53 protein-coding genes and 1 riboswitch (1 of these 54 cut by a window edge) are annotated in these 55,864 nt (G+C 64.9%); of the genes, 24 read left to right on the top strand and 29 right to left on the bottom strand.

Translation table 11 applies throughout. The annotated features are described in order from the left end of the window. Together BLW02_RS14270 and BLW02_RS14265 are read right to left on the bottom strand one after the other, a co-directional pair. A protein-coding gene (locus tag BLW02_RS14270) for a PilN domain-containing protein (RefSeq protein ID WP_092699612.1) crosses the window boundary here: on the bottom strand, positions 1-385 show its 5' portion. 236 nt of this gene lie to the left of the window's left edge; the window shows 385 of its 621 coding nt (coding positions 1-385); it begins with the start codon at positions 383-385; the stop codon falls past the left edge of the window. Continuing rightward, complete coding sequence (locus BLW02_RS14265) at positions 382-1,461, bottom strand: pilus assembly protein PilM (protein ID WP_092699610.1); 1,080 nt, start codon at positions 1,459-1,461, stop codon at positions 382-384. The genes BLW02_RS14270 and BLW02_RS14265 overlap by 4 nt, the downstream gene beginning before the upstream one ends. Before the next feature lie 262 nt (positions 1,462-1,723). Here BLW02_RS14265 and BLW02_RS14260 point away from each other — a divergent pair, with 262 nt between their 5' ends. Next, positions 1,724-4,120 (top strand): penicillin-binding protein 1A, encoded by a 2,397-nt coding sequence (locus BLW02_RS14260; protein WP_092699608.1) that lies wholly within the window; start codon positions 1,724-1,726, stop codon positions 4,118-4,120. A 119-nt stretch (positions 4,121-4,239) separates the two neighbouring features. Here BLW02_RS14260 and cyaY read toward each other — a convergent pair whose 3' ends face one another. Next, complete coding sequence (gene cyaY, locus BLW02_RS14255) at positions 4,240-4,569, bottom strand: iron donor protein CyaY (RefSeq protein ID WP_092699606.1); 330 nt, start codon at positions 4,567-4,569, stop codon at positions 4,240-4,242. An 11-nt stretch (positions 4,570-4,580) separates the two neighbouring features. Here cyaY and lptM point away from each other — a divergent pair, with 11 nt between their 5' ends. Both lptM and BLW02_RS14245 read left to right on the top strand, forming a co-directional pair. Beyond that, entirely contained in the window at positions 4,581-4,772 is a 192-nt protein-coding gene (gene lptM, locus BLW02_RS20435; RefSeq protein ID WP_092699604.1) for an LPS translocon maturation chaperone LptM, read from the top strand. A 125-nt stretch (positions 4,773-4,897) separates the two neighbouring features. Further along, positions 4,898-5,725, top strand: coding sequence for an oxygen-binding di-iron domain-containing protein (locus BLW02_RS14245; RefSeq protein ID WP_092699602.1), 828 nt, complete (start codon positions 4,898-4,900; stop codon positions 5,723-5,725). Positions 5,726-5,796: 71 nt separating this feature from the next. Here the strand turns inward: BLW02_RS14245 and BLW02_RS14240 are convergent, their stop codons facing one another. The 5 genes from BLW02_RS14240 to BLW02_RS14220 form a co-directional block, all read right to left on the bottom strand. After that, positions 5,797-6,438: a protein-methionine-sulfoxide reductase heme-binding subunit MsrQ gene (locus tag BLW02_RS14240; RefSeq protein ID WP_092699600.1), complete on the bottom strand. Its 642-nt coding sequence runs from the start codon at positions 6,436-6,438 to the stop codon at positions 5,797-5,799. Between the two features lie 47 nt (positions 6,439-6,485). Beyond that, positions 6,486-7,490 carry a protein-methionine-sulfoxide reductase catalytic subunit MsrP gene (gene msrP / locus BLW02_RS14235; RefSeq protein WP_092699598.1) on the bottom strand — a complete coding sequence of 335 codons (1,005 nt, stop codon included), beginning with the start codon at positions 7,488-7,490 and terminating at the stop codon, positions 6,486-6,488. 143 nt (positions 7,491-7,633) lie between these two features. Beyond that, positions 7,634-8,968 carry a c-type cytochrome biogenesis protein CcsB gene (gene ccsB, locus BLW02_RS14230; protein WP_092699596.1) on the bottom strand — a complete coding sequence of 445 codons (1,335 nt, stop codon included), beginning with the start codon at positions 8,966-8,968 and terminating at the stop codon, positions 7,634-7,636. Next, entirely contained in the window at positions 8,965-11,121 is a 2,157-nt protein-coding gene (locus BLW02_RS14225; RefSeq protein WP_092699594.1) for a cytochrome c biogenesis protein ResB, read from the bottom strand. The genes ccsB and BLW02_RS14225 overlap by 4 nt, the downstream gene beginning before the upstream one ends. Before the next feature lie 133 nt (positions 11,122-11,254). Then, positions 11,255-11,896, bottom strand: coding sequence for a c-type cytochrome (locus BLW02_RS14220; protein ID WP_026437109.1), 642 nt, complete (start codon positions 11,894-11,896; stop codon positions 11,255-11,257). A gap of 72 nt (positions 11,897-11,968) precedes the next feature. Between BLW02_RS14220 and yihA the strand changes: the two genes are divergently transcribed. Beyond that, complete coding sequence (yihA, locus tag BLW02_RS14215; protein WP_092699592.1) at positions 11,969-12,712, top strand: ribosome biogenesis GTP-binding protein YihA/YsxC; 744 nt, start codon at positions 11,969-11,971, stop codon at positions 12,710-12,712. Between the two features lie 50 nt (positions 12,713-12,762). After that, entirely contained in the window at positions 12,763-13,683 is a 921-nt protein-coding gene (locus BLW02_RS14210) for an alpha/beta fold hydrolase (protein ID WP_092699590.1), read from the top strand. Positions 13,684-13,808: 125 nt separating this feature from the next. Here BLW02_RS14210 and BLW02_RS14205 read toward each other — a convergent pair whose 3' ends face one another. After that, positions 13,809-14,675: a lysophospholipid acyltransferase family protein gene (locus BLW02_RS14205; protein ID WP_026437106.1), complete on the bottom strand. Its 867-nt coding sequence runs from the start codon at positions 14,673-14,675 to the stop codon at positions 13,809-13,811. Next, on the bottom strand, positions 14,672-15,517 hold the full coding sequence (locus BLW02_RS14200) for a lysophospholipid acyltransferase family protein (RefSeq protein ID WP_026437105.1): 846 nt from the start codon (positions 15,515-15,517) through the stop codon (positions 14,672-14,674). The genes BLW02_RS14205 and BLW02_RS14200 overlap by 4 nt, the downstream gene beginning before the upstream one ends. Positions 15,518-15,649: 132 nt before the next feature. On the opposite strand from BLW02_RS14200, the gene metK reads away from it, so the two are divergent. Beyond that, positions 15,650-16,831 (top strand): methionine adenosyltransferase, encoded by a 1,182-nt coding sequence (gene metK, locus BLW02_RS14195; RefSeq protein ID WP_026437104.1) that lies wholly within the window; start codon positions 15,650-15,652, stop codon positions 16,829-16,831. A 253-nt stretch (positions 16,832-17,084) separates the two neighbouring features. After that, positions 17,085-18,122: a bifunctional nicotinamide-nucleotide adenylyltransferase/Nudix hydroxylase gene (locus tag BLW02_RS14190; protein WP_092699588.1), complete on the top strand. Its 1,038-nt coding sequence runs from the start codon at positions 17,085-17,087 to the stop codon at positions 18,120-18,122. On the opposite strand, the gene glmS is transcribed toward BLW02_RS14190, so the two are convergent. Next, positions 18,109-20,034, bottom strand: coding sequence for a glutamine--fructose-6-phosphate transaminase (isomerizing) (gene glmS / locus BLW02_RS14185; RefSeq protein WP_092699586.1), 1,926 nt, complete (start codon positions 20,032-20,034; stop codon positions 18,109-18,111). The two genes, BLW02_RS14190 and glmS, sit on opposite strands and share 14 nt — an antisense overlap. Positions 20,035-20,172: 138 nt before the next feature. On the opposite strand from glmS, the gene BLW02_RS14180 reads away from it, so the two are divergent. From BLW02_RS14180 to BLW02_RS14165, 4 genes are all read left to right on the top strand, one after another. Then, positions 20,173-20,661 carry an Lrp/AsnC family transcriptional regulator gene (locus BLW02_RS14180; protein ID WP_092699584.1) on the top strand — a complete coding sequence of 163 codons (489 nt, stop codon included), beginning with the start codon at positions 20,173-20,175 and terminating at the stop codon, positions 20,659-20,661. A 148-nt stretch (positions 20,662-20,809) separates the two neighbouring features. Continuing rightward, the gene (locus tag BLW02_RS14175; protein WP_092699582.1) at positions 20,810-21,805 is read left to right on the top strand and encodes a DnaJ C-terminal domain-containing protein; all 996 of its coding nucleotides are present in this window, start codon (positions 20,810-20,812) and stop codon (positions 21,803-21,805) included. Between the two features lie 2 nt (positions 21,806-21,807). Further along, the gene (locus tag BLW02_RS14170; RefSeq protein WP_092699634.1) at positions 21,808-22,152 is read left to right on the top strand and encodes a chaperone modulator CbpM; all 345 of its coding nucleotides are present in this window, start codon (positions 21,808-21,810) and stop codon (positions 22,150-22,152) included. 113 nt (positions 22,153-22,265) lie between these two features. Next, positions 22,266-23,318, top strand: coding sequence for a diguanylate cyclase (locus BLW02_RS14165; RefSeq protein ID WP_092699580.1), 1,053 nt, complete (start codon positions 22,266-22,268; stop codon positions 23,316-23,318). Positions 23,319-23,441: 123 nt separating this feature from the next. On the opposite strand, the gene glmU is transcribed toward BLW02_RS14165, so the two are convergent. After that, the gene (gene glmU, locus BLW02_RS14160) at positions 23,442-24,872 is read right to left on the bottom strand and encodes a bifunctional UDP-N-acetylglucosamine diphosphorylase/glucosamine-1-phosphate N-acetyltransferase GlmU (RefSeq protein ID WP_092699578.1); all 1,431 of its coding nucleotides are present in this window, start codon (positions 24,870-24,872) and stop codon (positions 23,442-23,444) included. Positions 24,873-25,017: 145 nt separating this feature from the next. Beyond that, positions 25,018-25,518, bottom strand: a complete 501-nt coding sequence (locus BLW02_RS14155; RefSeq protein ID WP_092699576.1) for a DUF2917 domain-containing protein — start codon at positions 25,516-25,518, stop codon at positions 25,018-25,020. 121 nt (positions 25,519-25,639) lie between these two features. Here BLW02_RS14155 and BLW02_RS14150 point away from each other — a divergent pair, with 121 nt between their 5' ends. Then, positions 25,640-26,635, top strand: a complete 996-nt coding sequence (locus BLW02_RS14150; RefSeq protein WP_092699574.1) for a LysR substrate-binding domain-containing protein — start codon at positions 25,640-25,642, stop codon at positions 26,633-26,635. A 99-nt stretch (positions 26,636-26,734) separates the two neighbouring features. Here the strand turns inward: BLW02_RS14150 and tyrS are convergent, their stop codons facing one another. Further along, entirely contained in the window at positions 26,735-27,967 is a 1,233-nt protein-coding gene (gene tyrS, locus BLW02_RS14145; protein WP_092699572.1) for a tyrosine--tRNA ligase, read from the bottom strand. Positions 27,968-28,169: 202 nt separating this feature from the next. Between tyrS and BLW02_RS14140 the strand changes: the two genes are divergently transcribed. Beyond that, the gene (locus BLW02_RS14140; RefSeq protein WP_092699570.1) at positions 28,170-29,528 is read left to right on the top strand and encodes a M23 family metallopeptidase; all 1,359 of its coding nucleotides are present in this window, start codon (positions 28,170-28,172) and stop codon (positions 29,526-29,528) included. A gap of 306 nt (positions 29,529-29,834) precedes the next feature. Next, positions 29,835-30,944, top strand: a complete 1,110-nt coding sequence (locus BLW02_RS14135; RefSeq protein ID WP_092699632.1) for an anhydro-N-acetylmuramic acid kinase — start codon at positions 29,835-29,837, stop codon at positions 30,942-30,944. A gap of 25 nt (positions 30,945-30,969) precedes the next feature. On the opposite strand, the gene erpA is transcribed toward BLW02_RS14135, so the two are convergent. The 4 genes from erpA to BLW02_RS14115 all read right to left on the bottom strand — a co-directional run bounded on the left by erpA (position 30,970) and on the right by BLW02_RS14115 (position 34,474). Further along, the gene (gene erpA / locus BLW02_RS14130; RefSeq protein WP_092699568.1) at positions 30,970-31,335 is read right to left on the bottom strand and encodes an iron-sulfur cluster insertion protein ErpA; all 366 of its coding nucleotides are present in this window, start codon (positions 31,333-31,335) and stop codon (positions 30,970-30,972) included. Positions 31,336-31,514: 179 nt separating this feature from the next. Continuing rightward, entirely contained in the window at positions 31,515-31,907 is a 393-nt protein-coding gene (rpsI, locus tag BLW02_RS14125; RefSeq protein ID WP_026437699.1) for a 30S ribosomal protein S9, read from the bottom strand. Between the two features lie 11 nt (positions 31,908-31,918). After that, on the bottom strand, positions 31,919-32,350 hold the full coding sequence (gene rplM / locus BLW02_RS14120) for a 50S ribosomal protein L13 (RefSeq protein ID WP_056414298.1): 432 nt from the start codon (positions 32,348-32,350) through the stop codon (positions 31,919-31,921). Between the two features lie 180 nt (positions 32,351-32,530). After that, the gene (locus BLW02_RS14115; RefSeq protein ID WP_092699630.1) at positions 32,531-34,474 is read right to left on the bottom strand and encodes a serine/threonine protein kinase; all 1,944 of its coding nucleotides are present in this window, start codon (positions 34,472-34,474) and stop codon (positions 32,531-32,533) included. Between the two features lie 382 nt (positions 34,475-34,856). On the opposite strand from BLW02_RS14115, the gene BLW02_RS14110 reads away from it, so the two are divergent. Beyond that, positions 34,857-35,744: a 23S rRNA (adenine(2030)-N(6))-methyltransferase RlmJ gene (locus BLW02_RS14110; protein WP_092699566.1), complete on the top strand. Its 888-nt coding sequence runs from the start codon at positions 34,857-34,859 to the stop codon at positions 35,742-35,744. Positions 35,745-35,809: 65 nt separating this feature from the next. Here the strand turns inward: BLW02_RS14110 and BLW02_RS14105 are convergent, their stop codons facing one another. From BLW02_RS14105 to BLW02_RS14080, 6 genes are all read right to left on the bottom strand, one after another. Further along, a complete protein-coding gene (locus tag BLW02_RS14105) occupies positions 35,810-36,484 on the bottom strand; it encodes a septal ring lytic transglycosylase RlpA family protein (RefSeq protein ID WP_244273705.1) in 675 nt (224 codons plus the stop codon). A 71-nt stretch (positions 36,485-36,555) separates the two neighbouring features. Beyond that, on the bottom strand, positions 36,556-37,407 hold the full coding sequence (gene metF / locus BLW02_RS14100; RefSeq protein WP_092699564.1) for a methylenetetrahydrofolate reductase [NAD(P)H]: 852 nt from the start codon (positions 37,405-37,407) through the stop codon (positions 36,556-36,558). Continuing rightward, positions 37,404-38,402 (bottom strand): TlyA family RNA methyltransferase, encoded by a 999-nt coding sequence (locus tag BLW02_RS14095; RefSeq protein WP_092699626.1) that lies wholly within the window; start codon positions 38,400-38,402, stop codon positions 37,404-37,406. The genes metF and BLW02_RS14095 overlap by 4 nt, the downstream gene beginning before the upstream one ends. Before the next feature lie 179 nt (positions 38,403-38,581). Beyond that, entirely contained in the window at positions 38,582-40,018 is a 1,437-nt protein-coding gene (gene ahcY, locus BLW02_RS14090) for an adenosylhomocysteinase (protein WP_092699562.1), read from the bottom strand. Between the two features lie 67 nt (positions 40,019-40,085). Next, positions 40,086-40,164: riboswitch (S-adenosyl-L-homocysteine riboswitch) on the bottom strand. A gap of 102 nt (positions 40,165-40,266) precedes the next feature. Next, positions 40,267-41,112, bottom strand: a complete 846-nt coding sequence (locus tag BLW02_RS14085; RefSeq protein ID WP_092699560.1) for a class I SAM-dependent methyltransferase — start codon at positions 41,110-41,112, stop codon at positions 40,267-40,269. A gap of 115 nt (positions 41,113-41,227) precedes the next feature. Further along, positions 41,228-41,590: a group I truncated hemoglobin gene (locus tag BLW02_RS14080; RefSeq protein ID WP_092699624.1), complete on the bottom strand. Its 363-nt coding sequence runs from the start codon at positions 41,588-41,590 to the stop codon at positions 41,228-41,230. A 182-nt stretch (positions 41,591-41,772) separates the two neighbouring features. On the opposite strand from BLW02_RS14080, the gene BLW02_RS14075 reads away from it, so the two are divergent. The 4 genes from BLW02_RS14075 to BLW02_RS14060 all read left to right on the top strand — a co-directional run bounded on the left by BLW02_RS14075 (position 41,773) and on the right by BLW02_RS14060 (position 46,461). After that, a complete protein-coding gene (locus BLW02_RS14075; RefSeq protein WP_159433790.1) occupies positions 41,773-43,347 on the top strand; it encodes a winged helix-turn-helix domain-containing tetratricopeptide repeat protein in 1,575 nt (524 codons plus the stop codon). A gap of 285 nt (positions 43,348-43,632) precedes the next feature. Further along, on the top strand, positions 43,633-45,267 hold the full coding sequence (locus tag BLW02_RS14070; protein WP_092699556.1) for a peptide chain release factor 3: 1,635 nt from the start codon (positions 43,633-43,635) through the stop codon (positions 45,265-45,267). Positions 45,268-45,290: 23 nt separating this feature from the next. Beyond that, on the top strand, positions 45,291-46,121 hold the full coding sequence (locus tag BLW02_RS14065; RefSeq protein ID WP_092699554.1) for an HAD-IIB family hydrolase: 831 nt from the start codon (positions 45,291-45,293) through the stop codon (positions 46,119-46,121). Positions 46,122-46,179: 58 nt separating this feature from the next. Next, positions 46,180-46,461 (top strand): hypothetical protein, encoded by a 282-nt coding sequence (locus BLW02_RS14060; protein ID WP_092699552.1) that lies wholly within the window; start codon positions 46,180-46,182, stop codon positions 46,459-46,461. A gap of 79 nt (positions 46,462-46,540) precedes the next feature. Here the strand turns inward: BLW02_RS14060 and BLW02_RS14055 are convergent, their stop codons facing one another. The 4 genes from BLW02_RS14055 to BLW02_RS14040 form a co-directional block, all read right to left on the bottom strand. After that, positions 46,541-47,506, bottom strand: coding sequence for a tripartite tricarboxylate transporter substrate binding protein (locus BLW02_RS14055; RefSeq protein ID WP_092699550.1), 966 nt, complete (start codon positions 47,504-47,506; stop codon positions 46,541-46,543). A gap of 99 nt (positions 47,507-47,605) precedes the next feature. Next, positions 47,606-48,523, bottom strand: a complete 918-nt coding sequence (ppk2, locus tag BLW02_RS14050) for a polyphosphate kinase 2 (protein ID WP_092699622.1) — start codon at positions 48,521-48,523, stop codon at positions 47,606-47,608. A gap of 103 nt (positions 48,524-48,626) precedes the next feature. Then, the gene (locus tag BLW02_RS14045; protein WP_092699620.1) at positions 48,627-48,896 is read right to left on the bottom strand and encodes a cytochrome C oxidase subunit IV family protein; all 270 of its coding nucleotides are present in this window, start codon (positions 48,894-48,896) and stop codon (positions 48,627-48,629) included. Between the two features lie 11 nt (positions 48,897-48,907). Beyond that, a complete protein-coding gene (locus BLW02_RS14040; RefSeq protein ID WP_244273703.1) occupies positions 48,908-49,567 on the bottom strand; it encodes a cytochrome c oxidase subunit 3 family protein in 660 nt (219 codons plus the stop codon). A gap of 205 nt (positions 49,568-49,772) precedes the next feature. On the opposite strand from BLW02_RS14040, the gene BLW02_RS14035 reads away from it, so the two are divergent. Genes BLW02_RS14035 through BLW02_RS14015 form a run of 5 tightly spaced genes read left to right on the top strand, consistent with a single transcriptional unit; the run spans position 49,773 to position 55,387 of the window. Continuing rightward, a complete protein-coding gene (locus tag BLW02_RS14035; RefSeq protein WP_092699546.1) occupies positions 49,773-50,198 on the top strand; it encodes a c-type cytochrome in 426 nt (141 codons plus the stop codon). A 41-nt stretch (positions 50,199-50,239) separates the two neighbouring features. Further along, positions 50,240-51,673 carry a cbb3-type cytochrome c oxidase subunit I gene (locus BLW02_RS14030; RefSeq protein ID WP_092699544.1) on the top strand — a complete coding sequence of 478 codons (1,434 nt, stop codon included), beginning with the start codon at positions 50,240-50,242 and terminating at the stop codon, positions 51,671-51,673. 3 nt (positions 51,674-51,676) lie between these two features. Further along, positions 51,677-52,537 (top strand): CbbQ/NirQ/NorQ/GpvN family protein, encoded by an 861-nt coding sequence (locus tag BLW02_RS14025; protein WP_092699542.1) that lies wholly within the window; start codon positions 51,677-51,679, stop codon positions 52,535-52,537. Further along, positions 52,527-53,558: a 4Fe-4S binding protein gene (locus BLW02_RS14020; protein ID WP_092699540.1), complete on the top strand. Its 1,032-nt coding sequence runs from the start codon at positions 52,527-52,529 to the stop codon at positions 53,556-53,558. Before BLW02_RS14025 ends, BLW02_RS14020 begins: the two co-directional genes overlap by 11 nt. Further along, a complete protein-coding gene (locus BLW02_RS14015; protein ID WP_092699538.1) occupies positions 53,558-55,387 on the top strand; it encodes a nitric oxide reductase activation protein NorD in 1,830 nt (609 codons plus the stop codon). The genes BLW02_RS14020 and BLW02_RS14015 overlap by 1 nt, the downstream gene beginning before the upstream one ends. 21 nt (positions 55,388-55,408) lie before the next feature. Here BLW02_RS14015 and BLW02_RS20235 read toward each other — a convergent pair whose 3' ends face one another. Continuing rightward, the gene (locus BLW02_RS20235) at positions 55,409-55,735 is read right to left on the bottom strand and encodes a hypothetical protein (protein ID WP_092699536.1); all 327 of its coding nucleotides are present in this window, start codon (positions 55,733-55,735) and stop codon (positions 55,409-55,411) included. Between the last annotated feature and the right edge of the window lie 129 nt (positions 55,736-55,864).

The raw sequence follows: 55,864 nt of genomic DNA, 5'->3' as shown, positions 1-55,864 counted from the left end.
CCTGCATGGAAATGGTCTGGCCATCTTGTTTCATGCTGGTGATGTAGACACCATCCGGCAATTGCCTGACAAGTTCGTTCAGCAAATGCACGGGCAAATTGCGGTCAGACTGCAGATCTTCCACGGCCTTTTGCCTTGCACGCAGAGCAGCAATTTCCTCTTCAATGGACGCAATTTCCTTGATTTGTCCTTCAAGGACCTTGATTTCACCTTGAAGAAAACTATTCTTCTCTTGCTGCTCCGTAATCATCACCTGGAACCACCAATAGATAGCCCCAGCGATAGCGAGGCCCAGAAGAAACGATGCAAACATCGTTGCCTGAAAAGCCTCGCGCCTGCGTTTACGTGCAGCCTCCCGATGCGGGAGCAAATTGATCAATATCACTGCAGAAACCTCCGCATAGCCAAACCACATGACGTGAGATACGACGGAGCTTCACGCACCATTTTCTTCAGCCGGACGGAACTTCCAATCTCCATGCCATCAAACGGATTGACAGCACTGCAAGCAAAACCGGTTTGCTGGGTGACCGCTTCCGTCAAGCCAGGCAGCGGCGCCGAGCCACCCGCCAGCATGATGTGATCAACCCGGTTGTGCGGCGTGCTGGTAAAAAAGAATTGCAGCGCTCGGCCGATTTCCTGAGCCATGCTTTCCACGAAGGGACGAAGTACGGCAACTTGATAATCTTCAGGAAGGTCGCCATTGCGTTTTTTACTCTCGGCCTCTTCGACGGAAAAACCGTATTGGCGCACGATGAGCTGTGTCAGTTGCGCCCCACCGAAAGCCTGATCGCGGTCGTACAAGACTTCTTCATTGCGGATGACCTGCATGCTCGTCGTGAGCGCACCCACTTCAAACAATGCCACCAGCGCATCCACGCCCTTGTTGGGCAGTGCTTCGATCAAACGGCCAGCAGCAAGCCTGGAGGCATGCGATTCGATGTCTACGACCACGGGCTTCAGCCCCGCCGCTTCGGCAAGCCCTTGCCGGTCTTGCACCTTCTCACGCCGCGAGGCAGCAATCAGCACATCCACGTCGCCGGGTGCATTTTTGTTGGGCCCGATCACGCAAAAGTCCAGACTGACCTCATCCAGCGAGAAGGGTATGTACTGGTTCGCCTCGGACTCGACCTGGACCTCGAGCTCCTGCTCGGTCATCCCGCCAGGCAGCGTGATCTTCTTGGTGATCACTGCGGATGGCGGCAATGCCAAGGCAACGTTCTTGGTGCGTGTGCCGCTCTTTTTGATGAGCCGGCGCAATGCATCCGCAACCTCATCGAATTTTTCGATGTTACCGTCTGTAATCCATCCACGTTCCAGCGGCTCAATCGCGCAGCGCTCAAGCACCAGGCTACCGGCCTTGTCATGCCCTAGCTCCACCAGCTTGACGCTGGAAGAGCTGATGTCGATCCCCAGCAGCGGAGCGGACTGGCGACTAAAAAAAGACCCCGTAGAGATCAAGATTGGTCTCCTGTAACTTGCCAACACAAAGCAACAAAACTTAACACTTCACATGAATGCTATCAGTAAGGTAGTTGACCAGCAAAGCGTTTTGGCCGCGTGCGTTGTTTTGAACGTTGTCAAAAGCAGACGATTGTTGACCGCCCAGTAGTGTCTCGGGCGCGTTCGCGTGCCACCGTGGTTGGCCGTAAGATCATGCAGCCTCCTGAATGACCGAATCGGAAGCCGCCGTTTTTATAATGCTGGTTTCTTCCGGAGCGATATGACGCCACCGCCCACCCAAAAGCACCCCCAAAAACGCGCTTCAACGAACACCCAAAGCTCTGGCGGGTTGCGCTGGATTTTTCGCGCCTTTCTATGGGTCGGCGGGCTCGGCTTGGCGGGTGCGCTGGCCTTGCTTCTGGTCATCGGTGTGGCACTCGCCATGGCCTACCCCAATCTTCCCGACGTGTCCGACCTTGCCGACTACAGGCCCAAGCTGCCGCTGCGGATCTACTCGTCGGAGGGAGCATTGCTGGGGGAATTTGGCGACGAGCGCCGCAACCTGACTCCCATCGGGGAAATTCCCACCGTTGTGAAGGATGCTGTGCTGGCCATCGAAGACACCCGGTTCTTCCAGCACGGTGGCGTTGATTACAAAGGAATGCTGCGTGCAGTCCTGGCCAATCTGGGTCGCGTCAAAAGCCAGGGTGCATCGACCATCACAATGCAAGTGGCGCGCAATGTTTATCTCTCATCCGAAAAAACATTTACACGGAAAATTTACGAAATATTACTGACATTCAAACTCGAACATTTGCTCACAAAAGACCAGATTCTCGAGATTTATATGAATCAGATTTACCTGGGCAATCGTGCCTATGGATTCGCGGCTGCATCCGAGGCCTATTTCGGCAAACCGCTCAAGTCGGTTTCCATTGCAGAAGCGGCGATGCTGGCAGGCCTGCCCAAGGCGCCTTCTGCGTACAACCCCATCAGCAACCCCAAGCGCGCCCGGGTGCGCCAGCTCTACATCATTGAACGGATGGAAGAGAACGGCTTCATCACGGCCCAGGAAGCTGCGGCCGCAAAGAAGGAAGAACTCAAGATCCGATCAGGGCAGGACAACACGCGTGTCCATGCCGAATATGTCGCCGAGATGGTGCGGCAACTGATCTTCAGCCAGTACGGCAATGAGGCGTACACCCGCGGGCTGAACGTGTACACCACGCTGAATGCAGCCAACCAGGATGCCGCCTACGCGGCCCTGCGGCGTGGCATCATGGACTATGAGCGACGCCAGCAGTACCGCGGCCCAGAACAATTCGTCGATCTCCCCAAGGCCCCGGAGGATGTGGAAGACGCGATTGACGAAGCACTGGCCGGTCATCCGGACAATGGCGATGTCATGTCTGCCGTGGTGCTGGAGTCCACTGCACGCAAGATTGTGGCAGCGCGCGCCAATGGCGACACACTGGAGATCACGGGCGATGGGCTCAAGCCCGCACAGTCCGGTCTGAGCGACAAAGCGCCCCCCAACATCAGGATTCGGCGTGGTGCTGTCATCCGTGTTGTCAAGACGCCCAAGAACGCCTGGGAAATCACCCAATTGCCCGAGGTGGAAGGCGCCCTGGTTGCGCTGGATCCGCGCAGTGGCGCCATCAAGGCGCTGGTGGGGGGGTTTGACTTTGACAAGAACAAGTTCAACCACGCAGCGCAGGCCTGGCGCCAGCCAGGGTCCAGCTTCAAGCCATTCATCTACTCCGCGGCACTGGAGAAGGGCTTTACTCCGGCCACCGTCATCAATGACGCCCCGCTCTTTTTTGATGCAGGCGTCACCGGTGGTCAGCCCTGGGAGCCCAAGAACTACGACGGCAAATACGATGGACCCATGACCATGCGCACGGGCCTCGCAAAATCCAAGAACATGGTTTCCATCCGCATCTTGCAGGCGGTGGGCCCCAAGACGGCACAGGATTGGGTGACCCGGTTCGGATTCGAGGCAGAGAAGCACCCGGCCTACCTGACCATGGCATTGGGTGCAGGCTCCGTCACTCCGTTGCAGATGGCGTCTGCCTATTCGGTATTTGCCAATGGTGGCTACCGCGTCAACCCATGGCTGATCGCGCGCGTGACTGACCAAAAAGGTCGCGTGATTTCCGAAAACCCGGCTCCCGCTGCCAGCGAACTGCCACGCGCCATTGATGCAAGAAATGCCTTCATCATGGACAACCTGCTGCAGGAAGTCGCGCGCTCAGGAACTGCCGCCAAAGCGCAGGCCACCCTGAAACGGCCCGACTTGCATGGCAAGACCGGCACCACCAATGACTCTGTGGACGCCTGGTTCGCGGGTTATCAGCCCACCCTGACCGCAGTGACCTGGATTGGCTACGACAAACCCCGTAACCTGGGCAGCCGCGAAACCGGGGGCGGGCTGAGCTTGCCGGTGTGGATCAACTTCATGGAACAGGCCCTCAAGGGGGTGCCAGTCATGGAATCCACTGTGCCACCCGGCGTGGTGAATGTGGGCGGCGAGTGGTTCTATGAAGAATTCGCGCGCAACGCAGGCGTTGCGAAAGTGGGACAGGAAAGCCAGTCCTCCGCCCCATCGACGCTGGCCCCCCAGGCACCGCCCCCTCCCGAAGAACGCGGTCGCATCCTCGATCTGTTTCGCAACTGATTCGTTGCAGGGGGTGGTCCTGCGGTGCCTGCAAAGCGGGCGCCGCAGGCGCAATGCATGCACTGGGTTGTGCCAACGCAAGGCTGCCTACGCTCGCACCCTTTCAAGCGCCGCGTGGGTCAGGTGTGGAATCGCAAAGAGGTACCAGACTGGCGCTCTGCGTCCTGGCTCAGCTGTTGAAAGAATTCACCGGCACCCTTGGTGTCTTGCCAGGCGACCCCATCAAACCGGTAGTGGTATCCGCCCGATTTTGCCGCCATCCACACTTCATGCAGTGGTTTTTGCAGATTGATGATGATCTGGCTGCGGTTGGAGAATGTCAGGGTCACCATGCCGCCAGTGCGCTGGCTGTCCACATCGGCATCGCTATCGTCATTGATGCGATCGCAACTGCGCTCCACGGCAAGCAGCAGTTTCTCGGCCTGGTCCAGGAATTCAAGGTCGGTCATTACAATTACGCATGGTGAAAGTTTTCCAAATTCTAATCAGGACCTTTGCCCTTGCTGTCAGTGCGGCGGCATTGGCGGGCTGCGGGCAGCGCGGCCCCTTGTATCTCCCCGCCGCACCCGAGGCCACACAACGGGCCACGTTGCCGGAAACGCTCTCCCCTTTAGAGACAGCACCCGCAGCACCAGCGTCCGCACCCCGGTAACTGCACCGCCGGAGGTGGCCGGCGTCTAGATGACAAAGATCAAGAAATCAAAGGCTTGATTTTTATCAAGCACTACAAACATGGGTAATCGTACAGTCGGCGCTTTATCGCACCGCAGTATCGACATGGCCCTGGAACTCTATCGCGACAAGAATCACGCCTGCATCATGTTCACCGACCTCATCGAAGAAGATGGGCAAGCGGTCCAGGCCAACCAATTCCTGATCGTTGACGATGACACGGGCGCCATCATCGACCCGGGTGGCAACCTGGCTTTCAATGAACTGTTCATGGGGATGTCCAAGCATTTCCCCCCCAGCAAACTCTCGTACATCATTGCGTCACACGCCGATCCGGACATCATTGCCTCGCTGGACCGCTGGATGAGCACCACCCAGGCATCCCTGGTGATTTCACGCGTTTGGGAGCGGTTTGCCCCACATTTCACGAAGGTGGGCAAGACCGAAAACCGCGTGATCGGCGTGCCGGACGGGGGCGGCCACCTGCCTTTGGGCCGCCATGAGCTGGTGCTGTTGCCCGCACACTTCATGCACTCCGAGGGCAACTTCCATTTCTACGATCCGGTCAGCCGCATCCTGTTCACCGGCGACCTCGGGGTGTCGATGACGTCCGGAGCCGAGGCGCGCATTCCTGTGACGGATCTGGGACCGCACATCCCCCGCATGGAAGGTTTTCACCGCCGCTACATGGTGTCCAACAAGATCCTGCGGCTGTGGGTGCGCATGGCGCGCCAGCTGGACATTGCCATGCTGGTGCCCCAGCATGGCGCACCCATTATGGGCAAGAAGGCGATCAACGATTTTCTGGACTGGATCGAAAACCTCATGTGCGGCATCGACCTGTTTGACGATCGCGCCTACCAGATTCCGACCACCCACATCGACCCCGTGACCAGGCAACTGCGGCCAGCGCTGCGGGCAGTCAACGCGTAAGCATAAATACTTGGTAAAAAAGCCTCCAGCGCTTACACAACAATCAATTGAAGCTATAAATAATATAGCGATCAAGGTATCGAAGCAGCCTTGCCCTGCCCCGCCGGCCGCGATGCCCCGGTGGCCATGCGCCGCCACAGGCGCCAGCCCAGCAGCACCGCGAGGATGGTGCCATAGAGGGCGACTTCCGCAAAATCGTTCTTGCCGGCGCGCATCCAGAAAAAATGCAGGATCGCCAATCCGGCCACTCCATACACCGCCCGGTGCAAGGCCTGCCAGCGGCGCCCTCCCAGTGCCCGAATGGCCCGGTTGAACGAGGTTGCTGCCAGCAATGTCAGCAGGCAAAACGCCAGGAAACCCACCAGGATGAAGGGGCGTTTGGCAATGTCGCGGGTGATTTCAGCCAGGTCAAAACCCATGTCGAACCAGCTGTAGCTCAACAGGTGCAGCAGCGCATAGAAATACACAAACAGCCCCAGCATGCGCCTAAAGCGGGCCAGTTGTGGGCTGGCGGTCACCACGCGCAGCGGCGTCACGGCCAGTACAAGGCACAGGGCGCGCAAGGTCCAGTCGCCGGTGGCGCGGACCAGGGCCTCGGCGGGGTTGGCACCCAACTGGTCCGTGGCTGCGGCGTACACCAGCCACGACAGGGGCAGCAGGCACAGCACAAACAGCACCGGCTTTGCCGCCGGGTGGAGCAGGAGTTTTTTCATGGCACGACGGACCGAATGCTTCGCCAGGGGGCCGCAACGGCGCTGGATCAGTAAAACTTCTGGAGATCCATGCCGGCGTAGAGCTGTCCCACCTGGGCCTCGTAGCCGTTGAACATCAGTGTCTTGCGTTTCTTGGCGAACAAGCCGTCTTCGCCGATGCGGCGCTCGGTGGCCTGGCTCCAGCGCGGGTGATCCACGTTGGGGTTCACGTTGGAATAGAACCCGTATTCCTGCCGGGCCGCCTTGTTCCAGGCGGTTCCCGGCTCTTTCTCGACAAAGCGGATCTTCACGATGCTCTTGGCACTCTTGAACCCGTATTTCCACGGCACCACCAGGCGCACCGGCGCACCGTTCTGGTTGGGTAACACTTCCCCATACATGCCGAAAGCCAGCAGGGTGAGCGGGTGCATGGCCTCGTCCATGCGCAGGCCTTCCACATAGGGCCAGTCCAGCACGCGCGAGCCCACATAAGGCATCGTGGCCTTGTCGGCCAGCGTCACGAACTCCACATACTTGGCGCTGCCCTGCGGCTCCACCCGCCGGATCAGCTCAGCAAGCGAGTAACCCACCCAGGGGATGACCATGGACCAACCCTCCACGCAACGCAGGCGATAGATGCGTTCTTCCTGCGCGCTGAGCTTGAGCAGGTCTTCGATACCGTACTTGCCGGGCTTCTTGACCAGGCCTTCCACCTCCACGGTCCAGGGCGTGGTCTTCAGGGTATGGGCATTGCGGGCGGGGTCGGCCTTGTCGGTGCCGAATTCGTAGAAGTTGTTGTAGCTGCTCGCGTCCTTGTAGTCGGTCAGCTTCTCCATCGAGACAGCACCCGCCACGGCAGACCTGGAACCCGCCAGCGCTGCCTGCTTGCCAGGGCGTGCCGCCTGGGCCGGTTGTGCCATGGCCTCGCGGCCTGCCCAGGATGCCAAGGCTGCCCCGGCAGCACCGCCCGCCATGAGCTGGAGCATCTGGCGGCGGTCTTGATACACCGAACGCGGGGTGATTTCGGAGGGGTGCGGGTGGTTGAAGCCCGAGTCGCGCGAGGGGATCAGCATGGAAGACTCCGGTCATTCGTGGGTGGACACAGCTGTACGGTAGAGCAAAACAACCGCAAGTTCGTTCCCTGAACCTCTCACAGGTCACACCCAGGACGCGAGGATGGCAGGCCTGCGCCGCAAGCCCGATGCCCTCATCACACTCAGAGCGTGCCGTAGCTGTGCAAGCCGCTCAGGAACATGTTCACCCCCAGAAACGCGAAGGTGGTCACGACCAGCCCGACCAGCGCCCACCAGGCCGACACGGTGCCGCGCAGCCCCTTCATCAGGCGCATGTGCAGCCACGCGGCGTAGTTGAGCCAGACGATCAGCGCCCAGGTTTCCTTGGGGTCCCAGCTCCAGTAGCCACCCCAGGCCTCGGCGGCCCACAGGGCGCCCAGCACGGTGGCAATGGTGAAAAAGGCGAAACCCACCGCAATGGACTTGTACATCACATCGTCCAGGATTTCGAACGACGGCAGCCGTGCCGCAATGCGCTTGCGCCCCAGCAAAATACCCGCCACGGCGAGGGCGGAGATGCCGAAATACACCATCCAGTAGCTGCCGCCGGTCTCGACGGCCCCCTGGCGGAACACGATGGGCTCGAAACACAGCACCACGCCCAGCAGCCACAGCGGCGCCAGCTTGTACCAGCGGGTTTCGCTGGCCTGCTGCTTGATGAGGTAGGCAAAGGCCACCATGGCCGACAGCGCGAAGGTGCCATAGCCGATGAAATTGGCGGGCACATGCAGTTTCATCCACCAGCTCTTGAGAGCGGGTACCAGCGGCTGGATCTCGTGAGCCTCGCGGATCACGGTGTACCAGAGCAGAAAACCCACGGCGGCACTCACCACCAGCATCACGAAGCCACCCAGCGCGCGCGTGTCGTACTGCTGCTCGTAGTACAGATAGAACGCAGCCGTCATCCAGCAGAACATCACGAACACTTCGTAGAGATTGCTGACCGGGATATGGCCGATGTCCGGGCCGATGAGGTAGCTCTCGTACCAGCGCACCAGCGTGCCGATGAGCGCCATGGCCACGGCCACCCAGGCAATGCGCGAGCCCAGCATGCTCATGGTGCGGCCTTCACCGCGCGCGAACATGCCCATCCAGTAAAACGCGGTGCTCATGAAAAAGAGCATGCTCATCCACAAAATTGCAGACTGGCTCGACAGGAAATACTTGAGGCCAAAGACCGTGTCCGCCCGCGCCAGACTGCCAGCGCCGTCTTGCTGGTAGAGGCCGATCGCCATGAGCGCCACCGCCACCACCACGAGCATCAACGCCCGCAGCGGGCGCCAGAACCAGCCCAGCCACACGGTGCAGGGAATGGCGCCCAGCAGGATGCCTTTTTCGTACACATCCATGTAGCTGCCATAGCGCTGCAAGGCATACAGCCCTCCCGCTGCCACGATGGCAGCGAACAGCCAGTCGAACCAGTTGCGACGGGCGAAGAACCCCTCGTTGAGCAGGATAGTGGTAGTGGCGGTATTCATGCGTTGCCTCGGTGGGGATGGGCCCCGATCAGTTTTTCAGCGAGCTGGACGAACTCCCGGTCGCCGTCCATGGTCTTGCGATTGGTGGACAGTGCCATCAGTGCGTGCGACTGGTCCCCCTGCGGAGCGACCCACACCCACACGCGGCGCTCGCGCACGTAGAGCATGGCAAAAACGCCCAGAATCAGCAAGGCGCATCCCAGATAGACAATGTTCTTGCCAGGGGCTCGCGCCACCTGAAAAACGCTGGCCTGCACCTGGGTGAAGTCCTTGAGCTCCAGCGCCAGCGGTGCCGGGTAAATCTGGGCGTCACTCAGCGACAGCACCGCCTGCGTCATGAACGATTGCGTCTGGTCACTCTGGACCAGTGGTTTCAGACCGGCACGCTCGCGCGCAAGCTGGTTCAGTTCGAACAGGGCTCCGTTCAGAATGCGCACCAGCACCTCGCCCGCCCTGGAACGTTCCGCCTCGGGCACGTTGGCCTCCATGAAGTCGGAAATGGCCGGCAAGCCACCGGTCTTCTTGCCATCGGGTCCGCTGCTCCCGGCGAACAGCGCCAGCGCGCGCAACGCAGACTGCGTCAGCTGCTCGGCCAGCTGGGGGCGCGAAGCCTCCACCGCCTGCGACACATAACGCTGCACGGCCTGCTCCCGCGCAGCAGGGTCGCCCAGCGCAGCATGAAGGCGCATGAACCCGTCCATGGAACTCTGGTCATCGGCCGGAACACGCAGGTAGCGGAAAGGGTCGGAAGGGTTCTCGCGCACCCCCAGCAGAAACACCGGCACACCATCACCCGTGTCCACCGGCAGCATGTAGTTGTGGAATTCGCGCGCCTGCCCAGCCGCATCGCGCAGCTTGTAGCTCACGCTGGGGCCCACGTTGCGCAGCTCTTTCTTGGTCACCGTCTTGTTGGCCGCACCGAGACGCGACTCCACCGACTCGCGCAGATCCACCTTGCGCACATCGGCACCCGAACCGGATGCGCCAGCACCATCGGCAAAATTCTCGACATTGATGGTGCGCAGGGCGGTGAATTCAAGCGTGAGTTTCTCGCCGCCCGGAGCCACGCCATTGCCAACCAGTTCGGTGGATCCGCCTACCGTGCCGTCGATGTCAAACGCCTTGGCACCTGCGGTCATGGGAACGGCGCGCAGCTTGAGGTGCGAGCCGCCATCGTCAAAGCTCGACTGGTAAATCTCGATGCCCTTGTAGCTGGCGGGGTGGTTCACCTCGATGCGGGCGGGCGTTTTCTCGCCCGTGGCCTTGTCGTGGATGATGATCTCGCTGGCAAACAGCTTGGGCATGCCGGTGGAGTAGTGCTCCACGATGAACTTCTTGAGCTCGACGGCAAAGGGCAACTCCTGCAGCAGCACGCCGTCGGACTGGCTCAGGATGGCGGTGCCCGACTGCGTGCCCTCGGCCACCACCAGGTTGCCACGGAAGGTGGGATTGCGCTCGGACAGGCGGTGCTCGGGCTTCACCTCGGAAATGAGGCCGCTGCCGGCATAAGGTGTTTTCCCACCCAGCAGCATCTGGGCCCGCACGATCAGGTCGCCGTCAAACAGCCCGCCCAGGCAGATGAGCACGATGGAACTGTGCGCAGCGATGTAACCCAGCTTGTTGGCCGCCCCGGCCTTGGCCGCCACCATCCAGCCTGCACCAGCGCCCTTGGCCGAATCCCGCTGCTGCAGCTTCACCTTCCAGCCGCCACTGGCCAGGGTGCTGCCAATGCGCCGCGCCGCCGCCTCGGCCGATTCAGCCAGTGGCGCTTCGGCCTTGTGGTGAAAGGCCTTGAGGCTTTGCTCGCGGATGTTTTCCTTGTAGACCTTCAGATCCACCAGGATCTTGGGGGTGTTGCGGGCAATGCACAAAGAGGTGCTGACCACCAGGAAAGCCAGAATCAGCAGGAACCACCATGCGCTGTACACCGCATTGAGCTGGAGGGCCGCAAAAAGCTCTGCCCAGAACGGGCCGAACTGGTTCACGTAGTTCACCGCGGGCTCATGCTGCTTGAGCACCGTGCCGATGACCGACGCAATGCAGATCACCGTCAGCAGTGAAATGGCAAAGCGCATGGAAGACAGCAGCTCGATGCCTGCGCGCAGGGCCTGGGAGCCAGACCGGACTTGAACGCCGTGGGTGATGTCAGACATGGGTGGTTGGACGCGAGGCACTAAAACAAAAAGGGCGGGGCCATCTGAATGATGGGCCCGCCCGTCTTGGGGTTTGTTATTGGCGGTTGGTTCCAGGTTTCCCGCCTGGCGGGGCTGGAAAAATCACAAAACCTCAGCGCAGGCCGGCAATGTAGTCGGACACTGCCTTGATTTCCCGGTCGTTGAGCTTGGCAGCCACCTGGGTCATCTGGTGGCTGTTGGCACGCGAGCCGTCGCGGAACATCTTCAGCTGCGATGCCGTGTAGTCGGCATGCTGACCCGACAGGCGGGGGTACTGGGCCGGAATGCCGGCGCCGTTGGGGCTGTGGCAGCCGGCGCAGGCGGCGATCTGGCGGTCTGCAATGCCACCGCGGTAAATGCGCTCACCCAGGGCCACGAGATCCTTGTCAGAAGAAAAACCCGCCTTGGCTGGCTTGGAGGCCGCCCAGTAGGCAATGTTCTTCATGTCTTCGTCGGTCAGCATCGACGCAAAGCCCGCCATGATGGCGTTGTTGCGCTTGCCAGACTTGAATTCCTGCAACTGCTTGACCAGATATTCCGGGTGCTGCTGTGCCAGCTTCGGATTGGCCGCAATGGTGGAATTACCATCCGCAGCGTGGCATGCCACGCACACCGCGGTGAAGCTGGCCTCGCCTTTGACCAGGTCGGGCTTGGCCGCCTTGGTCGGCGCCGCGGGGGCCGCGCCCGCAGAAAAAGCCGGGAGAGCGGGTGCTGCCAGCGCGGCAGCCATCAGCATGGAGGCGAGAAACTTCATATCGAGGGTCTGTATTTAAGTCCGCAAAACCCCGCGATTCTACAATGAGGCTCCAACGCATCCCAACTTTCCATGACGACACCCTCCACCGCGCCAATAGCTGGCTCACTTCCGCCCGCACCCGACGCCAAAATCGCCATGGGCTGGATGCATACCGCCAGGTTCCTGACCACGGCGGCGCAGCTGCACCATCTGCCCCCCATCGACGTGCCCGAGATCGCCTTCGTGGGCCGCTCCAACGCGGGAAAATCCACCTGCATCAACACGCTCACCCAGCAAAAGCAGCTGGCCTTTGCCTCCAAGAAACCCGGGCGCACCCAGCACATCAACCTGTTCTCGCTGGGCAAGCAGGGCGTGACCGATGCCGTGCTGGCCGACCTGCCCGGCTACGGCTATGCCGCCGTGTCGCGCTCGGACAAGGTGCGCTGGCAGCAGGTGATGGTCAATTACCTGGTCAGCCGCCCCGGGCTCACCGGCATCGTGCTGCTGTGCGATCCGCGCCTGGGCCTGACCGAGCTGGACGAAGCATTGCTCGAAGTGGTGCGCCCGCGTGTGGAAGAAGGCCTGAAGTTCCTCATCGTGCTGACCAAGGCCGACAAGCTCACCCGCGCCGAGCAGGCCAAGGTGCTGTCGATTACGCGACTGAATGCGGGCGGCGGAGAGGTCAAGATGTTCTCGGCCCTCAAGAAGCAAGGTGTGGACGAGGTGGCACAACTGCTGTGGCAATGGGCACACCCGGTGTTGCCAGCGCCCGTGGCCGCAGATGATGCCCCCGAGCCCGCCCCCGAAACCCCCGAGGATTCTCACTCAAACTAGGCACTGGCGCTTATGCATCAAGCGGCAGAAGCTACTGAATGCATAGCACCATGATTTCTACCCGGGACATCTCCCTGCCGCATGGCACCACCCTGCAATGCCGCGTGAGCGGCGTGGCGGGCCGCCCGGTGCTGCTGTTTCTGCACGGCTTCCCCGAGGGAGCCTTCATCTGGGACGAACTGCTGCTGCACTTTTCCCGCCCCGAAAATGGCGGCTACCGCTGCGTGGCCCCCTGTCTGCGCGGCTTCGGCGCATCGAGCCGTCCAACGGAAGTGGCCGCCTACCGCGCCAAGCACCTGGTGCAGGACCTGGTGGCGCTGATCGCCGCCGAATGCCCTGGCGCCGTGCTGGAATGCCTGGTGGCCCACGACTGGGGCGGCGCGGTGGCCTGGAACCTCGCCAACCAGCAGCCGCAGCACATGAAGCGGCTGGCCATCCTCAACTCCCCGCACCCAGGCGCCTTTCTGCGTGAGCTGCAGCACAACCCGGCGCAGCAGGCGGCCAGCCAGTACATGCACTTCCTGTGCAGGCCCGATGCCGAGGCGCTGCTGGCCGAAGACGATTTCCGCCGCCTGTTCGCCTTTTTCAACACCCCCGATGGCCGCGCCCCCGCCTGGCTGACCGACACCGTGCGCGCCCAGTACCGCGCCCTGTGGCAACAGGGCCTGACCGGCGCCTGCAACTACTACCGCGCCAGCCCGCTGCGCCCGCCGCGACAGACGGAAGATGGGTGCGACCCGGGCGCCCAGGCCATCACCCTGCCCGATGCCATGCTGGCGGTGACCGTGCCCACGCTGGTCCTGTGGGGCATGGACGACCCCGCCCTGCTGCCAGGCCTGCTCGACGGCCTGCCCGGCTGGGTGCCGCAGCTGCAGCTGCGGCGGGTGGAAAGGGCAACGCACTGGATCGTGCATGAGCACCCCGAGCGCGTCGCCATGGAGCTGCAGCGCTTCTTGCAATCCAAACAATAGCCGCCAGCGCTTTTCACATAAGCGCTGCAAGCCTTTTTGTTCATATTCTCGATCAGGGCGCAGACCCGCCCAATGACGTTGACGGGGCGCCCCCAACCGGCGGCTGGAGCCGCGGGCCATACGCGTCAGTACACCGATGGCTCGCCCGGCGGCCGCGTCTTGAAGCGCTTGTGCACCCAGTAATACTGGCCAGGCATGGTGTCGATGTAGCTTTGCAGGCGCAGATTCATCTGCGCCGTGTCGGCTTCCACATCGTCGGACGGATAGCCCTCCCAGGCGGGGGTGATCTCGGCCACGTAGCCGGTGGGCGTGAGCCGCGTGTACATGCCCACCACCTTGGCCCGCCCCAGGCGTGCAAACCTCGGCAGCGAAGGCACGGTGGCGGCCCGCACGCCATAGAACGGCACAAAGATCGACTCGTTGGGGCCGAAGTCCATGTCGGGCAGCAGGTACAGCAGCCCGCCCTTGCGCAGGTTGGAAATGATGGGTTTGACCCCGTCGGCCCGGTTGAGCATGCGCACATCACCAAAACGCTGGCGCCCCGCCATGAACCAGGCGTCCACGGCCGGGTCGGGGTGGGTCGAAAAGATCGACGTGAACGCGCGCTGGGTGCGCAAGGGCAATGCCAGTCCACCGGCGTCCATGCCCAAGAAATGCGGCGCAAAGATGATGGTGGGCGTGTCGCCGTCGAGCTCGTGCAGCGCGCCCTGCAGCTTCACGCGCTCCAGCACCACCTCGCGCGGCGCGGCCCACAGCCAGCTGCGGTCCAGCCAGGTCTGGCTGAACACGACAAAGACCTCGCGCGCCCAGCGGCGCCGCTGCGCCGCCGGCGCATCCGGAAAACACAGCGCCAGATTGCGCAGCGCCACCTTGCGGCGCGGCACGGCCAGCAGGTACAGCAACTGGCCAAGGCACCAGCCCATAGCGCGCAGCGCAGGCAAGGGCACATGCGCCAGCACCCGCATGAACCACACACCCAGGCGCCCGCTCATGCGACGCCCCCGGCAGCTTCAGCGCGCGGCTGCTTGTAGCGGGCATAGCCCCACAGGTATTGCTCGGGACACTGGCGGATGAGATGTTCCATGGCCTGGTTGATTTGCAAGACGGCATCCTCCAGCCGCTCGTCCAGCGGCGCTGACAAAGGCTCGAAGCGGGTGACGAAACCACGGCCCCAGGGCAGGCGCTCGCAACGCGCCAGCACCACGGCCGCACCGGTCTGCTGGGCCAGGCGCACGGCCAGCGTCATGGTGTAGGCGTCGCGGCCAAAAACGGGCGACCAGACGCCCTGGCCATCGGGTGGCACCTGGTCCGGCAGCAGGCCCACGGCCTCGCCACGGCGCAGCGCCTTGATCATCTGGCGCACGCCCGCCAGCGTGGTGGGCACCGCCAGCATGCCGGGGCGATTGCGCGCAGTCTCCATCACCGTGGCCAGCCAGGGCTGGCGCGCCGGCCGGTAGAGCACCGTGATGGGGCCGCGCACAGCGCTCCAGTGGCGTGCCGCGGCCTGGGCGGACAGCTCAAAACAGCCCTGGTGGGGCGTCAGGAACACAATGCCGCGTCCGGCTGCATAGGCCTGCTCCACACAGGCCTCGCCCACCAGCCGACAAGGAAGGGGAGCACCCAGCCACAGCCGCGGCAACTCTGCCACCATGCGGCCCGCATGGGCCACGGCGGCGCGCACCGCGCCGAATGAATACCCGGCCAGCGCCGAGTTCGCAAGAAAGCGGCGCCGGTAGGAGGGAGACGCGCAAAAAGCCACCCAGCCCATGGCTGCACCCATGACATGCAGCAACCACAGTGGAAATACGGAAAAGAATCGGAAGACGACAGGCATTAAAATAGACAGGTCGCTGAGTTAAATGAGCAACTTGCAGGGCGACGTTAAAAAAATCTGCTAAAGCGTTCGCCAAAGCTCCTTCGGGGTCAGGGCGGCGCCCTAAATGCCGAAGCACTGGAGTTTATTCAAATGGCGAACGACTTTCTTTTTACCTCGGAATCCGTCTCCGAAGGCCACCCCGACAAGGTGGCCGACCAGATCTCGGACGCGATCCTCGATGCGATCTTCCAACAAGACCCCCGCAGCCGCGTCGCCGCTGAAACGCTGACCAACACCGGCCTCGTCGTGCTGGCGGGCGAGATCACCACCAACGCCCATGTGGACTACATCCAGGTGGCGCGCGACACCATCAAGCGCATCGGCTACGACAACACCGACTACGGCATCGATTACAAGGGCTGCGCCGTGCTCGTGGCCTACGACAAGCAATCCAACGACATCGCCCAGGGCGTGGACCATGCCAGCGACGACCACCTGAACACCGGTGCCGGCGACCAGGGCCTGATGTTCGGCTACGCCTGCGACGAGACGCCCGAGCTGATGCCCGCGCCGATCTACTACGCGCACCGCCTGGTGGAGCGCCAGGCCCAGCTGCGCAAGGACGGCCGCCTGCCTTTTTTGCGCCCTGACGCCAAGAGCCAGGTCACGATGCGCTACGTGGACGGCAAGCCCCACAGCATCGACACCGTGGTGCTCTCCACCCAGCACCACCCCGACCAGTCGGAAACCGCCACCAAGATGAAGCAGAGCTTCATCGACGCCGTGATCGAGGAAATCATCAAGCCCGTGCTGCCTGCGGACTGGCTGCAGAACACGCGCTACCTGATCAACCCCACGGGCCGCTTTGTCATCGGCGGCCCGCAAGGCGACTGCGGTCTCACGGGCCGCAAGATCATCGTGGACACCTACGGCGGCGCCTGCCCGCATGGCGGCGGCGCCTTCAGCGGCAAGGACCCGACAAAGGTGGACCGCTCGGCCGCCTATGCCGCGCGCTACGTGGCCAAGAACATCGTGGCGGCCGGACTGGCCAAGCAATGCCAGATCCAGGTGGCCTACGCCATCGGCGTGGCCGAACCCATGAACATCACGGTGTACACCGAAGGCACGGGCGTGATCCCGGACGAGCGCATTGCCGCGCTGGTCAAGGAACACTTCGACCTGCGCCCCAAGGGCATCATCCAGATGCTGGACCTGCTGCGCCCCATCTACGAAAAGACCGCCGCCTACGGCCACTTCGGCCGCGAAGAACCCGAGTTCAGCTGGGAACGTACGGACAAGGCGGCTGCACTGCGCGCAGCTGCGGGCCTGTAAGGCCCTCGCGCACAGCGCGCTTGGCCGGCTTTCGGCACAGGCTCACATCGCGCGGCGATGTGAGCGCAGACCCAAGACCGCCAACCGCGTTTGCCGCTCACCCTTGCCTCACCCGGCAATTGCTATCACATGAAGAGCGCCAGGTGCTTGCAGATGAAGCACCTCGGACACTCCATGGTGGAAAATCTAGCGCAGGGCGCTATTGCTTTTGATGCAGCCCAGTCCGCCTTGCGCCAGAACAGACCGGAGACCCATGTTCGACACCACCATCTACATCGGGCGCTTTGAACCCGTTCACAACGGCCACATGGCCTTGCTGCAGCGTGCGCTCGACAGCGCCCGCAGCGTGATCGTGGTGATGGGTTCGGCCTGGCAGGCACGTTCGCCCAAGAACCCCTTCACCTGCGACGAACGCGCCAACATGATGCTGGCGGCCCTGACCGCAGCCGACCGGGCCCGCGTGCAGGTGCTACCGATGCGCGACTACTACAACGAGGCCCTGTGGGTGCAGGCCGTGCGCAAGGGCGTGGCCCGGATCGCCGCAGCGGATGCCCGCATCGGCCTGGTCGGCCACTTCAAGGATGCGACCAGCAGCTACCTGAGCGCCTTTCCAGGCTGGGAACTGATCCACGTCGAGCGCCAGGGCCGCATCGATGCCACGGCCATCCGCGATGCCTACTTCGGTGCCACGCCCGGCACCGTGCGGGCCGCCTTGAATGACCTGGCCGCCCAGATGCCCGCGAGCACGCTGGACTTTCTGGAGCGCTTTGCACAGACCACCGACTACCCCGCGCTGCAGCAAGAGTGGCGCATGCTGCGCGGCTACCGCGAAGCCTGGGCTGCAGCCCCCTACCCGCCGGTGTTCGTCACGGTGGATGCCGTTCTGCGCTGCCAGAACCAGGTGCTGCTGATCCGCCGCGCCCACGCCCCCGGCAAGGGCCTGCGGGCGGTGCCGGGTGGATTCATCGAGCAGCGCGAGACCGTGTGGCAATCCTGCCTGCGCGAGCTGGCCGAGGAAACCCATTGCGAACTCCCCGAAGCCCGCATGCGCGCGGCGCTGCAGTCGGTGGCGGTGTTCGACCACCCCGACCGCAGCCAGCGCGGACGCACCATCACCCATGCGCACTACTTCGACCTGGGCGATGCGCCGTTTCCAGCCGTGCGGGCCGACGACGATGCCATGCAGGTGGAGTGGGTCGCGGTGGAAAAACTGGCCGCCATGGAAGAAGAGTTCTTTGAGGATCACTTCCACATGCTCGACCATTTTCTGGTGCTGACTACTCCACCGTGACGCTCTTGGCCAGGTTGCGCGGCTTGTCCACATCCGTCCCTCGCGCGCAGGCGGTGTGGTAGGCCAGCAGCTGCAGCGGCACCACATGCAGCAGCGGGCTGAGGTGGCCGTAGTGTTCGGGCATGCGGATGACGTGGACGCCTTCGCTGCTTTCGATGTGGGTGTCGGCATCGGCCAGCACATACAGCACGCCGGCGCGTGCGCGCACTTCCTGCATGTTGCTCTTGAGTTTTTCCAGCAACGCGTCGTTGGGCGCCACGGTCACCACCGGCATGGCGCTGGTGACCAGGGCCAGGGGGCCGTGCTTGAGCTCACCGGCCGGATAGGCCTCGGCGTGGATGTAGCTGATCTCCTTGAGCTTCAGCGCGCCTTCGAGCGCGATGGGGTAATGCAGACCCCGGCCCAAAAAGAGTGCGTTCTCCATGCGGGCAAAGTCTTCGGCCCAGCTGATGAGCTGCGGCTCCAGTGCCAGCACGGCCTGCAGGGCCACGGGCAGGTGGCGCATGGCCTTGAGGTGTGAGGCTTCCTGCTCGTCCGTCAGGCGGCCCTTGGCTTGCGCCAGCGCCAGCGTCAGCAGGAACAGGCCGGCAAGCTGCGTGGTGAAGGCCTTGGTACTGGCCACGCCGATCTCGACCCCCGCGCGGGTGACGTAGGCCAGCTTGCATTCGCGCACCATGGCACTGGTGGCCACGTTGCAGATGGTGAGCGTGTGCTGCATGCCCAAAGACTGCGCGTGGCGCAGGGCCGCCAGGGTGTCGGCCGTTTCTCCGCTCTGGCTGATGGTGACGACCAGGGTGCGCGGGTTGGGCACGCTGGTGCGATAGCGGTATTCGCTGGCCACTTCCACCTGGGTGGGGATGCCGGCGATGTCCTCCAGCCAGTATTTGGCCACGCAGCCGCTGTAGTAGCTGGTGCCGCAGGCCAGGATGAGCACGCTGTCGATCTCCTTGAACACGCGCCAGGCGGCGGCCCCCGGCTCGCCATGCACGCCGGCGCCGTCGAACAGCTCGGGCACGATGCCCGCCACACCTTCGAGCGTGTCGGCAATGGCGCGCGGCTGCTCGAAGATTTCCTTTTGCATGTAGTGGCGGTAGGGGCCCAGCTCGGCCGCGCCGCTGTGCGCCTGCACGGTGCGCACGGGGCGTTGTGCAGGTGTGAGGGCCGCGCCATCCTTGCCCACGATCCAGTAGCGGCCCAGTTGCAGGTCCACCAGGTCGCCTTCTTCGAGGTACACGATCTGGTCCGTCACACCGGCCAGGGCCATGGCGTCGCTGGCCAGGAAGTGTTCCGAGCCCTCCTGGCCCACGCCCAGGATCAGCGGCGAGCCGGCACGCGCGCCCACCACACGGTGGGGCTCGTCCTTGTGCACCACGGCAATGGCGTAGGCGCCATGCAGTTCGGCGATGGTGGCCTTGACCGCGTCAAACAGGTCGCCGCTGTAATGGCTGTCCACCAGGTGGGCAATGACTTCGGTGTCGGTCTGGCTCGCGAACACATAGCCGCGGGCCTGCAGGGCGGCGCGCAGCTCTTCGTGGTTTTCGATGATGCCGTTGTGTACCAGCGCCACGCGGCCCGCGCTGGTGGTGTTGGCGTCGGCGCCGGTGCCGTGGCTGAAATGGGGGTGCGCGTTGTGCACGGCGGGCGCGCCATGCGTGGCCCAGCGGGTGTGGGCAATGCCGGTGGCGCCGGCGATGTGCTCGGTGGCCACCTGCTCCAGCAGTTCGGCCACGCGCGCCGTGCTGCGGGCGCGCTGCAGGCCGCCGGGGACCGAACCCTGGCGCGCGGCCTCCAGGCTGGAGGCGTGCACCGCCACGCCGCAGGAGTCATAACCCCGGTATTCGAGCCGCTGCAGGCCCTGCACGAGGATGGGAACGATGTTGCGCGTGGAAACCGCGCCGACGATGCCGCACATGGTGGTTGCCTTGGGTTGAAAACGATGCTGCGATGGTAGGCAGGCCAAAGAAAAATATTGGATTGATATTTCTTGAAATTTGAAATTTAATTTCACCATTCAATGAAAACGGAATTTCATTCCATAAATAATCAATCCATGGAACAAATAGCAATAGATGCCACCGATCTGCAGTTGCTCCACCTGCTGCAAACCGATGCCGCGCAGAGCAACCAGTCGCTGGCGCAACAGGTGCATGTGTCGCCGCCCACCTGCCTGCGGCGCGTCAGGCGCCTGCACGATGCCGGACTGATCGAGCGCCAGGTGGCCATCCTGCAGCCCGACCGGCTGGCGGCCCTGCAGGGCCACGGGCTGTCGACCATCGTGGAGGTCACGCTGGACCGCCAGGGCGCCGAATGGCTGGACGCGTTCGAGGCCCGCGCCGTGGCGGACGACGGCGTGCAGCAGTGCTGGCGCGTGTCGCCGGGGCCGGATTTCATGCTGGTGGTGCACACGCGCGACATGCCGGCGTACCTGGCACTGTCGCAACGCCTGTTCACGGGCGATGCCAATGTGCGCAACGTCAAGGCCTTCTTTGCCACCCGCCGGGCAAAATTCGAGACAAAAATACCGATAGCGCTTGTCTGACAAGCGCCTGCAGCCAGCTTTTTGGAGGCATTCCACCGGTATGGCACCGGCCGCAAGCGCCCCGCCATTGCCATGGTGCCGGGCTGCGGCCTACAGTAGTAGCCCCCCGCTGCTGCCCCTTGCAGCCCCACCGCGAAGGAAACGCCGCATGGAATTCAAGGACTATTACCAGGTGCTGGGCGTCGGCAAGACGGCCACCGCCGAGGACATCAAGAAGGCCTACCGCAAGCTGGCGCGCAAGTACCACCCCGACGTGAGCAAGGAGGCCGATGCCATGGCCCGCATGGCCGAGATCAACGAAGCCAACGCCGTGCTCTCCGACCCCGAAAAGCGCGAAGCCTACGACGCCCTGGGCCGGCAGGCACCGCACCGCCCGGGGCAGGATTTTCGCCCCCCGCCCAACTGGGACGCGGGCTTCGAGTTCTCCGACGGGGCGGGAGCGGCCGGTGGGCCCGACGGCGAATTCAGCGACTTTTTCGAGCAGCTGTTCGGCCGCCAGGCACGCGCCCAGCGGCCCCACGGCGCGCACCGCCAGGCGCCCCACGATGCCGCATGGGATGGCGCAGCGCCGCCCTCGCGCGGCAACGACCACCACGCCAAGATCGAGCTCGACCTGCTGGACGCCTACCAAGGCGCCGAGCGCAGCCTGGCGCTGCGCGGCGCCCGCCTCGATGCAGCGGGCCGCATGGTGCACGAGGAACGCAGCCTGCAGGTCAAGATTCCCAAGGGCGTGCGCGAAGGCCAGCTCATCCGCCTGACCGGCCAGGGCAGCCCGGGCACGGGCGGCGCGCCCGCAGGCGATCTGTTCCTGGAAGTGCACTTCAAGCCCGATGCACGCTGGCGCGCCATCGACCGGGATGTGTACCAGCCCGTGGCCGTGGCGCCCTGGGAGGCCGAGCTGGGCGCCGTCATCGCGGTGCAGACCCCTGCGGGAGCCCTGGAGGTGACCGTGCCCGCGCGCTGGAAATCCGGGCGCAAGCTGCGCCTGAAAGGCCGGGGCATTCCGGCCGCCACGCCCGGAGACCTGTATCTGGAACTGACCGTCGCCCTGCCACCGGCCCACAGCGACGCTGAGCGCGCCGCCTATGCCGCGCTGGGCGCAGCCTTTCCCCGCTTCAACCCGCGCGCCATTCCCGGAGCATGACCATGCCATCTGCCCACGACACCCCCGCCATCCAGCCGGGCGAACTGCTGGATGAAGCAGCCGAACTCACCCTGGAGGACCTGGCCCGCATCTGCCACATGGCACCGGGCTGGGTCAGCGAACGGCTGGAAGCCGGCCTGCTGCAGACCGACGGCCCGGGCGGCCACTGGCGCTTCGCCAGCGCCACCGTGGTGCGCGCGCGTCGGCTGGCCCAGCTGGAAACCACCTTTGACGCAGACCCCCATCTCGCCGCCCTCACGACCGACCTGATCGAGGAAGTGGCGCGGCTGCGCCAGCGCCTGCAGCACCTGGAAGCCGCCACGGGGAACGCCCCTGCGCGTGGGTAACGCATCCGGTGCCATTTTTTTCTGGCATTGGCGGGGCGCTCCCTGTAGGCTTCTGTAACAATTCCACACCCAGCGCACGCCCTGCCCAGGCGGCGGCCCCTGACGCATCCACCATGCCCAACCCCCAACGCCAACTCCCTCGCCGGGTCTATCCCCTGCGGTTGCTGGGCATGGGGCTCGGCGGTGTGGTGGTGGGCATGGTGCTGTGGGAGCGCAACGCCAGCCTGCCGGCCTGGCTGTGCATGGCGCTCATCTCCTTCGTCTGGCCCCATGTGGCCTACCAGCTGAGCCACCGCAACTCCAACCCCTACCGCGCAGAAATACGCAATCTGCTGGTGGATTCGGCGCTGATCGTGGCCCTGATACCACTGATGCACTTCAACCTGCTGCCCAGCGTATTGATCATCACGCTGACCATGGTGGAAAAGATCACCACCGGCATCCGCGGCCTGTGGGTCCGCTCGCTCCCTGGCATGGCCGGCGCGGCGGTGATCAGCACGGCTTTCACCGGCTTCCATTGGTCACCGCATACATCCATGCCGGTGCTCATTGCGTGCCTGCCCGTGCTCGTCCTGCACACCCTGTCGGTCAGCGTGGTGAGCTACCGCCTGATCCGCAAGGTGTCACGGCAGAACCAGTTGCTCGACGAATTGCGACGCATCGACGCCCTAACTGGCCTGTATGGCCGCGGCCACTGGCAAGAGCAGGCCGAGGCCACGCTGCGCCGCCACCACGCCACCGACGAACCCGCCTGCCTGGTGATGCTGGACATCGACCACTTCAAGCAGATCAATGACCAGCATGGCCACACCGTGGGCGACGAAGTGCTGCGTGCGCTGGCGCGCATCATCCTCGGCAACGTGCGCGCCACCGACTGCGCAGGCCGCTACGGCGGCGATGAATTCGCCATCGTGCTGCGCGGCATGCACCTGGACAACGCCATGGTGGTGGCCCAGCGCATCCGCGAACAAGTACAGGCCCTGCAGCTGCACGACCTGCCCCAGCTGCAGCTCACCAGCAGCCTGGGCGTGGCACCGGCCGACCACCGCCACGGCAGCCTGCGCGCCTGGACCAATGCCGCCGACTCCGAGCTCTACCAGGCCAAGGCAGCGGGGCGCAACCGGGTCTCGGCCGGCGCCATGCCGGCTCTGGCGCCGGTGGTCTAGGCAACGCAGATCAAGTCACCGCGATGGTGCGCGCCCTGGTTGGGAATGGAGTCATTGCGCGCATTGGCAGCGCGGCACGCGGGGGCCTTGTTCTGCGTTGCGTCAGGAGGCTGCCGGCCACTGTCATGCCTTGGGCTGCTTGGCCGGGCGGTGCCAGTTCTCTTTGCTGACCTGCTTGCCGCGCGCCACGCCCAGCGCGCCGGGCGGCACATCCTTGGTGATGGTGCTGCCACCGCCCACCGTGCCGCCTGCACCGATGGTGACGGGCGCCACCAGCACGCAGTTGCTGCCGATGTGCACATCGGCCTCGATCACCGTGCGGTGCTTGTTCGCACCGTCGTAGTTGGCGGTGATGCTGCCCGCACCGTAATTCACGCGCTCGCCCACCGTGGCATCCCCCAGATACGCCAGATGGTTGGCCTTGGCGCCGTCGGCCAGGGTCGAGTTCTTCACTTCCACGAAGTTGCCGATGTGCACCTCGCGGCCCAGCTGCGCGCCAGGGCGCAGGCGGGCAAAGGGGCCGATCAGCGCGCCCGCACCCACGGTGGCGCCCAGCTTTTCGCCGTCGATGTGCGTGAAGGGGTGGATCACCGCACCGGCCGCGATGCGCGCGTTGGCAATGCAGCAGTTCGCGCCGATGTGCACGCCCTCCCCCAGCTCCACGCGGCCGGTGAAGACGCAGTTCACGTCGATCTCCACGTCCTGGCCGCACACCAGCGCGCCCCGCACGCCGGTGCGCGCGTCGTCGCGCAGATCCAGGCGCGCCGGGTCGGCCAGGCGCACGCCCTGCTCCATCAGGCTGCGCGCGGTGCGCAGTTGGTGGGCGCGCTCCAGCTCGGCCAGCTGCAGCGGGCTGTTCACCCCCGCCACCTGCAGCGCGTCGGTGATGCGGTGGGCCACCACGGGCACGGCATCCTGCACGGCCATGGCGACGATGTCGGTGAGGTAGTACTCGCCCTGGGCGTTGTCGTTGGTCAGCCGCGCCAGCCAGCCGCGCAACAGCCGCGCAGGCACGGCCATGATGCCGCTGTAGACCTCGGTGATGGCACGCTGGGCGTCGGTGGCGTCCTTGTGTTCGACGATGCCCTGCACGGCACCCTGCGCATCGCGCACGATGCGGCCGTAGCCCGTGGGGTCGGACAGGTCCACGGTGAGCAGCGCCAGCCGGTCGCCGGCCGAGGCAGCCACCAGCGCGCGCAGCGTGTCGGCCTGGGTCAGCGGCACATCGCCCGACAGCACCACCGCCGTGCCATCGTCGCGCAGGTGCGGCACGGCCTGCTGCACCGCGTGGCCCGTGCCCAGCTGGGGCTCCTGGCGCACAAATTTCAGATCGAAAGTGCCTGCAGCGCTTTCTGCACCTGCGGTAGCAGCTTCTACTTCTGCAGCACCATGGCCCGTGATGACGATGGCGCTGCGCGCGCCCAGGTGCGCGGCCTGGTCCAGCACATGGTGCAGCAGCGGGCGTCCGGCCAGACGCTGCAGCACTTTGGGGATGCGGCTTTTCATGCGCGTGCCCTTGCCGGCCGCCATGATGAGGATGTCGAGTGGGGTCATAAAAAAACGGGGTTGTGCGCGCGGCAACAGCACGCCGCGTGGGCATGGCGTGAATTATCGGGTGCCGCATGCCCTGCGCCAAAAAGCGATTGAAACAATGGCTATCAGCGCTGACCCCTGAAACGCCTGCATCCCTTGCATCGCATCAAGGCAGGGCAGCACAAGGGCCGCGCTGGCGCCGGGGCACGGTCCGGTGCAGGGCAAATCGGGCCAGACCGGCGACACACCGCCCGCCCGCACCGGCCACGTCCGCCATGGCCGCGCCCAGGGCCCGCCCGCCCTGGCCCAGCGCATGCCGCAGATCCCGCAGCGGCTGCACCACGCCACCTTCCCAGTCGCTGGAAGCAGCGCCCACAGCAGGGGCCGCCGTCACACCGCTCCAGCGCAATGCAGCGGCAGCGGTATCGGCGCACGGCCCCCAGGCCTCCACCACGGCATGCTGACCGGCCGCGATGCGCAGGCGCTCTCCCGCCTGGAGCACATGGTCGGCCTCGGTGCCCGGCTGATCGCCCCAAGGCCCTCGCAGGGTGAGCCAGACGCGGCCCTGGGCCACCTCCAGCACCCCAGCGCAACGCGGGCGCAGCGACAGGGCCTGGCCGACGGCCAGCACGGAGGGTTGCAATGGCAGAACATGGGGGGTGGACATGACAGGCTCCTTGGTTCCGGGAAGAAGGGTTTTGCAGACGAAATGGTGCGCCGCCCATGCCCCGCAGTCCAATGAAAACGCGCTACGCTATTCATTCCATCCACGCATGAATCACCCGCCCATGGCCTCCGCTGAATACGCCCCCGCCGTGCTGCGCACCCGCCCCGTGGCCACGGGGCACTGGCGCGCCTTTCTGGCCGTGGCACGGCACCTGAACTTTCGCGCCGCCGCCGATGAGCTGGCGCTCACCCAGTCGGCCGTGAGCCGCCAGATCCAGGCGCTCGAAGACGAAGTGGGTGTGGCGCTGTTCCTGCGCCACACGCGGGCCGTGGAGCTGACCAGCGCAGGCGCCCAGCTGCAGCGCGCGGTGGCACCAGCGCTGGAGCGCATGGACGCCGCCGTGCGCCTGGTGCGCCAGACGGCGGGCCGGCGCAGCGTGGCCATCACCACCTGGGCGAGCTTTGCGTCGATGTGGCTGATCCCGCGCATGGAAGAATTTCAGCGCGACAACCCCGGCGTGGACATCCGCATCGACGCCACCGACACCCTGGTGGACCTGGAGACCGCGGACGTGGATCTGGCGCTGCGCTCCAGCGTGCCGGCCGGCGTGGCGCCCGGCGCGCAGCGGCTGTTTGGCGAACAACTGGCCGTGGTCGCCAGCCCCTGGCTGCTCAAGAGCATGCCGCCGGTGCGCGAGCCGGCGGACGTGGCGCAGTTTGCGCTCATCGAAGCCGGCGACGCCCACCGCCTGCCGTATTTCGAGTGGATCACCTGGCGCCGCTGGTTCGAAGTCCACGCCCAGCGGCAGCTGGAGCCACGGCGCTGGCTGTACTTCAACTACGCCCAGCAGATCGCCCAGGCCGCACTGGCCGGCCAGGGGCTGGCGCTGGCGCGCATGCCACTGATCGCGGATTCGCTGGCGCGGGGCGACTTGGTGGAGGTGCTGCCCGGCCACCGGCTCGACTCACCACTGGTCTACTGGCTGCTGCTGGGCCCGCGCAGCAGCCAGCGGCCGGAGATCAAGGCCTTTTGCGCCTGGCTGCAGTTGCAGGCCCTGGCCACGCGCCAGGCGATTGGCGAGGTGCCCGACCCGGACCTGAACGACCACCTGGACTGAGCACCAAAAAAGCGCTGAGTCCTGGCGGGCTCAGCGCTTTCAAATCGATAGTCATCAATGCACGATCGACAAGCGCTTCAAGCCACTTTCACCCACAGATCAGGCCAGGGTCACGCGCGCGAACTTGCGCTTGCCCACCTGCACCACGTAAGTGCCTGCGCCAAGCCTGAGCCCCTTGTCGCTGACCACGCCGCCGTCGATGCGCACGCCGCCGCCTTCGATCAGGCGGTTGGCCTCGCTGGTCGAGGGCGCCAGGTTGGCCTGCTTGAGCAGGGCGCCAATGCCCAGCGGGGCGCCCGACAGCGCCACCTCGGGAATCTCGTCGGGCACGCCGCCCTTGCTGCGGTGGATGAAGTCCTGCTCGGCCGCATCGGCCGCCGCCGCGCTGTGAAAGCGCGCGGTGATCTCCTTGGCCAGCGCCACCTTGGCGTCCTTGGGGTTGCGGCCATTCGCCACCTCGGCCTTGAGGGCCTCGATCTGTGCAAGCGACTGGAACGACAGCAGCGTGTACCAGCGCCACATCAGCGTGTCGGAAATGCTCAGCACCTTGGCATACATGGTGTTGGCGTCTTCGCTGATGCCGATGTAGTTGTTCTTGGACTTGGACATCTTCTCGATGCCGTCCAGGCCTTCGAGCAGCGGCATGGTCAGAATGCACTGCGGCTCCTGGCCATATTCCTGCTGCAGATGGCGCCCCATGAGCAGGTTGAACTTCTGGTCGGTGCCACCCAGTTCCAGATCGCTCTTGAGCGCCACCGAGTCATAACCCTGCATCAGCGGGTAGAGAAACTCGTGCACCGCAATCGGGTTGCCGGCCTTGAAACGGTCGTGGAAATCGTTGCGCTCCATCATGCGCGCCACGGTGAACCGGGAGGCCAGCTGGATCATGCCGGTGGCGCCCAGGGGCTCGCTCCACTCGCTGTTGTAGCGGATCTCGGTGCGCGCCGGGTCCAGCACCATGCTGGCCTGGCGGTAATAGGTTTCGGCGTTGAACTGGATCTGCTCGGGCGTGAGCGGCGGGCGCGTGCTGTTGCGGCCCGAAGGGTCGCCGATCAGGCTGGTGAAATCGCCGATCAGGAAGATCACCTGGTGGCCCAGGTCCTGCAATTGACGCATCTTGTTGAGCACCACCGTGTGGCCGATGTGAATGTCCGGCGCCGTGGGATCCAGCCCCAGTTTGATGCGCAGCGGCTGGCCCGTGGCTTCGGAGCGTGCCAGCTTCTTGACCCACTCGTCCTGCGGCAACAGTTCTTCCACGCCACGCAAAGAGGTTTCAAGGGCCTGCCTTACACCATCGGATACCGGGATTTTTGTAACAGGAGATTGATTCATAAGGGTTTTCTGGGATGTCCGAACAGCATGCACCGCTATACTTCAGCCCACATTGCAGTGGGCGGATTCTAGTGGTCTCGCCGTTTCGACACCTCGGCAACCCTGTCGAATTCCTGCAACCTGACCGCTTGCACTCCCGGTGTCACCCCGTTTTGCAGCGGGGAATCATGCCGGCAGCACCTTCAACCTTGGGGACAGACCTTTGATCAACGGCTTCACCACCGCCAGCACCGTATTGCTTGCCCGGCTGGTTCACAGTGTCCAGAAACACCCCAAACGCATCACGGCCGCCGTGGCCACCCTGCTGCTGACCGGCGGCGGTGGCGCATTTGCCGTGGCGTCGTTTGCACCCGATCCATCGGATCTTCCCGTGCGCCAGGTCAGCTACGCCGTCGAGTCACTGGCGGCCAACCCGGTGCTGGATGCCCTGGAAGCGCCCGGTTTCTCGCTGTACCGCTCGGAACAGACCCGTAGCAGCGACACCGCGGAGTCCTTGCTGCAGCGCATGGGCGTGGCCGATCCGGCCGCCTCGGCCTTCCTGCGCAGCGACGCCCAGGCTCGCCAGGACCTGCTGGGCCGAGCAGGGCGTTCGGTCTCGGCCGAAACCACCGATGATCACCGCCTTGTGCGCCTGACCGCCCGCTGGGCCCCGGACGACAGCGGCAACTTCCGCCGCCTGGTGGTCGAGCGTTCCGGCGAGCGGTTCACCTCGCGCGTCGAGTCCGCCCCCCTCACCACGGGCAGCCGCCTCGCGGGCGGGGTGATCCAGAGCTCGCTGTTTGCCGCCACCGACGCATCCAGCATCCCCGATGCCGTGGCCGTGCAGCTGGCCGAGGTGTTCGCGGGCAACATCGACTTTCACCGGTCGCTGCGCAAGGGTGATCGTTTCTCGGTGGTCTATGAAACCCTGGAAGCCGACGGCGAACCGCTGCGCAGCGGTCGCGTGCTCAGCGCGGAGTTCCACAACAACGGCAAAACCCATGAGGCGGTGTGGTTCCAGGACCATGGCACCGCCAAAGGCGCCTATTACACACTGGACGGCGCCAGCATGCGCCGCGCCTACCTCACCTCCCCGGTGGAGTTTTCCCGCGTGAGCAGCACCTTCAAGATGCGTTTTCACCCCATCCTGCAGAAGTGGCGCGCTCATCTGGGCACCGACTATGCCGCGCCCACGGGCACGGCCGTGCGCACGGTGGGTGACGGCGTCGTCGAGTTCGCCGGCGTGCAGAACGGTTTCGGCAACGTGGTCTTCGTGAGGCACCGCAACCAGCACGAAACCGTGTACGCCCACCTGAGCCGGATGGACGTGAAAAAGGGCCAGACCGTCGAACAGGGCCAGACCATTGGCGCCGTGGGCGCGACGGGTTGGGCTACCGGCCCGCATCTGCATTTCGAATTCCGCGTGAACGGACAGCAGCAAGATCCACAAGCCATCGCCCAGCAAAGTGAATCCGCCGCCCCGGTGTCGGCCGCTGCGCGTCCCGCCTTCGACCGGCTGGCCGCGAACATGCGCGTGCAACTGTCGGCTGCTGCACTGGTGCAGCAGGCCAGCGCCGAGTAAGCCGCAACCGGCACGCCGCTCTGAGAACCTGTTCAATGTCTTTTGGGAGATCACATTGGAGTGCAATCGGGATGAGTGGATGCTTCGGATGCGCCGCATGGGCTCATGCCCATGCAAGCAGCCGGGGCGTCCAATCGCCCGATTTCACTCCAACCCTTCGGGCAAGTGCCTTGCCGGGCGGTCTGCGGCGTTGCGGCGCTTGCCAATAGCTGAGCTATTGGCTGCGCACAGCGCCTTGCATCCCATCCCGGCAAGACACTTGTGTGGCTCCAAAAAGACATTGAACAGGTTCTGATGTTGCAGGCGATGCCCAGCTTGTACATCGGCCTCATGTCGGGCACCTCGCTCGACGGCGTGGACGGTGTTCTGGTCGATTTTTCACAAGAGAAAATGGTCGTCATCGGCCATGAATCAGCGCCTTTAGCTCCTGATTTAAGAGCAGAACTACTCGCACTCAACACCCCTGGCCCCAACGAACTGCACCGTGCGGCCCTGGCGGGCAATGCGCTGGCACGGGCCTACGCCTCCGTAGTGCAAAGGCTGCTGAAACACAGCGGCGTCCCCGCCGGCGCCGTACGGGCCATCGGCGCGCACGGGCAGACCGTGCGCCACCGCCCCCAGGAATTCGACGGCACGGGCTATACCCTGCAACTGAACAACCCCTCCCTGCTGGCCGAGTGCACCGGCATCCCCGTGGTGGCGGATTTTCGCAGCCGGGATGTGGCTGCAGGCGGACAAGGCGCCCCGCTGGTCCCGGCCTTTCACCGGGGCGTGTTTGGCCGGACAGGCGAGACGGTGCTGGTGCTCAATATCGGCGGCATCTCCAACCTCAGCGTGCTGGGCGCCGACGGCAGCGTGGCGGGCTTCGACTGCGGGCCCGGCAACGCGCTCATGGACCACTGGTGCCAGTTGCACACCGGTCAGGCCTTTGACAAAAATGGAGACTGGGCCGCCCAGGGCCAGGTGCTGCCCGACCTTCTTGCCACATTGCTGCAGGAGCCTTTTTTGCGGCAACCCCCACCCAAAAGCACGGGGCGCGACCTGTTCAACCCGACCTGGCTGTCGGATGCGCTGGCGGCGCATTCCGGCATCCGGCCCGTTGACGTGCAGGCCACCTTGACTGAATTGACCGCCAGCGCTTGTGCAATGAGCGCCATCAGCCATGGAAAAAATAGCAAAACACTGGCAGTGTGCGGTGGCGGCGCCTTGAACACCCAGCTAATGCGGCGCCTGCAGGCCTTGACGCCTGGCATCTCGGTGGCGCCTACCGACACCCTGGGCCTGCCCGCACTGCAAGTAGAGGCTGCTGCCTTTGCCTGGCTGGCCCGCCAGACGGTGCAGGGGCAAACCGGCAACCTCCAAAGTGTCACGGGCGCCCGAGGCGCCCGTGTGCTGGGGGCCGTCTACCCGGCCTGAGAGAAAGAGAAGTCCGCTCGACCCGTCAGGCCGAGAAGCTCGAACCGCAGCCGCAGGTGCTGGCGGCGTTCGGATTCTTGATCACGAACTGGGCGCCCTGCAGGTCTTCCTTGTAGTCGATCTCGGCACCCACCAGATACTGGTAGCTCATGGCATCGATCAGCAGCGAGACACCATTCTTGGTCATGGTGGTGTCGTCTTCGTTGGTGATTTCGTCAAAGGTAAATCCGTACTGGAAGCCCGAGCATCCGCCGCCCTGGACGAACACGCGCAGCTTCAGGTCGGGATTGCCCTCTTCGGCAATCAGATCCGCCACCTTGGCCGCTGCGCTGTCGGTGAACAGGATGGGGGTGGGCATTTCGGTCTGGACGTTTTCGGCAACTGCGCTCATGGGGTACTCCAATTCAGGATCTGACTTGAATGCTACTGCAATCCAGTCGGGAATTCAGGCCACCGGCGTTTGACGCCAATTTCAGTGGGGGCATTGTGGCTGGCAACAAAAAACCGCCCGAAGGCGGCTTCTTGTTGCGACCCACCACCGCAAGGATGGCAGGCAGGCAGTACCAGCGCTTAACGCTTGGAGAACTGCTTGGCGCGGCGTGCAGAGTGCAGACCGACCTTTTTGCGTTCCACTTCGCGGGCGTCGCGCGTCACGAAGCCGGCTTGGCTCAGGACGGGCTTGAGCGTCGCGTCGTAGTCGATCAGGGCGCGGGTGATGCCGTGGCGGGCAGCGCCGGCCTGGCCGGATTCGCCACCACCGTGCACGTTGATCATCACGTCGAAGGTTTCGACATGGTTGGTCAGCGCCAGGGGTTGCTTGGCAATCATGATCGAGGTTTCGCGGCCGAAGTAGGACTGGATGTCCTTGCCGTTCACCGTGATCTTGCCGGAGCCTTTTTTCAGAAACACGCGGGCGACGCTGGATTTGCGACGGCCGGTGCCATTGTTCCATTCACCAATCATCTCAAGGCTCCTTAGATTTCCAGCGCTTTGGGCTGCTGGGCGGTGTGGGGATGCTCGGCACCACCGTACACCTTGAGTTTCTTGATCATCGCGTAGCCAAGGGGACCCTTGGGCAGCATGCCCTTGACAGCCTTTTCCAGCGCGCGGCCGGGGTGCTTGGCTTGCATGTCGCGGAAGTTCGTGGCCGTGATACCGCCGGGATAACCCGAGTGGCGGTAGTACACCTTGTCCAGGGACTTGGTGCCGGTGACCTTGAGCTGGGCGGCATTGATGATGACGATGAAGTCACCGGTGTCGACGTGAGGCGTGTAAATGGCCTTGTGTTTGCCGCGCAAACGGAGAGCAACTTCGCTGGCTACTCGTCCGAGGACCTTGTCGGTCGCGTCAATCACAAACCACTCGTGCACGACCTCAGCGGGCTTGGCGCTGAAAGTAGTAGTCATGAGTTTTCTCTTGGAAAGAGGGTTTGGCGGGTCCTTTTCCACGGTCGGTGCTTCTCTGAAGGAAGCCTCTTAGGTGGGATGAAGTCTTCGCCGCGGGACCACTCAAGCGCTGCGAAGCCCGCCATTATACAAAGCAGCTCCCATTTCATGCAAGGACGGCCGCGAGAACGCGCTGCAGCGTCAGTTTGGCATCTGCCGGCGCTGCTCCTCGGCCTCCTGCCTCCGGTGAACATCCACACACACCGGATGCGTGGCCAGTCCCGGTTTTTTGCATTCATTGAAAATGCACAGGGGGCGGGCCAGCATGCCGGCATCGGCACAAGCTTCCTCAGGCCCCATGGTGCGCACCACCGGAGCCCTGGGCCTGGGTGCCACGACCGGCTCGGGCGCAGATACCTCTTGCACCGCCACCGCGGTGGCGGAAGAAGACCCCGGCAGGGTGCGGCGCTGCGCCGGCAGGCGCACGGCGGGGTGGGCAACGGCGGCCTCCGCGGCGGCGGGCGCTACGGGCACTCCGCCCGGACCACCCGCAACCGCAACAGCACTCTGATCGCCCTCCCCCGCCAGGGGAGTATCGCCAGTGGGATTCGCCGGCACCGCCAGCTGCAATGCGGCGGGTACAGCCAGTGGATCCTTGAGCTCCGTGAGCATGTCGCCGGCCGGCCTCTGGGAGGTGGATTGCCCCTGCGTCCACCACGACGCTCCGGCTGCGGCGCCCAGGGTCAGAAGGATGCCCGCCAGCCACACCGACGGCGACGGCCACCGGGACCGGGGGCCCGCGGCGGCACGCCCCGTCCGTTGCGCTCCGATACCTGGCGCCTTTCGCGTGCGTTTTTGCTTTTGCTCGGAGCGCTCCGCCCGCGAAGGCTGTTCTGCCGGTGCCGTCCCCATGCTGGGTGGATCCCCGAAAACCGAGTCCCCTACATCCATGAAAACCGTGTCAGCCATGCCTGCCGCCACCGTATCCAGTCCCGCAGCAGCAGGGTGGTCCCGCACGCCCAAGCCAGCGGGAGGCAGTTCAGGCCGCTCCGAACGGTAGGTCAAATCCTCCAGATCGGCCATTTTCTTGGACGCAGAGACAGCGCTCACAATGGGCGCGGTCACTCCGGTGCCTGGCCGATCTGCGGATTCGGCCCAGATACCCCCCAGTTCGGCCCGGAAGTCGAAGTGCTCGACGCCCTCGGGCGGTGACGTCATCCCCATGGTTTGCAGGAATGCGTCGATGCTCTGGGGCCTGTCCTCGGGGCGCAGGGCCAGGGCCTGGGCGATGGCGGCCACGAATGGCGCCGAATACTGCACGCCAAACTGGCGCTGGACGGTCTTGGCCACGCGCGAGAACGGCACCATGCGGTCCCGGATCGAGCGCAGCGTGGCGGGCAGCGGGGTGTCGTTGCACAGGCAGCCATGCACCACGGCAGCCAGCGAATACAGGTCGCTCCAGGGGCCCTGGCGCAACTCGTCATCGCCCTCGGAATACTGCTCGATGGGCGCGTAGTTCACCTTGAGCACGGCCGTGTGCTTGTGCCCCTGGTCATTGATGGCATGGCGCGCGGCGCCCAGGTCGAGCAGCACCGGCGGCCCGTTGTCCTGCAGGAAGATGTTGTCGGGCGAGATGTCGCGGTGCAGTGTGTGGCCCTCGTGCAGCACACGCAGCGCCCCCAGCACCGACCACAGCATCTTGCGCAGCCAGGCCTCGGGCGGGGGCGTGCGCATCTGCGCCCGCGCCTGCTTGAGGGTCATGCCGGTGTACAGCGGCATGACCATGTAGGCGGTGTTGTTGGCCTCCCAGAAACGGAAAACCTTGACCAGGGAAGGATGGTCAAACTGCGCCAGCAGGCGGGCCTCGCCCATGAAAGACGCCAGTCCGGCCTGGAACGCCTGCTGCTCGGATGACGACCGCACCCACAGCGATTGCCCCTGTGAACGGCCCGCCAACGCCGAAGGCATGTACTCCTTGATGGCCACGGCGCGGTGCAGCGAATGGTCGAATGCCTTGTAGACCATGCCAAACCCGCCCACCCCGAGCAGTTGCAGTATTTCAAACTCGGCCAGGCGCGTGCCCGGTGTCAGCGCGTCCACATGGTTCACACGGCTGGCAGGGGTGGGGCTGGGGTTTTCGATCATCATGGGTGGGGGTAATGCGGGAACGCGTCCGGGGCGGCAACGGGATGGATTCGCGGCGCCTCGACCGTCACGGCGCCCATCATGCTGCATGCACCGTCGCTTCCGGAAACAAAAGGCATCCTGTCTGCCAAAAACATCACCAATGGCACGAACGCCGCCGATTGTGCCGTTTTTGCCAGTGCGCCAGCAGCGCGCCGGTCCCGCCCAGCCATCACACCTACCGGACGATCAGGGAAATAGATGACATTCCTTGCCAACAGAATGGCAATAGCTATTATTTATATAGCATTCAATACGCAATCCAGGCCCGCACTGTGCATCCGATGCACGCTGCGCAGCAACGCACATCGGCCACCAGGAGCCGAATCGTTACCATTGCGCCATGTTCAGTTATCGCCACGCCTTCCATGCAGGCAACCACGCCGATGTGCTCAAGCACACCGTCCTGATTGCCGCCCTGCAACACCTCACCGAAAAAGACGCGGCCCTCACAGTGCTCGACACCCATGCGGGTGCCGGCCTGTACCGGCTCGATGGCGACTACGCCAGCACCAGCGGCGAGGCGGGGGATGGCATCCTGCGCCTCACCGCACCCGGCGTTGCCGCCCTCACACCCGCGCTGCAGGCTTATGTGGACATGGTGAAAGCCTTCAACCAGGGCGCCACCACCAAGGTGTACCCCGGTTCGCCCTTCATCATCCAGCGGCTGCTGCGCGAGCACGACAAGCTCAAGCTGTTTGAGCTGCACCCCACCGATCTGCGCGCGCTGGCCGGCAACGTGGCCCAGCTGGAGGCCGGTCGGCAGGTGGCCGTGCTGCACGAAGACGGCTTCGAGGGCATCAAGAAATTTTTGCCTCCACCGGCCCGCCGCGCTTTGGTGTTGTGCGATCCCAGCTATGAAATGAAGAGCGACTATGCCAAGGTGCTGGACATGGCGGCCGATTCGCTCAAGCGCTTTGCCACCGGCACCTATGCCGTCTGGTACCCCATCATTCCGCGCCCCGAAGCGCACGACCTGCCGCGCCGCCTGAAAACCCTGGCCACCAAGGCGGGCAAGGGCTGGCTGCATGCCACGCTGACCGTGAAGTCCAGCAAGCTCACCGGGAAGGCGGATGGCGAAATCAAGCGCCCGGGCCTGCCTGCCAGCGGCATGTTCCTGATCAATCCCCCCTTCACCCTGAAGGCCGCCCTGAAGACCGCCCTGCCCCAGATGGTGGAATTGCTGGCCCAGGACCAGCACGCCACCCACACGCTCGAATCGGGCGGCTGAAAGAGGCGGGCATCCTCAGCCCTGGCGGGGCGGCGATGGGCCGCTTCCTGGCTCTGCGGCCAGGCTCAAGGGGCCGATCCCGAAAGCGACGGAGAACAGTCGCTCTCGCCGTCCTCCAGCAGCCACAGTTCCACGGGCTTGATGCCCAACCCCAGCATGCCCAGCTCCTGGGCGGCGGCCTGGCTCACATCGATCACGCGGTTCCCGGAGAAAGGGCCGCGGTCATTGATGCGCACCACCACGACGCGGCCCGTGAGCTGGCTGCGCACACACACCCGGGTGCCGAATGGCAGGGTGCGGTGTGCGGCAGTGAAGTCGCGGCGATTGAAGATCTCGCCACTGGCCGTGCGCCGGCCGTGAAAGCGCGGTCCGTACCAGGATGCCAGGCCCTGCTGGTCGCTTTCGCGCACGGGCTCGTCCGCGCTGCCCTGCGGCCCCGCGCTGTCGGCTCCGCGCCGGGCGGCTTCGTTGCGTACCGGCTCCGGCACTGGCTTCGCCCGTGGCGACGATTCGGCCGGCTTGCCGGCCGCCGGCGCGCAAAACCGTGACCGGGGCGCGCCACGCTGCTGCGCCAGCTCGCAGGCATTGCGGGGCTCGGTCGGTATCCCGGCAGCCGCTTCGGGGAGCCCCGGGTCCGCCACCGGCATGGGCGCACAGGCCACCAGCACCCATGAAAGCGCTGCCAGCCCCAGTGACTGGCACCAGCGCATGCGCTTCACGCTCTTGTCAGTCCGCTGCATCCATCACCACTTCCTGAAAAACGAAAGAACCCACCGCGCGGCAGTCATCACGCCCGGCCCCGCCCCCCCCATTACAAACCGAGGCGCCGGCACAGTTCCAGCGTTGTTGCACTCTGATTCATGGTGTAGAAGTGCAGGCCCGGCACGCCGCGCTGACGCAACTGCTCGCACAGCGAGGCCACCACATCCAGGCCAAACGCCCGGATCGACGCCGTATCGTCACCAAAACCCTGCAGCCGCAGGCGGATCCAGCGCGGAATCTCGGCACCGCAGGCATCCGAAAAGCGCATGAGTTGCGAAGACCCCATGATGGGCATGATGCCGGGCACCACCGGCACATCCAGCCCCAGGCGGCGCACATCGTTCACAAAGCGCTCGTACGCATCGGCATTGAAGAAATACTGGGTGATGGCAGAGTCGGCGCCGGCGTGCACCTTGGCCGCGAAGGCCTGGAGGTCGGCCTCGGGCGACTTGGCCTGCGGATGCACCTCGGGGTAGGCGGCTACCTCGATGTGGAAATCACGCCCGGTCTCGGCCCGGATGAAGGCCACCAGGTCGCTGGCGTAGTGGAACTCGCCGCCCATGCCGTAGCCGCTGGGCAGGTCGCCGCGCAAGGCCACCAGCCGCCGCACACCCATGGACTTGAGCGTGGCGAGCTGCTCGCGCACCGACTGGCGCGTGGCCCCCACGCACGAGAAGTGCGAGGCCGCGCTCACGCCCTCGGCCAGGATCTCCTGCACGGTGCCGAAGGTGCCCTCTTGCGTGGAGCCACCAGCGCCATAGGTCACCGAGCAGAACTCGGGCTTGCTGGCATACAGCTGCTGGCGCACGGTGCGCAGCTTTTCGGCGCCCTCGGGCGTCTTGGGTGGAAAGAATTCGAAGCTCACCGGCAGACCGGTGGCTGGTGCGTTGGCCGCGGTCATGCGCCCCTCCTCGCAAAAACAAAAAACTCATGGTTGCCGTCGCCGCCGCTGATGGGGCTGTCCAGCCACGCCTGCACCACCAGGCCCAGCTCGGCACAGCAGTCACGGATGCGTTGCTCCACCACGGCATACAGCGCTGCATCGCGCACGATGCCGCCCTTGCCCACCTGGCCGGGCTGCAGCTCGAACTGCGGCTTGACCAGCATCAGCAGGCTGCCGCCCGGCGCCAGCAGCGGCACCAGCGCGGGCAGCACCAGCGTGAGCGAGATGAACGACAGATCGCCCGTCACCACATCGAACACCGGCGTGATGTCGGTATCGGCGCATTCGGGCCGGCGGCGGCGCTCCACCGGCAGCGTGCCCTCTTCGCGGGCCTTGGCGCGGGCGGCGCGCTCGGACTTGAAGGCTTCGATGTCCTGGTCCTTGGCATCGTTGCTGTCGTCGTAGGCCTCGTCCACCTGCCCGCCATTGCGCATCCAGCTGTAGGGCGCCTCGGGCTGGGTCTCGTTGTCCTCTTCGGCCTCGATCACTTCCGACAGGGCCAGCTCACAGGCATCCTGCAAGGTCTGCGCCGTCAGCGAGCGCGCATTCAGGCCCTCGACGCAGACCACGCGCAGATCAGCGCGCAGCCGCTCGTGCAGCTGGCCGTGGCCCACGTCCACGCCAATCACCTGGGCCGCGCCCTGCTGCAGCAGGCAGTCGGTAAAGCCGCCCGTGCTCTGCCCCACATCCAGGCAGCGCAGCCCCGCCACCGACAGGCCGGTGGCCCGCAGCGCCCCTTCGAGCTTGAGGCCGCCACGCGAGATGTACTTGGCCTCGGCATCGTCGAGCAGCCGCGCCTCGGCCACGGACGGGATTTCGTCACCGTTCTTGGCCACCTTCTGCCAGGGCGCCAGCGGCGACAGGCGCCACTCCACGCCCGCGGCAATCAGCCGCTGCGCCTGCGAGCGCGTGGCCGCATGGCCACGTTCCACCAAAAACACATCTGCGCGCATCGCGCCCATCCTTTTTGAGTCAAGTCAGCTGGTAGCGTTAGTGAATCAAGCGCCAGCAGCTCATATAAAGATAGCATCATTGATGCCGCGCCACCCGCCAGCGCCACCGCGGAACCGGCTTTGCCGGGCCGCTGGTGGCGTCCCCCTCAGCAGGAAGGCGCACAGCGCCCCAAGGGGAATCAGTACCTGTAGGTGTCGGGCTTGTAGGGGCCCTGCTTGGGCACGCCGATGTAGGCGGCCTGCTCGTCGCTCAGCTCGGTCAGCATGGCGCCCACCTTCTTGAGGTGCAGGCGCGCCACCTTCTCGTCGAGGTGCTTGGGCAGCACATAGACCTTGCCCACGTCGTAGCCCTCGGGGTGGGTGAACAGCTCGATCTGCGCGATGGTCTGGTTGGCGAACGAGTTCGACATCACGAAGCTCGGGTGGCCCGTGCCGCAGCCCAGGTTCACCAGACGGCCCTTGGCCAGCAGGATGATGCGCTTGCCGTCAGCGAAGATCACATGGTCCACCTGGGGCTTGATCTCTTCCCACTGGCAATGCTCTTCGAGCTTGGCGACCTGGATCTCGTTGTCGAAGTGGCCGATGTTGCAGACGATGGCCTGGTCCTTCATGGCCTTCATGTGCTCGAAGGTGATCACGTCGCGGTTGCCGGTGGTGGTGACGAAGATGTCGGCCAGTGGCGCGGCCCACTCCATGGTCACGACCTTGAAGCCTTCCATGGCGGCCTGCAGGGCGTTGATGGGGTCGATCTCGGTCACCCACACCTGGGCGCTCAGAGCGCGCAGCGCCTGGGCCGAGCCCTTGCCCACGTCGCCGTAGCCGGCCACCACGGCCACCTTGCCGGCGATCATCACGTCGGTGGCGCGCTTGATGCCGTCCACCAGCGATTCGCGGCAGCCGTAGAGGTTGTCGAACTTCGATTTGGTCACCGAATCGTTCACGTTGATGGCGCGGAACAGCAGCGTGCCCTTGGCCGACATTTCCTTGAGGCGGTGCACGCCGGTGGTGGTTTCTTCGGTCACGCCGAGGATCTGGGCGCTCTTGCGGCTGTACCAGGTGCTGTCCTCGGCCAGCTTGGCCTTGATGGCGGCGTACAGGATGCGCTCTTCCTCGCTACCGGGGTTGGCCAGCACGGAGGCGTCCTTCTCTGCCTTCTTGCCCAGGTGCATCAGCAGCGTGGCGTCGCCGCCATCGTCCAGGATCATGTTGGGGCCTTCGCCCTCCGTGCCCTTGGCACCGAAGTCGAAGATGCGGTGGGTGTAGTCCCAGTAATCCACCAGGGTTTCGCCCTTGATGGCGAACACCGGCGTGCCGGTGGCGGCAATCGCGGCGGCAGCGTGGTCCTGGGTGGAGAAGATGTTGCACGAGGCCCAGCGCACATCGGCGCCCAGGGCTTTCAGGGTTTCGATCAGCACGGCCGTCTGGATGGTCATGTGCAGCGAGCCGGTGATGCGCGCGCCCTTGAGCGGCTGCCTGGCGGCGAATTCCTCGCGGATGGCCATCAGGCCGGGCATTTCGGTCTCGGCGATGCGGATTTCCTTGCGGCCCCAGTCGGCCAGGCCGATGTCGGCAATGGCGCTGTCGGCCAGGGTGGGTGCGTTGACGCGTGCGTTCATGGTTTGCTCCAAAGCATGTTTGAAAAAACCACTCGCCGGGGGAAGGGAAAAAGCTCACCACGCGGAAAGTGGATGAGCGTCGTTGCGAAATTGACTCCGAGCCTCACGCCCCGCCAATGCTGGGGACGCTGCAACGCTCCTCGGATGAGGTCAAGATTATACGGATGCGCGCACCCGGCGCCCCGCCATCCCGGCCACATGGCTCGGCATGCGCGGGGTCAACCGATGCAAGCGCCGGCAGCGCTCCTTCATTTCTCGCCATAAACCACGAGTGCGCTGGCGTCGATCCGGACATTGCCATCCGGGAATTTTTGCTCGATGGCCCGATACACCTCGTCCCGAATCTTCTCTCCCGTGGCTTCATCGGCCTGGCCCAGTGCGGCGACCACCGGTGCGGCCACCTCGGTCATGGCCTGCCAGTACACATCGGCCGTCTGGCAGTCGAGCCGTCCCGCCACCTCCCTGACCGACACATTTTTCAGCCCGGCCTGCGCCAACAGCGCCTCGCCCCAGCCCGGCTGGGCGCAGCGGAACATGCCCGGCGCGCCCGGCGCCGGTGCAGGCAAGGCCATGTTCCGGTGGATCGCGCCCATGATGGCCGTCACCCAGAAATTTTTCTCCGCGACATTCCAGACCGCAGTGGCCAGGCGCCCACCGGGTTTCAGGACACGCGCCATCTCCCGGGCCGCCAAGTCCATGTCGGGGAAAAACATGAAGCCAAAGCGGCAGCTGACGGCATCGAAGCTCTGGTCGGCAAAAGGCAGCGCGCACACATCGCACACGCGGGTCTCCACATTGGTCAGCCCGCGGCGCTGCGCATTCTCCCCGGCGATCTCCAGCATGTTCGCCGCCAGGTCGGTGAGGACCACCCGCCCCTGCGGAATGCGCGCCGCAATCGTCAATCCGGGCTCTCCCGTGCCGCCGGCGACATCGAGCACCACGTCCTGGCCCTTCGGGTCCAGCAAACGGATGATTTCGTCGCCCATCGGGCGCAGGAAGTCCATGAACAGCTCATCCCATTTCTTCCAGCCCGCGGAGAACCGGTTCCAGGACGCTTTCTGCTGTTCGCGAATGCTTTCTAGTTGCGAGTCCATTTGAGGTACCTCCATAGATGGTGTGCAACCCTCCCCGCCCCTGCGGCGCGACCGCGCCGGCAGGAGACCCGGTCATTCCAATGGCCAATCCTTGGTGAATGACTGAAGAATGGGATCAGACGCGGATGATGTGACCCTTGAGTGCGTAGAGGATGCCGATGACCTCGTTCTTCGTGGCATCGTCCAGCTGGTGCTTGCCCATGGCGCCAACAATGTCGTCCATGACCGCCAGATACTCCTGTTCACTGATGTTCATCCCCTTGTGCACCGTGAGCATGTCCCTGCCGGTGTAAGGCTGCGGCCCGCCAGCACCCGCACAGAAGAACTCGGTCGCCATCTTCTTGGTGTGCTCCAGGTCCTCGGCGTTCTCGAAACGGGTTTTGACGAGGGGGTTGCTCAGGTGGGCGGCAATGACATCGTCCACCAGGCGGGCGATGCCCGCCGATTCGCCCAGCCGTTGGTAAAGCGTGGTAGCCATGGTGATCTCCTTTCGGTCAAGCAACTTCTGAATACGTTGCGCGGTCTGCCCGAGCCACGAAGGAAAAGCTTACGCACAACCGCGCCAGATTCCTTGGCGCCTCCATGGGGAAGGCATGGAGATTGCCTGAAGATGGTGGGGCGCCCTATGATTCCGGTTCTGCTTCAGTGAAGGAGTCGCCGGTGCTGCTGACTTTCAGGGACTGTGAGCTCGATACCCGCCTGTTCACCTTGCGCTGCCAGGGGCAGCCACGCCAGGTCGAGCCGCAGGTGTTCGACCTGCTGGCCTACCTGCTGCTGCACCGCCACCGCATCGTGTCCCGGCAGGAACTGCTGGATGCGCTGTGGGCCGGCAAGGTGGTGAGCGAGTCGGCCCTGAGCAGTTGCATCAAGGCGGCACGCCAGGCCATCGGCGACAGTGGCACGGCGCAAGCTTGCATTGCCACCATTCAACGCCGCGGCTACCGCTTCGTGGCAACGGCCACGGAACACGAACCGCCCACCCTCCTGTGCCAGAGCGCGCCCGGCGCAGGCCCGGATCTGCCTCTCGACAAAGCCCGCGACGCACATCCGCACCGCGCGTCCATCGCCGTCATGCCCTTCGCCGACCTTTCGCCCGTGGCCGGTGGGCGCGGGGGCACAGCCGACGCACTGGCCCACGACGTCATCACCCGGCTGGCCCAGCTGCGCAGCCTGTTCGTCATCGCTCAAGGCACCGTGTTCGCACTGCATGAACGCGACATCGGCCCGCAGGAGGCCGCGCGCCTTCTCGATGTCGACTATGTGGTGAGCGGCACCGTGCGCCGCCACGCACAGCGTCTGGTGGTGACGGCCGAACTGGTGGAGGTCCGCACCGCGCACGTCGTCTGGGCCGACATCTTCGACCGCCCCCTGGACGACGCTTTTTCCGTCCTCGACGACATTGGCAGCCAGATCGTCGCCATCGCCGCCAGCGAGATCGAGCTGGCCGAGCGCAACCGCGCCCTGCTGCGCCCGCCCAACACCCTCGATGCCTGGGAGGCCCACCACCGCGGCCTGTGGCATATGTACCGATTCAACCAGGCAGACAACGAGCGCGCCCGCCAATTCTTTGCCATGGCGGTGCACCTCGACCCCACTTTCGCGCGTGCCTACGCCGGGCTGTCGTTCACGCACTTCCAGAATGCCTTCCAGGGCTGGTCCGAGCGCGCAGCCGCTTGCGACCTGGCCATGGCCACTGCCCGCCAAAGCCTGGACGCCGACGACCGCAACCCAGCGGCCCACTGGGCCATGGGCCGGGCGCTGTGGCTGCGCGCCCAGCAGGACTCGGCCGTGGTCGAGCTGGAGCAGGCCATCCACCTGAGTCCCAGCTTCGCGCTGGGTCATTACACGCTGGCGTTTGTCCAATCCCAGGCGGGCGACCCCCAGGCCGCCATCGCAGCGTCCGACCACTCGCGCCTGCTCAGCCCCTTCGACCCGCTGCTTTTCGGCATGCTGGGAGCCCGCGCCATGGCGCTGGTGCGCCTGGGCCGGTTCGACGAGGCGGCGGACTGGGCCGTCAAGGCCGCCGCCCGTCCCAACGCCCACGCGCACATCCGCGCCATCGCGGCCTACAGCCTGGCATTGGCGGGTGCGCTCGACCTGGCACGCACCTATGCGACAGAAATACGCCAGGCCCGACCGAACTACCAGGCCGACGACTTTTTCGCGGCGTTCCGCTTCGACCCCCAGGGCGCAGCCCTGTTTCGCCAGGGGGCCGCCCGCATCGGCATGGCATGACGCCGTCCGCCAAGGGCATGTCCTGGGCGGACAAGGCATTGCACCAGGCCCGGCGCACGGCGACGCCCAGGGCCTTGAGGCAAGTACGGCGTCACACCCCGATGCCAGCGGGGCCACGGAGCAGAAAACCGTCAAGGTGCCCACCATGAAGACCGAGGAAAAGGCCATCGAGGTGCCCAGGGTCGAGATCACCCCGGCCAGCCGGATTGGCAGCAGCGCGGGATAATCGCGGGTTGACCCACCCTTTTGACTTGGCCGCCGCCCCTGGGCGCGGCCCCCGCCTGCATGTCCGCACCCTTTCTTGCCGAAACCCGGCGCCGCCGCACCTTTGCCATCATTTCCCACCCAGACGCCGGTAAAACGACGCTGACGGAAAAGCTGCTGCTGTTCTCCGGCGCGATCCAGATCGCCGGCGCTGTCAAGGGGCGCAAGGCCAGCCGCCATGCCACGTCGGACTGGATGGAGATCGAAAAGCAGCGCGGCATCTCGGTGGCCAGCTCGGTCATGCAGATGCTGTACCGCGACCACGTCATCAACCTGCTCGACACGCCCGGCCACAAGGACTTCTCGGAAGACACCTACCGCGTGCTCACCGCCGTGGACTCGGCCCTGATGGTGATCGACGCCGCCAACGGCGTGGAAGCGCAGACGCGCCGCCTGATCGAGGTCTGCCGCCAGCGCGACACGCCCATCATCACCTTCGTCAACAAGATGGACCGCGAGGTGCGCGACCCGCTGGACATCCTGGACGAGGTCGAGCGCGAGCTGGGCATGCCCTGCAGCCCCATCACCTGGCCGGTGGGCCAGGGCAAGAGTTTTGGCGGCATCATCAATCTGCGCACGCAAAGCATGACGGTGTTCACCCCCGGCAGCGACCGGGGTCCGAAAGACTTTGAAGTGATTCCGCTGGCCGACGCCGACCGGCTGCGCCAGCGCTTCGGCCAGACCTTCGACGATGCCCTGGAGAGCATGGAACTGGCCGTCGGCGCCTCGGCCGCCTGGAACCACGACGAATTTCTGGCCGGCAAGCTCACGCCCGTGTTCTTCGGCTCCGGGGTGAACAACTTCGGTGTGATGGAGGTGCTGGACGCCGTGGTGGACATGTCCCCCCCGCCCGGCCCGCGCACCAGCACGCTGCAGGTCAACAAGCAAGCGGTTGTCAAAGTCATCCAGCCCGAAGACGAAGGCTTTGCCGGCGTGGTTTTCAAGGTGCAGGCCAACATGGATGCCAACCACCGCGACCGCATCGCCTTTGTGCGCGTGGCCTCGGGCAAGTACACCCCGGGCATGAAGCTCAAGGTGCAGCGCACCGCCAAGGAACTGCGCCCGACCAGCGTGGTGACCTTCATGAGCCAGCGCCGCGAAGCGGTGGAAGAGGCCTACGCGGGCGACATCATCGGCTTCACCACGCACGGCGGCGTGCAGCTGGGTGACACCATCACCGACGGCGCCAACCTGCAGTTCACGGGCCTGCCGTTCTTCGCGCCCGAGCTGTTCATGACCGTCATCCTGAAGAACCCGCTGCGCACCAAGCAGCTGCAGCAAGGCCTGGCACAGCTGGGCGAGGAAGGCGCCATCCAGGTCTTCCGGCCCGACGTGGGCGGACCCATGCTGCTGGGCGCCGTGGGCCAGCTGCAGTTCGAAGTGGTGCAGCACCGCCTGAAGGCCGAATACGACGCCGACGTGCGCCTGGAAGGCTGCCAGTACACCGGTGCGCGCTGGATCACCGCCGACAGCCCGGCCGACCTGCGCGCCTTCACCGACGCCTATCCCATGCGCCTGTCGCACGATGCGGCCAACGCACTGGCCTACCTGTGCACCTCGCCGTATGACGTCCGGCTGGCGCAGGAGCGGTTTCCGAAAATCCACTTCCATCCGCTGCGCGAGCACGCAGGCCTGGCGCTGGACAGCAACCACTGACAGCGGCGGCCATGACGGCACGGATGCGCGCCCTGATCGAATGGCCGGTGCCGGCGCCTGGGCGACTGCTGGGCGTGTTCACCGACATCGACGACACCCTGACCACCGACGGCGCGATTACGCCCGATGCGCTGCAGGCCCTGGCGGCGCTCCAGGCCGGCGGCCTGCATGTGATCCCCATCACCGGCCGGCCCGTGGGCTGGAGCGAGCCGTTTGCCGCCACCTGGCCCGTGGACGCCATCGTGGCGGAGAACGGCGCCGTGGCGTTGCGGCGCGTGGCAAACCTTTTGAATCGATGCGTGCCCTCAACCGATCAGGACAGGTGCAAGCAGCTATCAAAAACATACCAGCAGGACCCGGCCACGCGGGTGGCCAACTACGCGCGCATGCAGCAGGTTCTGGCGCGGATCGAGCGCGAGGTGCCCGGTGCCCGCCGCGCCATGGACTCGCCGGGCCGCGAGACCGACATCGCCATCGATCACAGCGAATTCACCCATCTGCCGCCGGACGCCATCGCGCACGCGCTGCGCATCATGCGCAGCGCGGGCATGAACGCCACGGTGAGCAGCATCCACATCAACGGCTGGTTTGGCGCGCACAACAAGCTCGAAGGCGCGCGCTGGATCGTGCGCGAACTGTTCGGGCGCGACCTGGATGCCGAGATCGACCGCTGGGTGTATGTGGGCGACTCCACCAACGACCAGCTCATGTTCGAGCACTTTCCGCACAGCGTGGGCGTGGCCAACATTGCGCGCTTTGTGCCGCAACTGGCGCATCTGCCGCGTTATGTGACACAGCGCGAGCGTGGCGCAGGTTTTGCGGAGGTCGCGCGCGCGGTGCTGGCGGCACGTTGATGCCCATCCGGCAAGGCCAGCGGTGCCCTGGCACACTCAAGCTGCGCTAGAGTTAGGCATGGACTTGATCAACACCCTTCGACACTGGCAGGCCATCGACCGTACCAGGGCACGCCTGCCCAGCGAGAATCTCATGGTCGCCGGCCTTGGGCTGGCCCTGATCGCCGTATCCCTGCGCTCGGAACGCCGCGGCACGGCCGCGCTGCAGGCCGCCGCCGGCGGCGCGCTGATCTTGCGGGCCGCCCGTGGCAGCAACTACCTGACGCGCGATCCGGACCCGCGCATCAGCGGGGCCTGGGATGCCCACCTGGAAGACGCCCGGGAACTGGGCCTGGATTGAGCGGCCGGACAAAGACTGGCTGTCTTGTCAGGCCACTGCACCCGCAGCATCTGCGGAAATAGCTATCAAATAAGCAGCATTACTGCACCTTCGCCAGGCCCAGCTTCTCCACCAGCGCCTTCTCGCGCGCAAAAGTGTCCTGCGCGAACTTCTGGTATGCCGCCGTGCCCATGTAGATGGGCACCATGTCATAGCGCGCCAGCGCCGTGCGGTAGTTCTCTTGCTCCATGGCCTGCTTGAACGCGTCGTGCAGGCGCTTGACCACGGGCGCTGGCGTGCCCTTGGGCGCGCCGATGCCGAAGGGCGAGTTCTGCACGATGTCCAGGCCCAGTTCCTTGAGGGTGGGCGCATCAGGAAACTTGGCCAGACGTTCGGCGCCCCAGGTGTTGAGCACGCGCAGCTTGCCCGCTTCGACCTGCGGGGCAAAGCCCGTGGAGTCGGCCGCCGCCATGATGTTGCCGCCCAGAATGGACTGCATCAGGTCGGCACTGCCCTTGTAGGGCACATGCAGCAGTTCGATACCGAGCTTTTGCGCGATCAGTTCGGTCGTCAGGTGCGGGCTGGTCATGGTGCCGGTCGAGCCATAGCTGAGCTTGCCCGGATTGGCCTTGGCCCAGGCCACGAAGTGCGTCCAGGTCTTCAGCGGTGAATCGGCCGGCACCACGATGCCGAACGCATAGCCGGTGACGTTGAGCACGTAGCTGATGTCCTTGACCGGGTCCCAGTTGATCTTGGTGGTGTAGGGCAGGCGAAACACACCCAGGGGAATCTGGGCGATGGTGTAGCCGTCAGCGGCCACCCCTTGCAAGGCTTGCGCCGGCAGCGTGCCTCCGGCACCGGGCTTGTTTTCCACGATCACGGGCTGGCCCAGGATGCGGCCGGCGTTTTCAGCCAGCACGCGCATGGTGATGTCTGTGGGACCGCCTGCGGGGAAGGCGATCACGAGCTTGATCGGCTTGGCCGGAAAGTTCTGGGCGCTGGCGGTGCCCAGGGAGGCGGCGGCCATGGCGGCTGCGCCCCATTGGATGATGTGTCGGCGTTGCATCTGGCGATCCTCAAGAGACGGAAAACCCCATTGGAGCGCAATTGCCGCGCCGCGGCACTAAGGAAAGCACTGAGCGGCTGTCGCCAAGGCGGCAGCCGCTCAGTACCGCTGGGGCACGTACATCTCGGCGGGCACCGGCAGGCGCAGGTACTCGGGGTTGCGCTCCCGCGCAGGCAGCTCCACCGGGGCGTGCGGCACCTCGTGGTACGGCAGCTGGTCCAGCAGGTGCGCAATGCAGTTCAGGCGCGCCTTTTTCTTGTCCACCGCCTGCACCACCCACCAGGGCGCCTCGGGGATGTGGGTGCGCTCCAGCATGGTTTCCTTGGCCTTGGTGTAGGCCTCCCAGCGCACGCGGCTTTCCAGGTCCATGGGGCTCAGTTTCCACTGCTTGAGCGGGTCGTGGATGCGACCCAGAAAGCGCAGGTGCTGCTCGTCGTCGGTGATGGAGAACCAGTACTTGATGAGCGTGATGCCCGAGCGCACGAGCATCTTCTCGAACTCGGGCACGGTGCGGAAGAACTCTTCGTATTCGTCGTCGGTGCAAAAGCCCATCACGCGCTCGACGCCCGCGCGGTTGTACCAGCTGCGGTCGAACAGCACCATCTCGCCCGCAGCGGGCAGGTGCGCCACATAGCGCTGGAAGTACCACTGCGTGCGTTCACGGTCGTTGGGCGCGGGCAGCGCGGCCACGCGCACCACACGCGGGTTAAGGCGCTGGGTGATGCGTTTGATGACACCGCCCTTGCCGGCGGCATCGCGCCCCTCGAACAGGATCACCACTTTCTTGCGCGTGTGCTGCACCCAGTCCTGGAGCTTGACCAGCTCGCCCTGCAGGCGAAACAGCTCCTTGAAATAGGCCTGGCGCTCCCCCCGGTCGGCGACATGGCGGCCTTCGAGTTCGTCGAGGCTGCGGTCTTCCAGTTCCAGCTCGATCTCTTCGTCGTAGCTGTCCACCAGGTCGCTCGCGATGCGCCGCATCAGGTCGTCGTGGTCGTTCAGTGCACTGGGCAGCGTCATGGGAATGGGGTCCTGGAAAGAACAGGCCATGCTGCCCAAGCCCCATGACATCCCCATGTCAATGGCATCACGCCGTTCGTGGCCACCCCGCGCCACCGCGCCTTTATGGCAAGCCGATCCAGTACGCCAGCACGATCAGCGCCAGCACCAGCGCCAGCCAGCCCGCCACCAGCCAGCGCCACAAGGCGGGCGCATGCCGCAGTTCGAGGAAATCCAGGCACACCAGCAAACCCTTGGCGAACGCCAGGGAAAACATGGCCAGCACAGGCCCCATGGAGCCATGGCCGGTCAGGCCCGCCTCGCCAATCCAGTAGGTGGCGGCGGTGATGGCCAGCAAGATCATCCAGACCCGGGTAAGAGAAAGAGTACGCATCTTCAAGGTCCTCAACGCATCACATAAACCAGCGGAAACAGCACGATCCACAGCAGATCGACCATGTGCCAGAACGCAGCACCCGTTTCCAGGGCGTGGCAATCATGGCTGCCGTAGCGCCCGCGCCGCGTTTTCACCCACAGATAGCCCAGCGCCAGCATGCCCACCACCACATGCAGAAAGTGGAAGCCGGTCAAGAGGAGGTAGAACATGTAGAAAGTATTGGTTGACAGGTCCACACCAGAGGCCAGTTTCTGCGCGTATTCGCCCAGCTTGACCACCATGAAGCCGCCGCCGCAGACCAGAGCCCCCAGCAGCCAGCGCGCGCCCACCGCCGAGGCATCGCGCCGCACTGCGGCCACCGCGCTGGCCACGCACCAGCTGCCCGAGATCAGCAGCACGGTGTTGAGCGCACCGGCGTTCAGGTTCAGCGTGGCTTGCGAGGTATTGAAAAGCGCCACCTCCCGTGTACGGGCAAAGGCAAAGGACACAAAGAGGATGGCAAAGGTCAGCAACTCCAACAGGATGACCAGCCAGACCCCCAGGTCACCACGGAGCCTGGGCGCGGCATCCTGAAAATGCGCACGGGTGCCAGCACCGCCGGCCGCACCCGACACCGGGCGCGCTGCCCGGCCTGCAGGTGGAAAAGTCGAGGAAATAGGGTCATGCATGAAACACATCCTGTCTGATGGTCCGCCGCCGTTCGCGGGGGGAGTTGCACGCAAGCAACTCCAGATTGACATTCTTTTCGCGTAATGCACTCAGAGTGCTACGGTCCAATGTAAGATTCATTTCGAATGAATCTTATTGATTCAAATCAATCATTCGGTCCGCCAAGTCATTACGATGCGGATTCATCACTGCATGAGGTACACCATGAGTCAAGGCTTCACGAGCCAGATGGCGCGCAACATTTTCTACGGGGGCACGGTTTTTTTCGTGCTCGTGTTTGCGAGTCTCATTTTCCACACCGAAACCAAGATCCCCGAGCGCTCCAAATCGGGCGAAATCACGGAGGCCGTTGTCCGCGGCAAGCATCTCTGGGAGACGCGCAACTGCATCGGCTGCCATACGCTGCTGGGCGAAGGGGCATATTTCGCGCCTGAGCTGGGTAACGTCTATGCACGTCGGGGCCCTGATTTCATCAAGGGCTGGATAAAGGCCATGCCCACGCACACGCCGGGGCGCCGGCAGATGCCGCAGTTCAACTTCACCGAAGCACAACTGGACGATCTGGTGGAGTTCCTGCGGTGGACCAATGGCATCGATGCCGAAAAGTGGCCACCGAATATCGAAGGGTAAGCATCTCAGTGCACTGAGATCTCACATTCAAGGACACAAAAATGCAACCCGCAACCCTTAAATACCAATCGCAGTCGGTCGCCAAGCTGTACTTCATCGCGGCGCTGGGACTGTTCACCGGCCAGATCCTGTTCGGTCTGACGCTCGGCCTGCAATACGTGATCGGCGACCTGATGTTCCCGGCCATTCCCTTCAACATCGCCCGCATGGTGCACACCAACCTGCTGATCGTGTGGCTGCTGTTCGGCTTCATGGGCGCCGCCTACTACATGGTGCCCGAAGAGAGTGAAACCGAACTCTGGAGCCCGCTCTTCGCCAAGATTCTGTTCTGGATCTTCCTGGCTGCCGGCGCTGCCACCATCCTGGGCTACCTGCTGGTGCCCTACGCCACGCTGGCACAGATGACCGGCAACGACCTGCTGGCCACCATGGGACGCGAATTCCTGGAGCAACCCCTGCCCACCAAGGTCGGCATCGTGGTCGTGGCGCTGGGCTTTTTGTTCAACATCAGCATGACCGTGCTCAAGGGCCGCAAGACCGCCATCACCCTGGTGCTGCTGCTCGGCCTGTGGGGCCTGGCGCTGATGTTCCTGTTCAGCTTCGTCAACCCCAGCAACCTGGTGCGCGACAAGATGTACTGGTGGTTCGTGGTGCACCTGTGGGTGGAAGGCACCTGGGAGCTGATCATGGCCTCTCTGCTGGCCTTCGTGCTCATCAAGACCACCGGGGTCGACCGTGAAGTGATCGACAAGTGGATGTACATGATCGTCGCCTTCGCGCTGATCTCGGGCATTCTGGGCACGGGCCACCACTTCTACTTCATCGGCCTGCCAGGCTACTGGCACTGGGTGGGTGGCGTGTTCTCCGCACTCGAACCCATTCCGTTCTTCATGATGACGCTGTTTGCCTTCAACATGGTGCAGCGCCGCCGCCGTGAACACCCCAACCAGGCTGCCGTGCTGTGGGCCGTGGGCACCGCCGTCATCGCCTTCCTGGGCGCAGGCGTCTGGGGCTTCATCCACACGCTCAGCTGGGTCAACTACTACACGCACGGCTCGCAAGTCACCGCGGCCCACGGCCACCTGGCTTTCTACGGCGCTTACGTGCTGGTGGTGCTGGCCCTCATCAGCTACTCCATGCCCATCCTGCGCGGCCGCGAAGCCAACCCCAAGCACGCACAGCGCGTTGAAATGTGGAGCTTCTGGATCATGAGCATCGGCATGGCCGTCATGGTGCTGGCCCTCAGCGGCGCAGGTATCCTGCAAGTCTGGCTGCAGCGCATGCCCGCTTCGGGCACGGCGATGTCCTTCATGGCCACGCAAGACCAGTTGGTGTTCTTCTACTGGACGCGTGTAGCAGGCGGCGTCATGTTCCTGATCGGTCTGCTGACCTACCTGTCGAGCTTCTTCATTGGCCCATCGGCTGACGAAGCAAGCAACTTCAGCGCCAGCGGCAGCCGTCTGCAACAGGCCTGAGCCATGCAATCCCACGCCCACGCAGCGGCCTCACAGACCCTTGGCAACAGCAACGCGCTGGGCGCGGCCCCTGTTGCGGGCGATGCACCGTTTTACGCAGCCCAGGGGAGCGAATGTGCACTCTTTGCACATTGCTTTGATCAGCAGCTGCCGCTGCTGATCAAAGGCCCCACGGGCTGCGGCAAGACCCGTTTTGTCGAACACATGGCGGCACGCCTGGCGCGCCCCCTGATCACTGTCTCGTGCCACGACGACCTGAGCGCGGCCGACCTCGTCGGTCGCCATCTGATCGGACAGGGCAACACCGTCTGGGCCGACGGGCCGCTCACCCGCGCCGTGCGCGAAGGCGCCATTTTGTACCTGGACGAAGTGGTGGAGGCCCGCAAGGACACCACCGTCGTGCTGCATCCGCTGGCCGACGACCGGCGCCTGCTGCCCATCGAGCGCACGGGCGAACTGCTCAAGGCGCCGCCCGAGTTCATGCTCGTCATCTCCTACAACCCGGGTTACCAGAATCTGCTCAAGGGCCTCAAGCCCAGCACACGCCAACGCTTCACCGCCCTGGCGCTGGACTACCCGGCCCCGGCGGTCGAGCGCGCCATCCTGGAGCGCGAAGGCCACGCCTCACCGGCACTGGCCGCGCGCCTGGTGCAACTCGCCCAGGCACTGCGCCGCCTCACCGACCACGACCTCGAAGAAACCGCCAGCACCCGCCTGCTGGTCATGGCGGCACGCCTGGTCGCTTCGGGCCTGCCGCTGCGCGAAGCCTGCCGTGCCGCCGTGGTCGAAGCGCTGACCGACGACACCGAGACCCTGCTCGCACTCAACGAAGTGGTGCGCGCCGTGGTGGGCGATGACAACTGACTGTTCCAGCTGTGCCAGTGCCTCCGGTTGCTCCACCGGAGCAGCCAGGGCCGGCAGCACGCAGGACGGCAGTGCATCCGCTGCGCAGCCCGCCACCCAGCAGCTGCAGCGCCGCCGGCGCTTGTTCCAGCTCTCCTTTTTTGCCATTTTCTTGCTGGCCCCCGCGCTGAACCTGCTGCGCTTTGACCTCACCGAGACCCAGTTGTGGGTGCTTGGTTTTCGCTGGTCACTGGGCATTGATGCGTTCCTGCGCGGCGAGGCCAGCGCCATGCAGACGGCATGGTCCATCACCTGGCGCGGCATCATTCCCGTGCTCACCCTGGTGGTCGGTTTTCTGGCCGTGGCCTACCACTTTGGCCGTCTCTATTGCGGCTGGCTGTGTCCGCATTTTTCGCTGGTCGAAACCCTCAACGATCTGCTGCACCGCGCCACCGGCAAGCTCAGCGTATGGGACAAATCCCCCACGCCGCGCCCCGGCCGCACCGCCGACAAGCGCTGGTGGCCGGTGTTCCTGGCGGCCTGCCTGGTCTTTGGCTTTGTCTGGGCCATCACGCTGCTCACCTATCTGCTGCCGCCCGCCATGGTCTGGGGCAACCTGGTGCACGGCACCCTCACCCCCAACCAGGCGCGCTTTCTGGCCGTGGGCACGCTGGTCTTCACCCTGGAGTTCACCCTCGCGCGGCACCTTTTTTGCCGCTATGGCTGTGCCGTGGGTCTGTTCCAGAGCGTCGCCTGGATGGCCAACCCCAAGGCGATGGTGGTGTCGTTCACGCGCAGCCGTGCACGCGAATGCAAGACCTGCGACGCGCCACGCGGCAGCGCCTGCGACAACGCCTGCCCCATGCGCCTGAACCCGCGCAACATCAAGCGCATGATGTTTGCCTGTGTGCAGTGCGGCCAGTGCCTGAGCGCCTGCGATACCACGCAGACCGACCAGGGCCGCACCCCTAGCCTCGAATGGAAGGTGGGCCTGGACGCCGTGCGCGAAACCCTGCGCCAGCGGCGCGAGGAGCAGCGCTGATGGAAGAATGGATTGGCCAGTGGTGGCACCGCGCCGTCACCCGCGCCGCGGAACCTGATCGTACCCATGCGCAGGTCACCCTGGAAGAAATGCGCCGCAGCATCGCGTTGCTCTACCGCGCCGGCGGCGGTGACGCCGCTGTGCGCGTGACCCCGGTGGCCGACAGCCGCCATGGCGGGCCGCGCGGCTGGCTGCAACGCCTGGCCGGCAGCGGCATCCGCGTGCCCCTGCCGGTGCTCGACTGGGAAACCCTGGCCCTGCCCGCCCAGGTGGCGGTGTTCGATCAGCGCGAACTCAACCGCGAACTCTACCTCTGGCTGGCCGCGCTGGCCGCCGTGTTTGAACCCACGGGCGACTGGATTGCCGACAACCGCGCCGCCACGGCACGGGCGCTGCAGCGCTTTGCCGGCCTGCGCAGCTCCCACGCGCGCCTGGCGCAAGCGCACCTCGCCCAGCGCCCCCCCCTGGCCCGCCTGCGCGCCGACGCAGCACCCTTCGAAGCGGCCGTGCAGGCAGCCCTGCGCGGCGATGACCACGGTCCGCTCTTCGTGGAGCCGCAGCAGGTCGCCCCGGTCTGGCTCTGGTTGACGGCCGGCCTGGGCAACGCCGCGGCGGGCACATCCAGCCACACCGGCGACGGCACGGGCGAGCGTCCCGACGGCGCGCCCGATGCCGAAAGCAAGTCGCGTCGCCGCTCGCGCCGCGTAGAACAGAAAGAGGCGCGCAACCCGCTGCTGGTGGCCGCCAAGACCGAGTCCATCACCACCTGGAGCGAGCTGATCCGCCTCGACCGTGGCACCGACGACGAAGTCGATCCCAACGCCACCGCAGCCGCCAACGACATGGACACCTTGTCGCTGGCGCGCGGCGAGCAGACCACGGCCTCGCGCATCAAGTTCGACCTGGACCTGCCCAGCGCCTCGGCCGACGACCTGCCCCTGGGCCCCGGCCGCAAGACCCCCGAATGGGACTGGCGCCGCAGCGTGCTGCAGCCCGAGCACTGCTCGGTGCAATGCTCGGTTGCACGGCCCGGCACGCCTTATGTGCCACCGCAGGCCCTGCGCGCCACGGCGCGGCGCGTGCGCCGGCGCCTGGAAGTGCTGCGCGCCGCACCACGCTGGCAGGGTGGCCAGACCACGGGCGACGAATTCGACATCGATGCCTGGGTGCGCTTTCAGACCGAATCACAAGGTGGCGTGCAGCACAGTGACTCGCCCCCGGTATACATCCGGCGCCAGCGCGCAGAACGCAGCCTGGCCACGCTGCTGCTGGCCGACCTGTCGCTCTCCACCGACGCCTACGCCACCGACCACGCCCGCGTGATCGACGTGATCCGCGACGCGCTGTACGTGTTTGGCGAAGCGCTCTCCGGCACGGGCGATGCCTTTGAAATGCTGGGCTTCAGCTCGGTGCGGCGCCAGCATGTGCGCATCCAGCACATCAAGGGCTTTGGCGAGCGCTGGAACGACACCGTGCGCTCCCGCGTGGGGGCACTCAAGCCCGGTTTCTATACCCGCATGGGCGCTGCGGTGCGCGACGCCACCCGCCGCCTGGGTGCGCGCCCCGAGCGCCAGCGGCTGCTGCTGGTGCTGACCGACGGCAAGCCCAACGATCTCGACATCTATGAAGGCCGCTATGGCCTGGAAGACACCCGCCATGCGGTGCAGGAAGCGCGCGATGCGGGCCTGATCCCGTTTTGCGTCACCATCGACCAGGAAGCCCACGAATACCTGCCCATGCTGTTCGGCAGCCAGGGCTATGCGCTGGTGCGGCGCCCCCAGGATCTGGTGCAGCGCCTCACGCAGGCCTGGGTGACGCTGGCGCGCTGAAGCCCTGCGCAGCGCGCTGGCTCATTTTTCGGCGCTCTGCACCCACACATCGGTATCGCACCCTGCCCCGGCGGCAATCCAGCGGCGGGCCAACGCGGCCATCAAGCGCAACGCCCAGGGATGCCTCCAGCCCATTACCGCCCCCGGATCGGCCACTACGCCGCACAGATAACGCTGTCCAGCGTCGCTCCAGCGCAGCGCGGCACAGGCCCCGGTTCGGCGGTGCGACACCCATATGCCCACCGGGCATGGCTCGGCCAGACAGCACAGGCCGCACCCGTTGCACGGTGCGCCTTCTGCGGGTTTGGGCGGTGCCTCGGGGTGCAACCAGACCACGGGAATAAGGATTTATCCGTAAATTAAGTAAACTCCAGACCTGAGACGACCTTCACTCGGTACAGGAAAGACAGATGGCCAAGGCCCATGCCCATTCGTGGGAGGTGACGGATGAATTCTGGGCCCGGGTAGAGCCCCTGG

This window comes from Acidovorax soli, from assembly GCF_900107605.1.
GTDB classification, from domain to species: domain Bacteria; phylum Pseudomonadota; class Gammaproteobacteria; order Burkholderiales; family Burkholderiaceae_C; genus Acidovorax; species Acidovorax soli.
Note: the sequence above shows the minus strand (reverse complement) of the source record. Positions and strands in the feature narration are given on the sequence as shown.

Bases quoted from the DNA above. Each gene is read 5' to 3' on its own strand.
- BLW02_RS14260 (WP_092699608.1), top strand. From the start codon at position 1,724: ATGACGCCACCGCCCACCCAAAAGCACCCCCAAAAACGCGCTTCAACG.
- cyaY (WP_092699606.1), bottom strand. From the start codon at position 4,569: ATGACCGACCTTGAATTCCTGGACCAGGCCGAGAAACTGCTGCTTGCC.
- lptM (WP_092699604.1), top strand. From the start codon at position 4,581: ATGGTGAAAGTTTTCCAAATTCTAATCAGGACCTTTGCCCTTGCTGTC.
- BLW02_RS14245 (WP_092699602.1), top strand. From the start codon at position 4,898: ATGGCCCTGGAACTCTATCGCGACAAGAATCACGCCTGCATCATGTTC.
- BLW02_RS14240 (WP_092699600.1), bottom strand. From the start codon at position 6,438: ATGAAAAAACTCCTGCTCCACCCGGCGGCAAAGCCGGTGCTGTTTGTG.
- msrP (WP_092699598.1), bottom strand. From the start codon at position 7,490: ATGCTGATCCCCTCGCGCGACTCGGGCTTCAACCACCCGCACCCCTCC.
- ccsB (WP_092699596.1), bottom strand. From the start codon at position 8,968: ATGAATACCGCCACTACCACTATCCTGCTCAACGAGGGGTTCTTCGCC.
- BLW02_RS14225 (WP_092699594.1), bottom strand. From the start codon at position 11,121: ATGTCTGACATCACCCACGGCGTTCAAGTCCGGTCTGGCTCCCAGGCC.
- BLW02_RS14220 (WP_026437109.1), bottom strand. From the start codon at position 11,896: ATGAAGTTTCTCGCCTCCATGCTGATGGCTGCCGCGCTGGCAGCACCC.
- yihA (WP_092699592.1), top strand. From the start codon at position 11,969: ATGACGACACCCTCCACCGCGCCAATAGCTGGCTCACTTCCGCCCGCA.
- BLW02_RS14210 (WP_092699590.1), top strand. From the start codon at position 12,763: ATGATTTCTACCCGGGACATCTCCCTGCCGCATGGCACCACCCTGCAA.
- BLW02_RS14205 (WP_026437106.1), bottom strand. From the start codon at position 14,675: ATGAGCGGGCGCCTGGGTGTGTGGTTCATGCGGGTGCTGGCGCATGTG.
- BLW02_RS14200 (WP_026437105.1), bottom strand. From the start codon at position 15,517: ATGCCTGTCGTCTTCCGATTCTTTTCCGTATTTCCACTGTGGTTGCTG.
- metK (WP_026437104.1), top strand. From the start codon at position 15,650: ATGGCGAACGACTTTCTTTTTACCTCGGAATCCGTCTCCGAAGGCCAC.
- BLW02_RS14190 (WP_092699588.1), top strand. From the start codon at position 17,085: ATGTTCGACACCACCATCTACATCGGGCGCTTTGAACCCGTTCACAAC.
- glmS (WP_092699586.1), bottom strand. From the start codon at position 20,034: ATGTGCGGCATCGTCGGCGCGGTTTCCACGCGCAACATCGTTCCCATC.
- BLW02_RS14180 (WP_092699584.1), top strand. From the start codon at position 20,173: ATGGAACAAATAGCAATAGATGCCACCGATCTGCAGTTGCTCCACCTG.
- BLW02_RS14175 (WP_092699582.1), top strand. From the start codon at position 20,810: ATGGAATTCAAGGACTATTACCAGGTGCTGGGCGTCGGCAAGACGGCC.
- BLW02_RS14170 (WP_092699634.1), top strand. From the start codon at position 21,808: ATGCCATCTGCCCACGACACCCCCGCCATCCAGCCGGGCGAACTGCTG.
- BLW02_RS14165 (WP_092699580.1), top strand. From the start codon at position 22,266: ATGCCCAACCCCCAACGCCAACTCCCTCGCCGGGTCTATCCCCTGCGG.
- glmU (WP_092699578.1), bottom strand. From the start codon at position 24,872: ATGACCCCACTCGACATCCTCATCATGGCGGCCGGCAAGGGCACGCGC.
- BLW02_RS14155 (WP_092699576.1), bottom strand. From the start codon at position 25,518: ATGTCCACCCCCCATGTTCTGCCATTGCAACCCTCCGTGCTGGCCGTC.
- BLW02_RS14150 (WP_092699574.1), top strand. From the start codon at position 25,640: ATGGCCTCCGCTGAATACGCCCCCGCCGTGCTGCGCACCCGCCCCGTG.
- tyrS (WP_092699572.1), bottom strand. From the start codon at position 27,967: ATGAATCAATCTCCTGTTACAAAAATCCCGGTATCCGATGGTGTAAGG.
- BLW02_RS14135 (WP_092699632.1), top strand. From the start codon at position 29,835: ATGCCCAGCTTGTACATCGGCCTCATGTCGGGCACCTCGCTCGACGGC.
- erpA (WP_092699568.1), bottom strand. From the start codon at position 31,335: ATGAGCGCAGTTGCCGAAAACGTCCAGACCGAAATGCCCACCCCCATC.
- rpsI (WP_026437699.1), bottom strand. From the start codon at position 31,907: ATGATTGGTGAATGGAACAATGGCACCGGCCGTCGCAAATCCAGCGTC.
- rplM (WP_056414298.1), bottom strand. From the start codon at position 32,350: ATGACTACTACTTTCAGCGCCAAGCCCGCTGAGGTCGTGCACGAGTGG.
- BLW02_RS14115 (WP_092699630.1), bottom strand. From the start codon at position 34,474: ATGATCGAAAACCCCAGCCCCACCCCTGCCAGCCGTGTGAACCATGTG.
- BLW02_RS14110 (WP_092699566.1), top strand. From the start codon at position 34,857: ATGTTCAGTTATCGCCACGCCTTCCATGCAGGCAACCACGCCGATGTG.
- BLW02_RS14105 (WP_244273705.1), bottom strand. From the start codon at position 36,484: ATGCAGCGGACTGACAAGAGCGTGAAGCGCATGCGCTGGTGCCAGTCA.
- metF (WP_092699564.1), bottom strand. From the start codon at position 37,407: ATGACCGCGGCCAACGCACCAGCCACCGGTCTGCCGGTGAGCTTCGAA.
- BLW02_RS14095 (WP_092699626.1), bottom strand. From the start codon at position 38,402: ATGCGCGCAGATGTGTTTTTGGTGGAACGTGGCCATGCGGCCACGCGC.
- ahcY (WP_092699562.1), bottom strand. From the start codon at position 40,018: ATGAACGCACGCGTCAACGCACCCACCCTGGCCGACAGCGCCATTGCC.
- BLW02_RS14085 (WP_092699560.1), bottom strand. From the start codon at position 41,112: ATGGACTCGCAACTAGAAAGCATTCGCGAACAGCAGAAAGCGTCCTGG.
- BLW02_RS14080 (WP_092699624.1), bottom strand. From the start codon at position 41,590: ATGGCTACCACGCTTTACCAACGGCTGGGCGAATCGGCGGGCATCGCC.
- BLW02_RS14070 (WP_092699556.1), top strand. From the start codon at position 43,633: ATGTCCGCACCCTTTCTTGCCGAAACCCGGCGCCGCCGCACCTTTGCC.
- BLW02_RS14065 (WP_092699554.1), top strand. From the start codon at position 45,291: ATGCGCGCCCTGATCGAATGGCCGGTGCCGGCGCCTGGGCGACTGCTG.
- BLW02_RS14060 (WP_092699552.1), top strand. From the start codon at position 46,180: ATGGACTTGATCAACACCCTTCGACACTGGCAGGCCATCGACCGTACC.
- BLW02_RS14055 (WP_092699550.1), bottom strand. From the start codon at position 47,506: ATGCAACGCCGACACATCATCCAATGGGGCGCAGCCGCCATGGCCGCC.
- ppk2 (WP_092699622.1), bottom strand. From the start codon at position 48,523: ATGACGCTGCCCAGTGCACTGAACGACCACGACGACCTGATGCGGCGC.
- BLW02_RS14045 (WP_092699620.1), bottom strand. From the start codon at position 48,896: ATGCGTACTCTTTCTCTTACCCGGGTCTGGATGATCTTGCTGGCCATC.
- BLW02_RS14040 (WP_244273703.1), bottom strand. From the start codon at position 49,567: ATGCATGACCCTATTTCCTCGACTTTTCCACCTGCAGGCCGGGCAGCG.
- BLW02_RS14035 (WP_092699546.1), top strand. From the start codon at position 49,773: ATGAGTCAAGGCTTCACGAGCCAGATGGCGCGCAACATTTTCTACGGG.
- BLW02_RS14030 (WP_092699544.1), top strand. From the start codon at position 50,240: ATGCAACCCGCAACCCTTAAATACCAATCGCAGTCGGTCGCCAAGCTG.
- BLW02_RS14025 (WP_092699542.1), top strand. From the start codon at position 51,677: ATGCAATCCCACGCCCACGCAGCGGCCTCACAGACCCTTGGCAACAGC.
- BLW02_RS14020 (WP_092699540.1), top strand. From the start codon at position 52,527: ATGACAACTGACTGTTCCAGCTGTGCCAGTGCCTCCGGTTGCTCCACC.
- BLW02_RS14015 (WP_092699538.1), top strand. From the start codon at position 53,558: ATGGAAGAATGGATTGGCCAGTGGTGGCACCGCGCCGTCACCCGCGCC.